Below are 57,671 nucleotides of genomic sequence, written 5' to 3' on the forward strand. Positions count from 1 at the left end.
CACCCGCACCAGACCCGCCTTCGCGTCACCGCCGACGGCCGCGTCCGGATCGGCGATCGCGGTGTCACGCACACCGTCGCAGTTGAAGTCCGTGATGCGGGCGGCATCGAGGACGGAGTCGATCCAGCCGCCGAGGTTGTCCAGGCGGACGTTCTCGGCGCCGGTGCGGGTCTCGGCTGGGTCCTGGCCGAAGCAGCCGCCCTGCCAGGAACGGCTGTTGACGGACACCAGCTCGTAGCCGCCGGCACCGGCGCGCAGCGCGGGGCCGCCGGTGTCGCCGGCGCACACGGCCGAGCCGTTCTGGCCGGTCATCTGCAGCGTGTCGGAGGTGACGGCGTCCACGGTGAAGGTGCCGACGTGCAGCTTCAGCGGTGCCCACTCGGTCCTGGTGCGGCCGTAGCCCGGCACCGTCAGCGACTCGCCGGTGGCCGGGCCGGCGGTGCTGACCTTGACCGGGGCGATACCGGTGACCGGCTTGTTCAACCGGGCCAGGAGCACGTCACGGTCGCTGCGCGGGGCCAGCTCGACCACGGTGCGGACCTGGCCGGCGGTGGAGGTCAGGTCGGTGCGGCCGATGGTCGCGGTGGTGCTCTTGGCGGGCTTGCCCGCGCGGACCGTGGAGGTCTGGCCGGGGTCGTCGGCGAAGCAGCTCGCCGCGGTGATGACCCACTGGGGGTCGATCAGCGCGCCGGTGCAGGCCCGCTCGGTGTCGCCGATGGCGATGCGGGCGGTGAAGGCGAATGTTCCGTCGTCGGCGGCGGCGCCGGTGACGGCCTGTGCCGGGGCTGCGGTGAGCGCTCCGGCGGCGACGGCGGCCGCGAGCATGCTGCTCGTCAGCGCCGCGCGAGGGCGGTTGTTGGACACGTGAGTTTTCCTGGTGGTTCAAGTCCGCGGATCGCGAGATGGTGCGTCAGAGGCCGGCCGAGGCGGCTGCCGCGCGGAAAGTGCGGGAAACGTCGGTACCGGTCCGGCGTCCGTGTGGACGGCTCAGCCGGTGACGCGCAGTTCGACGAGGACGGAGCGCAGACCGGTGTCGCCGGCCTCGCCCACCGGCTGGTACTCGTTGGCCGGTACGGAGATGACGGTTTCCTTGCCCTCGGCGCTCAGGGTCGCCTTGACAGGGTGGTCCTCGGTCCACACGCCGTAGGCGTCGGGCAGTTCCATGGTGAGAAAGCCCGTCTTCGCGGTCGCACGGAAGCAGTAGCCGCCGTTGTCCACGCGCGACTCGACCTTGATGTTCCAGGCTTCGCTGCACTTGACCAGGATGATGCGGCCGTCACCGCGCTTGAGCGTGATGCCCCGTTCCGTCAGGATCCGGTCGGCGCCCGGGTAGGCGAAGTCCTCGACCGCGACAGGCATGTCGGTGGCGGTCCCCGAGGCGGTCACCGTCTGCGCAGGCCGTGCGGAAGCCGGACCTGAGGTGAGCAGAGCCAGCGCTCCCAAGCCTGCCACAGCCGCGCTCGAGAGCCCGATCGCAAGTGCCCTGCGGGCACGCGATATCGCCATTTTTCCTTCTCCAAAGATGACGAGGGAGCGGATCCCCCCTCCGCTTGACGGAAGTAAAGCACATGTAAGAATCCCGTGAACGGTGCTGAACTGCCGCTTGCTTGCGGGGTGATGGGCCCGCCCGTACGTCATGTGGCGGCCGAAGCCGCTCCGCTTCGCAGTCGTACCCGGTTCTCCGTGGAACTCGCAAACCGGGCGTACGCGTGTTTGTCGCGCAGTGGCATGAGATGCCAGGATTTTACTTTTCGGTGGAGGAGCACTCAGGTGCAAGACCAGATACGCAGCCTGTGGTGGAGGAGGCGGCACAAGCCCGGTGCCGGGCGGCGACGGGAGCGCATTGCTTCCCTTCGGGCCTGCGCGCTCCTGCTGTCCGGCACGATCGCGGCCGGTCTGCTCGGAGCACCCCCAGCCGCGGCCACGGCCGGCGACGAGGACACGGTTCAGGCGGACAACCGCCAACTGGCCGTCGACTTCTGGATGTCGGGCGGCGCTGGAGTCAGGGAGGCCGCGGAGCAAGCACTCCTTGGTTCCGACGAGGACATCGCGCGGTTCATCGACGCCGAGCCCGCTCTGCGGCTCGCGGACGACAAGGTCGACGCCAGCCGTGTCCTGAACAGTGGCGGGCCCGCCGTACGGGAGGCCGCCAAGAAGGCCCTCGCCGGCTCGCCCGAGGAACTGCGCGCGTTCTTGAAGGACGGCTGGAAGGCGCCGCACGAGCAGGACCGGCGCGTGGAGGCCTCACGGGTGATCAACCTGGGCGGTACCGGTGTCCGTGAGGCCGGCCGGCGGGCGCTCGACGGTACGCCCGCCGATGTCGAGCAGTTCCTCGAAGTGGGCCAGTACACCGCTCGCGAGGCGGACAACCGGGTCGAGGTCTCGAAGATCTACAACACCGGTGGGCCGAACGTGAAGGCGGCCGCCAAGCTGGCCCTTCAAGGGACCCCGGACGACATCGTCGAGTTCCTGGAGGTGGGCCAGTTCGTCGCGCGCAACCGCGACCAGGAGCACGCCACCATTGCCCAGCTGACGGAACAGGCCAAGCGCGCCGGCAAGCAGGCGGAGGACGCGACCAAGGCCGCGCAGGAGGCTTCCGAAAAGGCCATCGCAGCGTCAGAGCTGGCCAAGCAGGCGGCGCAGAAGGCCGCCCAGGAGACCGAAGCGGCCAAGGACGACGCCACTCGCGCGGCGGTGAAGGCCAAGCAGGCCGCTGACGCCGCCCGTGCCGCCGCCGATGCCGCGCAGACGGCGATCGGCGCAGCCAATGCCGCCAACCGTTCGGCGCGTATCGCCGCGCTGGCCGCCGCACAGACCGCGAACGCCGCAGCCGCGGCCGCGGACGCGGCCACGCGTGCGTACAACGCGGCTATTGCAGCGGGCAAGGACTCCGCGCAGGCGGAGAACGCGCGGAACGCGGCCAGGACAGCCCGAGCAGCGGCGGATCTGGCCACCCAGTCGGGTAAGGCAGCCGAGCAGGCGAGTAAAGCCTCGCTGGCCGCCGCCACCGCAGCCGCGGCGTCCAAGAGCGCCGGCGCCAACGCGAACGCCGCCGCCGATGCCGCCGATGAAGCTGCCGGTTATGCCACCGCCGCTGGGGCGTCCTCGGCTCAGGCCCAGGCCGCCGCGGCTGAGACGCGCCGCCATGCAGCCGAGGCCAACCGTGCCGCCGATGCCGCCGAAGCGCTGGCCCGCAAGTCGGCCACGGCCGCCATGGAGGCCCGAAACGCGGCCGACTCCGCAGCCACCCATGCCAAGAACGCAGCCGACGCCGCGGACGAGGCGGCACTGCACGCGGGGGAGGCCACCGACGCGGCGGCTGAGGCGACCAAGCAGGCGGAGGCCGCCAGGATCGCGGCGGAAGCGGCCACCGAAGCCGTCGCCACCGCCAAGAAGACTTTCGACATCGCGCGTCAGACCGAGGCTGAGGACCTCGCCACGCGCACCGCGGCCGCCATCGAGGACGCCAAGTCCCGGACGGCCGTCGCCGACACCTTCACCGTCCAAGCAGCCGGCACCGTCGTCGAGGGCCAGGCCATCGCCGACGACACCAAGGCATTGGCGGCCGAGGCGGCCCAGCCCGACGTCGACACCGCCGCGCTCGCTCGCAAGGGCCGGGCCGTCGCCCTGCGTGCGATGAAGCACTTCGGCTCCTGGCGTCAACAAGCCGCCGCCGAGGCGCTGGCCGGCACCGACGAAAACGTCTTGGAGTACCTCCGCACCGGCTGGAAGGAGGCCGAGCAGGCTGAAATTCGCCAGCAGGTGGCCCATCTTGCCTCCACCAGCCCTTACGCATCCGTGCGCACGGCTGCCGCGACCGCGCTGACGGGCACCGAGCAGCAGATTCACGACTTCTACGTCAGAGGTCAGTACGAGGCCGGCCTCGACGACTACCGCGTCAAGGTCTCCCAGATCCACAACAGCGGCGGCCCTGGCGTGAAGGAAGCCGCCGAGAAGGCGCTGGCCGACGGCAGCGCACAGGCCCTGCTCGCCTTCCTCAACAACGGTCAGTACGCCGCTCGTACGGCCGACGAGCGCGTGATCGCCAGCCAGTTGGTCGACACCGGCGGGCCCGAGGTCCAGGCCGCGGCCAAAATCGCTTTGTCCGGGCCGTCGAATCAGCTGCATCAGTTCGTCCAGGCCGGTCAGTACATCGCCGACCGCAAGGACGAGCTCGCCTCCACCCACATCGCCCAGGTCCAGCGCCTGATCGCTGAGGGCGGCATCATCGCCGCCAAGGCCCAGCAGAACCGCTGGCTCGCCGCCAAGGCCGCAGCCGAAGCCCGTCAGGCTGTCCTGGAAGCCAAGGCAGCCGAAGCCGAAGCGCAGGAGAGCGCCGATCAGGCGGCTGGATACGCCGTCGAAGCCGATGAGGCAGCTGACGACGCCGAGGCGAGCGCGGCCAAGGCCAAGCAGTCCGCGACCACCGCACGTGCAGCCGCCGACCGGGCCGAGCAGGATGCCGTCGCCGCAGCGGAGTCCGCCGCTCAGGCGCAGTTCTCGGCCACGTACGCGTACACCTCGGCAGCCCGGGCCAAGCAGGCCGCGGACCAGGCGCGAGACGATGCGATCGCCGCCGGCAAGAGCGCCGGCGAGGCCGAGACGGCCGCTTCGCAGGCCTGGAAGCGTGTGGTGGAACTGCGCGAGGCCGAGGAGGCCGCGGCGCGCAAGCGGGCCGAAGAGGCGCGCAAGGCCGAGCGGGAGAGCAAGCCGCACTGCTACCTGCACCCGACCCGCGACAGTCTCCCGCCGTGTGCCCTGGCAGGCCAGCCCATCACGCCGACGCCGATCGACCCCGTGATGAAGGAGATCGTGTGGGGCGTCACCGGCTTGAACGAAGCCAAGGACTGCATCAAGGACCCCAAGCTCGGCAAGTGCGCCGGCATGGCCGCGATGGTGCTCCCCATCGGGGGGTTCAAGGCGCTGAAGAATCTCGACAACACCCTTCAGGCGGCCGCCGAAGCCTCGCGGGTCAGCCGCATCGCGGAAGCCTCGAAACTCGCGTTCAAGGCGGCCGAGAATCCAGCCGAAATTTTCGTCAAGAACAAGCATCTCAACATTCCGGGAGGATGGGGCAGGGCCGCCAAGTTCGATTCCACCTCCGTCACCGAGGTCCAGGGCTGGGTCGCCGAAGGGCTTAAGAAGTCCGATGCGACGTTCCTCCCGAACGGCGACGGTTCGTTCAAGGTCGTCGTGGACATGGGCCGCCCCGTCGGGACCAAGGGGCAAACCGGAATCAGGATTATGGTCAACGACGAAGGGAAGGTCTTCAATTGCTTCCCGGTGAATATCTAGGAGATGCGATGGAATTTCGGTACGACCATCTCACCACGCAGGATCTCCGTGGTACCAGCCGCGCAGAGCTGCTGGTGAACATCGAGGCGAACTTGTCCGTCGTGGACGCCGACGGCCCGGTGTTCCAGGAAGATCTCTTTCCCGTCGCAGAGTTGGCTCGCGACCTCTCCCGGTGGGCTGCACAGCCCGAGGAGAAGCGTGAAAACTTCGAATGGGAATCCATGAGCTATGATGAGAAGGGAACTGTTCGCATTCACGCGACCGAGGCCGGATGGCGCCTGGGCTCCGTTCAGACCCCGGATTCCTGGAGTCGTCCGGTGAGCTGGCCGGAACTGCTCGGATCCATCCGTGACTATGTGGCCCGGGTGCGTCGGGACATCGAGGCGCTCGGTATCGACTCGGCATTCATCGAAGCGAACGACGACTGAGTGACCATGGCCTGGGGCCGGCTCCTCACGGAGCCGGCCCCCTTCGAACCGGACATCTGATGCTTTCCAAAGAAATCACCTGCCTTGCTCAGGCCTACTTCCACCAGGACTACGACCTCGAATACGACTCGCCGATCCAGGCGTTGGTGGATTACCGGGAAGTCCATGACGAAAAGACCGTCAGTGCCTTGCGCGAAGCGCTGCAGGATCTGATCGACTCGGGGATCTCCGAGGAGGAACTCGCGGCCCTGTGGCTCGAGGAGGGCCTGGCCAGCTACGATCCGCGCGCCGACGGAATCTCCATGTCCGACTGGTTCCGCAAGATGGTGGACGTCCTGACATAGGAACATGCCGGGGCTGGTCAAGCCGTGCCCGGCAGGCACCGGCTGCCGGCCTCCTCGACTGCGACGCTCCGAAGGGCCGGCCGGTCACCTTTCCCCGCTGCCCCGCCGCGCGCTCGCGGACGGCGCGCTCGTCCTGGCGGACCCGGGCGGCCCCTCCGGGGCGGCGGCTGCTAACAGCTTCCGCCCGGGCAGCCAGGCACTGTTTTCGGCCAGCCCTTGTCCGAAAAGTGCCAGTAGGTCGGACCGCTCTGTTCCAGCCTACTGATGATCAATAATCTTGTGTGGCAAGCACGTTCCTTGACCTGAGGGAGCCCCATGTCCACCGCGCAGCAGGTCCCCGACATCCTCTCGCCCGAATTCGCGGCAGATCCCTACCCGGCCTACCGCGCGATGCGCGAGAGCGCGCCCCTCTTCTGGCACGAGGCCACCCAGAGCTACGTCATCTCCCGCTACGAGGACGTGGAGAGGGTCTTCAAGGACAAGAAGAACGAGTTCACCACCGACAACTACGACTGGCAGATCGAGCCCGTACACGGCAAGACGATCCTCCAGCTCAGCGGGCGCGAGCACGCCGTGCGGCGGGCGCTGGTCGCCCCGGCCTTCCGCGGCAGCGACCTGCAGGAGAAGTTCCTGCCCGTCATCGAGCACAACTCCCGGGAACTGATCGACGCCTTCCGGCACACCGGGTCCGCCGACCTGGTGGCCGACTACGCGACCCGCTTCCCGGTCAACGTGATCGCCGACATGCTGGGCCTGGACAAGGCCGACCACGCCCGGTTCCACCGCTGGTACACGTCCGTCATCGCCTTCCTCGGCAACCTCTCGGGCGACCCCGAGGTGACCGCGGCCGGGGAGCGCACCCGGGTGGAGTTCGCCGAGTACATGTTCCCGATCATCCGGGAACGCCGCGAGAACCTCGGTGACGACCTGCTGTCCACGCTGTGCGCCGCCGAGGTCGACGGGGTGCGGATGAGCGACGAGGACATCAAGGCGTTCTGCAGTCTGCTGCTCGCCGCGGGCGGGGAGACCACCGACAAGGCCATCGCCAGCATCTTCGCGAACCTCCTGCTGCACCCCGAGCAGCTCGCGGCCGTGCGGGAGGACCGCGGTCTGATCGCCCGGGCCTTCGCCGAGACGCTGCGCTACACGCCGCCCGTCCACATGATCATGCGTCAGTCGGCCACCGAGGTCACGCTCAGCGGTGGCACCATCCCGGCCGGCGCGACCGTCACCTGCCTGATCGGCGCCGCCAACCGGGACCCGGAGCGCTACCGGGAGCCGGACCGGTTCGACATCTTCCGCGACGACCTGACCACGACCACCGCCTTCTCCGCCGCCGCCGACCACCTCGCGTTCGCGCTCGGCCGGCACTTCTGCGTCGGGGCCCTGCTCGCCAAGGCCGAGGTGGAGATCGGCGTCGGCCAGCTCCTCGACGCCATGCCCGACGTGCGGCTCGCCGACGGCTTCGACCCCGTGGAGCAGGGCGTCTTCACCCGGGGGCCGCAGTCCCTGCCGGTGCGGTTCACCCCGGTCGCGCGCTGACGGCCGGCCGGGCCGGACGCTCGCCGGCCGACCCGGCCCACCGGGCCGGTCGTGCTACTGCACGACCGGCGTGAACTGCACCGGCAGCGCCGTCAGACCGCGCATCCAGATGGACGGGCGCCAGGTCAGCTCCTCCGGGTCCACCGCGAGCACCAGGTCGGGCAGCCGCTCCAGCAGCGTCTCGACCGCCGTACGGGCGATGACGTCGGCCAGCAGCGGGGCCGGGTAGGGGCAGCGGTGCTCCCCGTTGCTGAACGACAGGTGCGCGGAGTTCTCCGCCCCGACGTGCGCCTCGGGCCAGATCAGCGGATCGGTGTTGGCCGCGGCGAGCCCCAGCACCAGGCAGTCGCCCGCCCGGATCTGCCGCCCGCCGAGCTGGGTGTCGCGCACCGCCCAGCGGCCGATGAAGTTCTGCGTCGGCGTGTCGAGCCAGAGCACCTCGTTGAGCGCCTCGCCGACGCTCAGCCGGCCGCCCGACACGTTCAGGGCGAAGCGCTCGTCGGTGAGCAGCAGCCGGAGCGTGTTGCAGATCCAGTTCGCCGTGGGCTGCTGCGCCGCGGCGATGACGGAGATCAGGTCCTGCACGACCTCCTCGTCGGTCAGCCCGGCCGGATGCGTCAGCATGCGCGAGGTGACGTCCGGGCCGGGCCGCTCCCGCTTCTCCTTCACCAGCTGCTGGATCCGTTCCCCCACCCGCGTGTAGGCGGCCACCGGGTCGTCCCCCTCGGCCGCGTCGAGGGAGATGCGCAGGTCCTCCACGAGCTGCTGGGTGTCCGTGCCGGTGTGCGGCATGCCGCACATCTGGACCGCCGCGCGCATCGGCAGGGCGTGCGCGTAGGCGCTCATCAGCTCGGCCTGGCCGCTGCCCGCGAAGGAGGCGATGAGCCGGTCGGCGATCTGCTGGCACTCGCGGGCCAGTTCGAACTGGTCGACGCCCTCCAGCGCCTGCGTGATGACTCCGGCCCGCCGCCGGTGCTCCTCGCCCTCGGTGAACAGCACCGACGGCTGGTAGCCGACGAACGGCAGCAGCGGCCAGTCCGCGGGGATGTTCTCCCACTGGTTCCAGCGCCGCGAGTCGCGCGCGAACAGCTCGTCGTGCCGGGTCACGTAGGTGACCTCGGAGTAGCCGAGGACCAGCCAGGCGGGAATGTCCCCGTCCAGCAGGACCGGCGCCACCGGGCCGTGCTGGCGGCGCAGTTCGCGGTAGAGCTGCGACGGCGTCTGCTGGTACTCCAGACCGGTCAGGCGCACCGCGCCCGCATGGGCGGGGCAGCCCGGTGGGGCCGCGTGCGGGGAAGGGGATGCGGTGTCGGTCACGGTGTCGTCTCCTGGGCCATGGCCATTTCGTAGAGGTGGTCCACGAGGGTGATCAGTACGTCCTTGCCCGACGACCTGACCCGGGCGTCGCAGTCGACCAGCGGCACGTGGGCGGGCAGGGACAGCGCCTGGCGGATCTCCTCCAGGGAGTGCCTGCGGGGGTCGTCGTCGAACCGGTTGACGGCCACGACGAACGGCGTCCGGTGGTGCTCCAGCCGGTCGATCGCGTACCAGGAGTCGTCCATGCGCCGGGTGTCGACCAGGACGACCGCGCCGAGGGTGCCGGAGAAGAGCCGGTCCCACAGGAACCAGAAGCGTTCCTGGCCCGGGGCGCCGAACAGGTACAGCACCATGCGGTCGTTGAGGCTGATCCGGCCGAAGTCGAACGCCACGGTCGTGGTGGTCTTCGCGGCCACCCGGTTCGTCTCGTCGACGCCGACACCCGCCTGCGTCATCACCTCTTCGGTGTTGAGCGGCCGGATCTCGCTGACGGAGCGGACAAGTGTCGTCTTGCCGACGCCGAATCCGCCCACGATGACGATCTTCAGGCCGGTCTCGGCGGCGTCGGACAGGGGTGTGCGCTGGGCGGGCAGCTCAGAGGTTGCGGAGCCCATGGAGCACCTCCTTGAGAAGGGCGGAATCGGGGAGCGAGGCGGCGGACCGGGCGGCGCGCGGATGGCGGGCGGTGATGCGGCCCGTGGCGAGGAGGTCGCCGAGGAGGATGCGCACCACCGTGATGGGCAGCTTCAGCTCCGCGGCGATCTCCACGACGGCCGTCGGGTGCCGGCACAGCTCCAGGATCCGCACGTGCTCCGACTGCATGCCGACCCCGGGCTCGCTCTCGGCCACCACCAGCGTGACGAGGTCGAACGCGTCGTCCGCCCGGCTGCGTCCGCCGGTGACCGTGTAGAGCCGGTCGGGGTCACCGGTGTCCACGGGCCTGCGCATCACGAGGAGGCGCTCCCCTGGACGCCCTGGCGGGGTTCGGCCCGCAGATGTTCGCCGATCTGCTCGACCAGCTCGGTCATCTGGTGGCCGACGACGCCGGGGTCGGCGTTCTCCTCGGCGAGGACCGCCAGGTGCGCGCCCTGGCCGGCCTCCACGATGAACAGCAGGCCGCCGTGGAACTCGGTCATGGAGTGGCGGACGCCGCCGCTGCCGTCGCCGAACTCGACGGAGGCGCCCTGGGCGAGGGCCTGCATGCCCGAGCAGATCGCCGCCAACTGGTCAGCCTGATCGAGCGTGAGGTGTTCGGTCCAGCAGAGCTTCAGGCCGTCCCGGGACAGGACGAGAGCGTGCCGGGTGCCGGGGGTGCGCTCCAGAAGGCCCTGCAGGAGCCAGGTGAGGCTGTTGTCGGTGGTCTGCATGGTGGGTGGTGGGCCGTGGTGTCCGGATGCCCGGGTGTCCGGCCCGTTCCTCCAATCTGACGAATTCAAGCGGGGGTGGGGGCGCCGAAGCCCCGGGCGCCGTACGGGAGGGTCGGAGACCTAGTCGGTGGCCGGCGGCTCGGCTTCGGCGCCGGTTGCGGACGCGGTGTCGCCGCCGGAGTGACGTCCGCGGTGGAAGGCGCCGAAGCGCGCGCCCGCGTCCCGCGCCGCCGCCGGGCGGTGCGCCTCGTCGCGTGCGGGGCCCTCGGCCGTCGCCCTGCGGTGCTGACGCTCCCGCTCGGCCTCGGCCATGGTGCGGCCGGGGGCGCGCACCGGCAGGCCGTTGGGTGTGGCGTCCGCGGTACGCCGGTGGGTGTCCTGCTCGGGGGGAGCGGCCGGGGCGGCGGGACGCGGCGCGGCGATCGGCCGTGCGGCCGGGTCGGGCGCTTCGGGTCGCGTCACGGGGGCGGGCCCGGGCGTGGGCGCGGCGGCGGAGGGGCGGCGCGGGGTCTCGCGCGGCGCGGGCTCGCGCTTCTGGGCGAGGAGTTGCGGGGGCAGCAGGACGACGACGCCGGTGCCGCCGCGCGACGAGGGCCGGTAGTTGACGCTGATGCCGTACTTGACGGCCAGGCGTCCGACCACGGCCAGTCCGAGCCGGGTGCCCTGGAGCGAGGCGAGGTCCATGACGCGTCCGGCCACCGCCTCCTCGGCGCGCCGCATGGCCGCGTCGGCCATCTTCAGGCCGCTGTCCTCGATCGTGACGACCAGTCCGGCGCTGCGCTCCTCGACGTAGACGTGCACTTCGTCGATCGGTGGCGAGAAGTTGGCGGCGTTGTCCATCAGCTCGGCGAGCAGGTGCATGACGCCTTCGGCGGCGAAGCCGGAGACCGCGGCGTTCGTGGAGCAGTGCAGCCGGACCCGCTGGTAGGCCGCGATCCGGCCGACCGCGCCGCGCAGGATGCTCTCCATGACGATCGGCTTGTTCCAGGCGCGGCTGGAGCGGCCGCCCATGAGGAGGGCCAGGCGGTCGGCCATCAGGCCCAGCTGGGAGGTGCTGTGGTCCAGCTTCAGCAGGTCGCCGAAGACCTCCTCGCCGTGCCGCTCCTGCATCTCCCGCAGGTCGGCGAGCATGCTGACGGCCTTGGCCTGGACGCGGCTGAGGGCCTTGGCCGAGGCGGCCTGCGCGGCGGCGGCCCGCCGTTCGCTGTGCGCGAGTTCGCGGATGAACGATTCGGCCGGCAGGCGCAGCAGGGGGAGCCGCGGCAGTTCCAGCTCGGCGAGGACGGTGTCGGCGGACTGGCCCTCCCGCAGCCTGGTCACCGCGGCGGGCAGTGTCTCCGACGTCAGCCGCTCCAGTTCCTCCCTGCCCTGCGCCATGTCCTGCCGGATGCTGTTGCGCTCGGTGTCCAGGGCGGCGGCGTACTGCACGACCTGCTCCAGCTCGGCGGCGAAGGTGTGCACGATCTGGCGCAGTTGGGGGTCGGAAGGCGGAACCGCCTTCCCCACGGCGGCGTTCGCGCTCTCCCCGTCCCGCAGCCGCTTCGCGACGGCGGGCAGGGTGACGTTCACCAGATGCGAGGCCTCGGCCGTGTGGTGCGTCAACTGCCTTCTCAGGTCGGCGACTTCGGCACCTCGCGCGGCGGCGGAGCGACGGGCGCGCCGGGTCAGCACGGTGCTGACCACGACGGTGACCGCCAGGAAGACCCAGACCACCAGGGCCGAAATAGCCGTCCAGGCGCGGGCGGTGGCGGGCGCGGCCGCGATCGCCGCGCCCGCGGCTGCGGTGCTCACCAGCAGCACGGCCAGAGGGACGGCCGGCGAGGCGTGCTGCGCTGTGGCTGACCGATGTGGCATGGCCGGTGCAGGCTCTGACATTCCGCGGATCCTCGGTCTTGAGCGGGAGAGGTACGGGTCGACCGGCTTACGACGGCCGTACGTCGGGAGGAGGACGTCAACCCGACATGATCGTCCGGGCCCCGGACACTGGCTCATGCTAGTCACCCGGTCGAGTGCTTCGATCACTCTGGGGGCACACTCTGCCGAGCAGGCGATTTCGTCGTGAACGTGCTGCAGGAACAGGGAGCCGTGGTAGGGGAATGAGCCACCCGGAGCGGCACGGCTTCTCTTCCGGATGTCCCGTTAGGTCTCTTTCTGTGACCCTTCCTGCCGTCAACTCGCGATGTCGATTCATCACTTCGAGTACATGAGTGTGGTCTCGATAGTTGGTTTTCAGCCAATTCCAGGCCGCTGGATCGTATTGGCATATGCCGGTCTGCGGTCGGCGGCGACGGGGAGGACGCCTCGAGCGCGGTCGCCGGGGCCGGTCGCGAGCACGGTGGGAGGCAGGACCCGCCGGCGGGCTCGCAGTGAGGCTGCCGGCCGGTTTTTGCGGGCACGGCCCAGGCGAGTCCCGGCACACCCCCCGAGCGGCTCTTGGGACGTCACCCCTGAGTGGGGCCGGGCTTGGCGAACGCTCGCCGGCTGTGCGCGAGCAACTCGCGCACCGAGGGGTTGTGCGTGCTCTTCCAGACCAGAGCGAGCAGTGCCGGTGTCTCGATGTCGTCGATGGTGCGGGCGGTGAGCCGGTCGCGGTAACTCGCGGCCATCGAGGTGCTGAGGACGGCGACGCCGAGCCCGCGGGCGGCGAGGTCGGCGATGGCGTCCGCGGCACTGGCTTGCAGCGCGATCGGGGGGTGGAGGCTCTGTGCGGCGCAGGCGCGGTCGAACACCGTGCGCAGACCGGTGCCGGGTGGCATGCACACGATGGGGTGGGCGGTCAGGTCCCGCAGAGTGACCCGCCGCTGTCGCGCCAAGGGGTGCCCGGCCGGGACTGCCGCGACGAGCCGCTCGCTGACGATCGTCAGCGCGTCCAGTCCCTCGGGGGCGGCGGGCGCGGTCCCGACGAGGGCCAGGTCGACGGCGCCGGCGCGCACCCTTTCGACGAGCCGGTCGGAGCTGTCCTCCAGCAGCGAGATCTCGACACCGGGATGCGCCCGGTGGAACGCGGCGAGGGCGTCGAAAAGCGGGGTGAGGGTGCAGCCGATGACCATGCCGACCGTGAGCCGGCCCCGGATCATGTCGGTCACCTCGCCCACCGCCTGGCCGACCGCCCCGGCTGCGGCGAGTGCGGCGCGCGCGTGCCGGAGCGCGGCCTTCCCGGCAACCGTGAGCGTGACGGTGCGCGCCGACCGGTCGAACAGCTCGGTACCGAGTTCCCGCTCCAGCTGGCGGATCTGGGCGCTGACGCCGGACTGGCTGATGCGCACTCGCTCGGCCGCCCTGGTGAAGTTCTGCTCTTCGGCGACCGCGACGAAGTATTCCAGCTGCCTGAGTTCCATGACTGAAAATTCTAGCTCCCAGCAAATCCATCTGTTGGACTTCTGATCGGTGGGCAACCATGCTGGGAGGCGTCGAAGTCCGATGCCAGGAGGAACCCCATGCCGGAGTACGAGAAGGCCATGCGGCCCGAGGACCTCACCCGCCTGTTCGTCGAGCGGTCCAATGCCGGTGACGCGGCCGGCGTCGCCGCGCTCTACGAGGAGGAGGCGGTGATGGCCTACCCTCCCGGCGAGCTGACGGTGGGGCGGGAGGCGATCCGTGCGCTGTGGGAGAAGGTGCTGGCCGACCGCCCCCGCTTCGAGCCGGAACAACCGCTGCCGACGCTGGTCAGCGGTGACATCGCCCTGACCTCGACCCCGCCGAAGGACGGGGCCGGCGCCCGGGCGCAAGTTGTCCGGCGCCAGCCCGACGGGAGCTGGCTGCGCCTGCTCGACCAGCCCGAGTTCGCCCCGCCCGCCCGCTGACCTCCTCGCTTTCCGTGGGTCCGCCAAAAGCGGGGACTGCTGGGGGACCCCGAGGGGCGCCCCCCGGCGCCGGGGAGCAGGGGGGACGCCCCTCGGGATCGTGGTGATCCCAGGAGCTGGTCCGGCGGTTGATCTGGTCGAGGTGTTCAAGACCCAGGGCAGCCCTGATCGGCGCCACCTCTGATTGACGCATCGCAATACGTCGATATGATTTCCCCATGTCGACCTTCGATGCTGCGCCCACCGCCCTGATCGTTCACGCTCACCCCGAGCCCCGCTCGTTCAGCACCGCCCAGATGACCACCGCGGCTCAGACCCTGCGCGAGGCCGGGTACCGGGTGGACGTCCTCGACCTCTACGCCGAGGGATGGGCCCCGGTCCTCGCCCGTGAGGAGTTCGCACCGGTGGACGGCCCGTTCAAGCCGCAGGCCGAGCAGATGCGCGCGGTCGAGGCGGGGACGCTCGACGCGGCCGTCAGGGCCCATCTCGACCGACTGCTCGCCGCTGATCTGCTCGTGCTGTCGTTCCCGATGTGGTGGTTCTCGCTGCCCGCCGTCCTCAAGGGATGGGTGGACCGGGTCTTCGTGATGGGAGCGGTCTTCGGCGGGGACCACGGGCTCTTCGGCGACGCGGCGCTCGCCGGGAAACGAGCGATGCTGCTGTTCACGACCGGCGGGCCCAGTGAGTCGTTCCGGCCCGGTGGCGCCTTCGGCCCGATGGACGACTTCCTGTTCCACATCCACCGCGGGATGCTGGAGTTCGTCGGCTTCCAGGTCCTCGACCCGGTGATCACCTACGGACCGGCCCGCATGACCGACCAGGAACGAACGGCCGCGCTGGAGGCGGTCGGAGAGTCCGTCGCGCGCATCGCGGCGGATTTCCCCGCCCCCGTGCGCTGACCCCGGCGTCGACGAGAGCCGGGACACGTCGGAGATTGCCGCTGCTGTCGTGCGCCGCGGCTTCGCCGGTTCTCAACCGGCTTCCGGTGCGGCGTACGAGAAGTCGTACACGGCCCAGTCGGTGAGTGTGCGATAGCCGAGGCGCTGGTAGAGGGCGTTGCTGGTGGGGTTGGACAGGTCCGCGAACAGCACGACGTCCCTCGCGCCCGCGTCCAGTGCGGCCCGGCTCACTTCCGCCGTCACGGCGCCCGCGTAGCCACGGCCTCGCAGGTGGGCAGGGGTGTAGACGATGTCCACCTGGATCTGGCCGCCGATCATGGGGTTCATGCCCGCGATGGAGACGGGTGTGCCGTCGGGCGTCTCCCAGAACATGTAGCGCTTGTCGGCGAAGCGCGTGCTTGCCCAGGAGCCGGCGTCCACGGAGACGGCTTCCCCGACGGCCTTGGCGAACTCGCCGCACCAGAAAATGACTTGTTCGAGGTCCTGCTCGCCCAGGAGGCGTCCCCGGCCCGCCGGCAGCGGTTCCGGTGGGGTGAGCGTGCCGAGGCGGTACAGACGGAGCCGCGTGTCGCGGAGTCTCGGTGCGGCCCCGGTGTGCCGCTGCCAGGCCTCGGCGAAAGCGGTGGCGGTGCTGTGGTCCGCGCTGACGCGGGAGAGGGAGTGCCCGAGGGCGGCCAGGCGGACGGCGAGGGAGTCGGCCTGCTCGGGCGAGAGCGGGGAGAGGCCCAGAGCGCGGGGCGGGAGGCGGTAGAAGGTGGCGTGGACCTCGCCCGCTCGCTCCAGCACGCCGAAGACGGGGGCTTCGGTGCCGAACCCGTGCGCTCCACGCGTTCGCACCCGCTCGGCCCACGTCAGCTGCATGACGTGCGGACCGGGCCGGGAGCGCAGGAAGTCTCCGGCTCGGGCGGAAAAGTCGTCGACGTCTTCGGTGAGATACCAGTCTCCTGGGCGCATGCTTCATGATTCCCCCTGCTGTGGAAGCGCCCAACGGTTTTCCGCCAGGGTGAGGAAGCGGACGGCGGGCCTGCGGACCAGTGCGGGCTCCGCCCCGCGCCCGGGTTCGCTGAGGCGGAGGGCCGCACGACCCGATCGCGTGTGGCAGGTCACGGCGAACTTTTCCCGCGCGGACGCGAAGGGGCCGTCGATCCCGTGTCCGCCCGTGCTGCTCCTCGTCGCCGGTGTCGGTCCCGAGCCTGGACCCGATGAGCCCCATGCCGCATCATGACGCTGTCATGACAATGTTTTCCCTGCGATGACGACCGGGACGGTGACCGTGCGCGGCTCCCTGGGCAAGGCAGTTCTGGCTGCCGTCCTCCTGCTGGTGCCCTTGGCGCCCGTTCCCGCAGCCGCGGCCCCCCAGGGACCCGGCCCTTCCGCCGCGGACGCCGACCCTGCCGCCGCGGACTGGACGGCGCCGCTCAGCACGCGGGGCCGCTGGATCGTCGACGCGGACGGGGACCGGTTCAAGCTGCGGTCCGGCAACTGGCACGGAGCCAGTGGCACCTGGAACGGCACCGGCAGCGCGGACGAGGATGCCAACCACCACGCGGGGGAGAACTCCGGCCGGATACCGCTCGGCCTCGATCGCGCTCCGATGGCCGAGATCATCGCCGGTTTCCGGGAGATCGGGATCAACAGCATCCGGCTGCCCTTCTCCAACGAGATGATCCACGACACCCGCTCCGTCACGGACGATGCCGTCGCCGCCAACCCCGCGCTGCGCGCAATGACCCCGCTCCAGGTCTACGACGCCGTCGTCCGTGAACTCACCGGCTCCGGCTTCGCCGTGATCCTCAACAACCACACCAACACCACCCGTTGGTGCTGCGGCGTCGACGGCAACGAGCGCTGGAACGCGAGCCGGTCCACCGAGGCCTGGGAGAACGACTGGCTGTTCATGGCCCGCCGCTACCGGGACGACAAGCGCGTCGTGGGCGCCGACCTCTACAACGAGGTCCGCCGCGACACCTGGGACGACCCCAACTGGGGCGCCGGTGACGACCATGACTGGTTCACCGCTTCCCAGCGCGTCGGTGACCGCATCCTGACGGAGGCCAACCCCGACCTCCTCATCGTCGTCGAGGGCATCAACTGGACCGGCATTCCCGTCGACGGGTTCGCGCACGGGCGCCCCACCCTGGAACCGGTACGTCATCTCTCGCACACCCTCGTCGACTCGGGCAAACTCGTGTACTCCGCTCACTTCTACGGCTACACCGGCCCGCACCACAGCGGCGCCACCGGCATCGGCGAGACCAGCGACCCCCGCTACCAGGACCTGCCCCCTGCCGAACTGATCGACGTACTGAACCGCCAGGCCTTCTACCTCACCGCCGAGCAGGACCGGCACTTCACCGCCCCCCTCTGGATCAGCGAGTTCGGCGTCGGCGGCCGTGAGGAGACGGGCGCCGGACAGCGTGCCTGGTTCGAGAACTTCGTCGACCATCTCATCCGCACGGACGCCGACTTCGCGTACTGGCCGCTCGTCGGCTGGCACGAGAACCGCAGGGGCAACGGCTGGGCGCTGCTGCACTGGGATGCCGCAGGCCACCGCATGGGTCTCCACGACGGCGACGACTGGCGGGCCGGGGCATGGACCCGGCTCGTCGAGGCCACCGGCCGAACGGGCGGCGTGGACCCCGCGGCCCGCTGGTCGATGCTCAGCCCCGACCACACCGACTTCGTCGCCTCGCGGCGCACCCGCGCGCTCCCCGACTGGGACCCGGGCGCACGCAAGGCTGTCTGCCCCGACGGGCAGCGTCTTCTCGGCCTCAGCCACACCGGCAACCGGGGCCTGTGCTCCGACGCGGCCGCCGGGCCCCGGTGGGACCCCCTCGGCGGACACGAGGTGGTCAAGGACGAGCGGCACGTGAAGCCGGGCGGTGACTGGGCGTCCGGATACACCAAGCTCCAGTGTCCCGAGGGCTCTTTCCTCACCGGCTACAGCGTGCGCGGCGCCGCCGTCTCAGCCGCCCTGTGCGTACGGGCCTCGCCCGGTGAGATCGTCGGCGCGAGCGGCCGTACGGTCTGGTTCGACCGGAGCGACAACCGGGGCTCGCTCCCGAAAGGCGGCGACTTCGCGCACGGCCACCACAAGGGCCAGTGCGCGGACGACGAGTACGCGGCGGGCATCGCCTGCACCGGCCGCATCGGCTCGTCACGGACCCCGGACGCGCTGTACTGCCGCAGGCTCGGCTGACGACGCGTCCCGGAAGCCCGCGACACCACGAATGGGTGGGGGCGCGAGCGGTCGTGGAGTCCACGCCGGCCGGCGACCGGCCGGCCTTCCCCCTGGCGGGCGCCCTCGGCGAGCGGGCCTTCCGGCAGCGCGCGGAGGACGCCGGCGTCCCGCCGGAACTGGAAGCGGCCGCAGACCGTCGGCCGGGGACCGGACCCACGGGGCGTCTCCCGCCGGAGGGCGCCGGACCGGAACCGCCCGATCACTCCTTCGAACCGTTCCCGCAGCCGCTCGGGGTACGGACCGGACCCGCCGATCGGCAGGCAGGGATCGACGGACTTCCACCGCTGGTCAACGAGTTGCCCACGCGTCACACTCGACGTCCCACCGGGTTCTGCCCCGGCCGGGGCAGAACCCGAAGACCGGCCACCCCATCACCCGGGCCCTGGCGCAGGAGCGACTCCGGATCCCGCAGGGCGTACCACAGTCCCGCCGCGAGCGGTACGACCGTCATGGCGAAGAAGACCCAGAACACGAACCCGGCCACGGGCGCGAGGTCGTAGACGGTGCCGTCCTCCCACCGACAGTAGGCCCGTGGCGGAAACGGAGTGGAGACCGCCGAGACCTCCCCGCTCCCGAGAACGCCCTTCCGCATCGGCTCCCTGGGGCAGGGGGCGGTCTCCGGGAACAGGAAGGGGTCGTCCGCCGTCATGATCACGGCCCAGGTGACGGCGCCGAGCGGAACCGACCAGAACACCGCGGTCCGCACCCACAGCGGCAGCAGCGGATGCGCCAGCAGTCCGCGCAGCGCGACCCAGCAGACCACGAGCCCGACGAAGACCGGGAGCAGCGTCATGACACCACCGCGGTCTTCCGGGCACGGACCTTGGTCGCGTGGCCCGCGCCGATGACGAGCAGGACGGCGGCCAGGGCGAGGGACGCGGTCGCCCAGTTCATCCACACGTAGCCGGGATCACTGGAGTAGACGGTGCCGTCGTCGCGGACGCAGTCGAAGCGGAGGGGCAGGTACGAGGACCGGTGGTGGGAGAGGCCCTGTTTCGTCTCCGCGTCGAAGCCGTCGCGGCAGGCCGGAGCAGGAACCGAGTCCGCGCCGTCGCCGAACTCCTCCTCCGACACCACAACGGCGAAGAATCCCAGGGAGTAGACGGCCGCGGCCGCCCACGCAGCCGTCTTCGCCGCACGGCGCAGCAGGTGCACCACCCAGGGCTCGGGGCGGCCGGGGAACGCCATCGCGACGACCCCCGCCGCGGCGATGAGCGCGCCGACGGCACAGACCGCGGAAAGACCCAGACCCACCAGACCCACCAGCACGCCCGTCACTCCCGTCCGCGCGGGGGCGAGGTCCGAAGGACGAGGGGGGGGGCGGTACGCATGCGGCCACCTCATCAGCACCGCACCGGACCGTCTGTGACGGAAGCCACTCCTCCGTCGCAGCCGTGTCACAGCGGGCGGAGGCCCTTGGGCGTGTTGCCCGGACAGGCCGGTGACGCGGCCGGCCGGCGGTGCGGCCGCCGCCGCGAACGCAGGGCCGGGCACTTCTCGCCCTCGCCGGCACCGCCGGTGCCATGACCCGCTGCCGCCGTGCCGCCGACCGGGGCGTTCCGGACCGGGCGGTTCAATTCCCCGCCCCCGCGGTCACGACTTCCCATGGGGACGGCAAAGTCGTAGGACCCGGGACGCAGGTGTGGTTGGTCCTCTCCGCCGATGCGGCGAGTTGATCATCCTTTCTAGGGTCGAAACGGCCAGGGATGATCGACCCGAGGTCGAAAGGGAGGCCCAGTGATCGTAGTGACCGGTGCCACCGGGAACGTCGGCCGTGCCCTCGTCGGGCGGCTCGTCGCCGAAGGGCAGTCCGTGCGGGCGGTGAGCCGCGATGTGGAGCGGGCCGCGCTTCCCCCGGGCGTGGAAGTGACGCGCCTCGAGTCAGCCGGACTGTTCGAAGGAGCGTCGAAGCTCTTCCTGCACGTGCAGGCCACCGGCGACCGCACGGACACCGTGCTCGACAGGGCCCGCGCCGCCGGCGTACGACACGTGGTCATGCTCTCCTCGGGAATCATCCAGGAGGGCGCCGACGAGACCCACCCGATCCACATATGGCACGCACGGGCCGAGCGACTGGTCCGGGACAGCGGCCTGCAGTGGACCTTCCTGCGTCCCAACGCGCTTTCCGTCAACGCCTTGCAGTGGGCCCCGCAGATCCGCGGGGGCGACACCGTGCGCGGTCCTTTCGCGGGCGCCGTCACCGCGCCGATCCACGAGGACGACATCGCCGCGGTGGCCGAGCGTTCCTTGCTCGACGCGGGCCACGAGGGCGCCGTCCACCGGCTCACCGGACCCGAGGCGGTGACGAACGCGGGGCAGGTCGCGGTCATAGGACGGGTGCTCGGCCGGGACCTGACCTACGTCGATGTGCCCGCGGAGGAGGCGGCAGCGGACTTCTTCCCGGAGATACCGCGGCAGATGGTGCGGTCCGTGCTGGAGTCCTTCGCGGCGATGGTCGGTTCCCGACCCGAGATCACGTCCACGGTCGAAAAGATCACCGGCCGCCCGGCACGCACCTTCGCGGAGTGGGTCGAGGACCACCGGGCGGACTTCGCGGCCTGAACGTCCGTTCGTGCAGCTCGACGTCCTGGTTCACAAGACGGGCATCCTGGGGGACGGAGCCACCGACGGTCCCACGGCTCCGCGGGTCCTCGACACCGACGCGGTGGGGACCGTGCGCGTCATGGAGGCGGCGCTTCCCCTGCTGCGCACATCCTCGAACCCTGCAGGAACGATCGAGGGGCGGTGCGACTGCGCAGCCTCTCGATCACTCCTGCACGGTGCCTCCTCGGCCCGTCGGCGTGGAGGCGTTGCCCTGTTCGACGAACTCGGCGCGCTGCCCGTCGGTCAGTTCGGCGAGCATGCGACGGGCCGCGTGCCCGACCCGCAGCGACTCGCCGTAGAGGCAGGACGCCCCCGCGCGGACGGCTTCGGAACGGGCCGTGGAGGACAGGGCCCTGCCGGTTCGCCCGGGACCGCCGAACTGGAAGCCGAGCTGGGTCGTGTAGCACTGTGCCGCGGCGGTCTTGTCCGCCAGGACGGCGCCGATGTCGACGGTCACTTCACTCGTCCCCCCCGAACATGTCGCCCAGGGGTTGGGTACCGGACGGTGGGGTGCGGGCGACATGGGGCACGTCGCGCCACCAGCCGGTCCGTGAGGGCGGTGCGGCGGCCACCGCGCGGGCGGTGAGCAGGTGGTCGACGTGGGCGCCGATCGCCTGAGGGGCGAGGACCAGGTCCGCCGGTTCCAGATGGGGGCGGAGCAGCCGCTGCAGCTCCGCCCCCGCCGTGTCGTCGGGGCGGGGAGGCGTGAAGAGCTCCGGCGGGTTGCGGTGCCCGCGGTGCGGGGCCTCGGGCAGCGGGAGATGGACCGGGGGAGCACGCCCAGCCTCCGCTGGGCGGCTGCGTCCTCGGCGCGGCGCAGGGCCATGTAGTCCACGTCGGCGGGCAGCCCCTTGTCGAGCTGGGTGGACAGCGCGAAGGGGCAGGGCTCGTCGGCCGAGGCGGTGAAGCAGGTGACGACCCGGACCCGCCAGCCCGTCCATGACAGCAGCGCCAGGACGCCTCCGGCGGAGAAGACCGCGTCGTCCAGGTGCGGGCTGACGGCGACCGCGGTACGGCCGCCCGGTACGGTCCCGTTCACAGCAGGTGGGGTTCGCGGCGGAAGCGGCAGGACTGGTCCACGGCGGGCTCCGCCAGCGAGTCGGGATCCTCCAGTGCCCGGCCGTCGCGGTTGCCCAGCAGGTTGGTGGAGTACCAGCCCTCCACCCGCAGCGCCCGCGAACGCAGAGCCGGGGCGAGCACCGTCTTGACCACGGTCTGCCCGGTCTTGCCGTCCTTGCCGGCGACGGGTACGCCTTCCTGCTCCGCCAGGCGTATCAGCGCCGGCACGTCGGCCCCGCAGCTGGGCGTGAAGTTCACGTACGGCATGCCTTCCCGCAGGGCCGCGTAGGCGTAGAGCATGGCGGGCGTGATCGCCTCCTCACCCGTGTCCAGCGCCGCCTCGAACGCCTCGGGCGAGGCAAGGGCGGGCGACGCCGGGTCGGGCAGGCGCTCGGTCGAGGCGAGGTTGACCACGACCACCTCGTCCAGGCCCTGCCCGCCCTTGAAGCGCCGCAGGTCCTCCCGGATGCGCTCGGTGCGCTCGCGCGGGCTGTCGAACGGTACGACGTTGGCGCCGGTCACCGCGCGGCAGTAGGCCTGGTCCGCCACCGCCGGCCACGGCGGCAGGTGCTGGAGCCGGGGAGCGGCGGCCTCGATCTGGGCCGGTTCCATGACGCGGTGCAGGTGAGCGGCCTTGGCCAGGTCGTCGGCCGACACGTCCCAGCCGCCGAAGACCAGTTCCTCGTTAGGGCACCAGGTCCGTGCATGACGCCGGCGGAAGGCCGTCCTGGCCGCAGATGCCGAGTCTGAGCAGCTCCACCCCGGCCACGGTGGTGGTGGCGACCGCCCAGTCCCACGACAGCGGCACCCAGCCGGCCCGTCGGAGCGTCCGGGCTCCCGCGCCGGGACGACCGTGCCTCGATCGGTCCGTTCATCGCTTCCTCCGTTCACTCGCCCACGGGACGTGACCGGCCCCGGTGAGGAGAGGACGGGGAGGTCCGACGGCCCTGGGCGTTCGCAGAAGCCTTTTCTCGTGCGGCAGTCGGGGCCATCGCGGCAGCGACAACCAGTTTCCGGCGCAAGGGGCACAGGTGCATCCGCGGGACCGTCGCAGTTTCGACGTCCGGTTCTCCTCCTTGCAGCCGTGACGTGCTGGAATGCGCCTGACGCGCAGGCTCCACCGCGCTTCCCGCACCTGCGGGCCGGGGGCCGAACGGGTGAAATCCCGCAGTCTTCCACCGCGCGTCCCCGGACGCGCGCGATCCCGATCGGGCATACCCCCCGCGGGTCTTCGCCACGTGATCGAGGCCCGGGAGCGGACGTGCCCACGGGCGCTCCGGCCGGTCCCCGAAGCCGGCCCAGGGGAAGGACTCCCCGTATCGCGCGGATCGGTCCTGGCACGATCTGTCCGAGGGCGCCCTGGCCGGCTTCGGTCTTCCCCGGTACTTCCGGTGCACCGGCTTCGGGCGCCCTCCCGCGGCGGCGGGGGCCGGTGGTGTGCGGGCCCGGCGCCGGGCTACGTGTCGGCCCGCATCGGCGGCGGTGGGGTCGGTGCGCCGGCGGGCGGCGCGATCCTGGCGTGGGTGCGCTGGTGGGGGAGGGCTTGCGCACCGGTGACCTCGGCGGGGGCAGCCGGCCCCGCCGGTGCCGGGCCGGGGGACCAGCCCGTGTCCACCACCCGGGTCTGCACGGCCCAGGCGGCGGCGAGGATCGCCGCTCCGACGGCGAGCATCCCGAGGAGTCCGGCCGTGCCGCCGAGCTTGGCGACGTTGCCGAGGAGGGCTCCGATCCAGCCGAAGTCGGCGTCGCCGAATGTGGTGTTGGCGTTGCCGAAGGAGCCGAGGACCTCGAGGAGGAGAGCGGGGAGGAAGGTGATGAGCAGTCCGTTGAGGAAGGATCCCGCGATGGCGCCGCGGCGGCCGCCGGTGGCGTTGCCGTAGACGCCGGCCGCTCCACCGGTGAAGAAGTGGGGGACCAGGCCCGGCAGTACGAGGGCGAGGCCGAAGGCGGGGTTGAGCCACCAGATGAGGACGGCCAGACCGGCGAGCCCGCCGAGGAAGCTGAAGACGAAGCCGATGAGGACGGCGTTCTGGGCGTAGGGGAACACGATGGGTGCGTCCAGGGCGGGCTTGGCTCCGGGGACGATCCGCCGCGCGATGCCCTGGAAAGCGGGCACGAGTTCGCCCAGGATGGTGCGCACGCCGAACAGGATGACGGCGACGGCGATGCCGAACTGCAGTCCCTGCATGAGGGATTGCATGAGGTAGTCGCCGATGCCCGTGGCGCTGTGCCCGGTGGTGGCGACGAAGGCCTTGAAGGCGGTGTCACGGCCGGCCTTGCCCAGGAAGAGCAGGGACATCACCAGGTAGACGAGCACCATGGAGAGGGCGGTGGCGACCATGGAGTCGCGCAGGAAGCGCAGGCCTTCGGGCAGGCGCATGTCCTCGGTGCTGCGGCTGCGCTTGCCGATCCTGCTGGTGAGCTGGCCGGTGGCGCCGGCGAGGATGTAGCCGGCGGTCCCGAAGTGGCCGATGGCCACGCTGTCGTTGCCGGTCACCTTCTTCGTCCAGGGGTGGGCGAAGGCGGGCAGCGCCACCAGCAGGACACCGAGGAGGGCGCCGCCGCCGAGGACGACGGCGAGGGAGGACTGCCCGGCGGTGGCCATCACGATGGTGAGCATGGTCGCCATGAACAGCATGTGGTGGCCGGTGAGGAACACATAGCGCAGCGGCGTGAAGCGGGCCAGGAGCAGGCTGATGAGGAAACCGGCGATCATCAGCCAGGCGACGCGTGCGCCGAACCGGTCCTGGGCCATGCCGGCGATGGCCTCGTTGGTGGGGATCACGCCGTGTGCGCCGGTGGCGCCCTGGATCATCTTGCCGAGGGGGTCCAGCGCGGCGGTGACGAGGCCGGCGCCCGCGCTGACCAGGAGCAGGCCGAGGGTGGCTTTGACGGCTCCGCCGGCGATCTGGCCGGCCGTCTTCTTCAGCGCGAGCAGTCCGACGGCGGTGATGATGCCGATGAGGTAGGCGGGTTGGCTGAGGACCTCGTCGACGAGGAACTCGGCGAGGGCTATGAGCCAGTCCATGGTGAGTGCGGCCTTTCGTGCTCAGACGCTGTAGGTGTCCCGCAGAACAGCGTCGACTTCCGCGGTGCTGGTGAAGTCGTCGACGACTTTCACGGGCACGCCGACGTCGCCGAGGGTCCGGGCGATCTCGTTCGAGGTGAGGACGGCCACGGCCTCGGACGCCTTGCCCCTGGCGGAGATGGTGTCCGTCGCTTCGACGGTGACGTACGTGGACCAGCCCCAGTGGTCGAGGACCTGCTCGAGCGTGTTCTTCAGGAACAGGCTGGTTCCGACCCCGTTGCCGCACACGGTGAGGATCTTGTGCAGGGAGGCGCCCGCCGTGGTCGCCGCCCCCGGGCTGGACGCCGCCGTGGTCGCCGTCCCCGGGCCGGAGGCCGCCGCGGTCGCCGTGTCCGGATCGGACGCAGGCAGGGGTGCAGTGTCCGGATCGGACGCAGGCGGGGCGGCCGTCGCGCCGCCGAGCAGGCGGAGAACGTCGTCCGGTGTGCGCGCGTGCTCCAAGGCCTCGGTGGTGGCGGGGTCGGACAGTACCCGCGCCAGGGCGGCCATGGCGTCGGTGTGTGCCGCGGAGTCGACGGCGGCCAGGGCGACCACCAGGGTGACGGGATCGTTGGTCTCGTGCCCGAACGGCACGGGCCGGGCCAGCCGTATCCACGACATGCCGGTCCTGAGCACGGCCGGTGAGGGACGCGCGTGGGCGAAGGCCAGACCGGGGGCGATGACGATGTAGGGGCCGTTGCGCTCCACGTTGGCGATCATCTCGGCGGTGTAGTCGTCGGTGCTCACCCGGTCGTCGGCCAAGGCCTGGCCGGCCGAGCGGATGGCCGCACGCCAGTCGCCGGCGTCGACGTCGAGCCGGATGGCGGTGGGGGACAGCAGGGTGGTGAGCGCGTTCATACGCTTCGGCTCCCAGGGATGTGAACGGTTGGGCGGGTGGGGGGCCCGCACGGGAGGGACAGAGGCCGTGGGGTAGCGGCTCTCCGCGACCGGGCCCGTTTCTTCCGGTTCTGCGCTGCGCCCTGAGCACGGGATCGCCTGCCGGGCGCGTCGGGGGCGTCAGCCGGGATGACCGACGGCGGTCCGGGTGCCGGAGCGCCGGCCGAGCGCGCTGACGGACAGTTCGGCCGTCTGCGCCGGAGCGGCCGGATCGGCGTCGGCGGACCGCCGTTCCGGGGGTGCCGGCGACGGCCTCGCCGCGCGGACGCGCGCCAGGGTCCCGGCGGGGGAGGCGTCCCGCACGGGCTGGGTCCGTGCGTGGGGCGGTTTCTGGGGAGACATGGGCCGTTCCCTTCTCAGGGGTTGGGCGCCACGTTAACCAGGCACCGACGGAGCCTCAAAAACGTATGTGCCGACATACGTGATGGCACCTGTCGACAACGGATGGTGGCCTTCCGGTACCCGGCGGGCCGCGAACCACGTCGGCCTTCGGCTCCCCGGCCGTCCTGTACCGTCCGACGCGACGGATACAGGGACGTGAGAGCATGCCCGTCTGCGACCGTCGCACCCTCGTGCGGCTCCGCCGGCGCCGGCATTCCACGTCGGAGACCGTCCTCTGCCCGCGACGCCGGGTGTCCGGAAGTGTTCGGCGTGTGGTGCAGACCATTGACAGAGCGGGCGGCCGTCGCTGTCATAGAGGGCCGTCGGCTCCAGGGCGACCGGAAGTTAGGTTTGTCATGGACCGGACTAGCGTAGGTGCGACAACGATGTCGGACCCTGCCCGGCCGTCCGGCCCGCCGACCCCACCCCCCACGCCTCACACGCCTTCCCCGGAGGAGTCGTGCGCAAAATCCTGACCACCCTCGCCGCGGCGGCCGCTGCCGCCCTGGTGGCGGTGGCGCCGCACACGGGCGCACCGGCCAGCACCGGCGCGGACACCGTCCCGGTCTCCCGCTCGGTGACACCGGCCGCGGCCGCCGAGGCCGCCCACACGGTCACGTTCGTCAACCGCACCGGACGCACCGTGTGGGTCGGCAGCACCGTCAACGCCGACGGCTCCAAGCAGCTCACCGGACTGCCGGTGCTGCAGCCGAACCAGTCGGCGACCATCGCCATCCCCGAGACGGCCGCTCCCGGCCACTGGCGCGGCAAGTTCTTCGCCCGGATGGGGTGCAGCGGCACCCCGGGCAGCACCTTCCACTGCCGGATCGGCGACTGCGGCAAGTACGCCGACCGCTGCGAGACGGGTGAACAGCCGGTGAGCCTCGCGGAGTTCAACTTCGACACCGCCGACGGACTGGCCCCCTGGTACAACGTCAGCTACGTCAACGCCTTCTCGGTGCCCATCACCATCACCCCGGTCGCCGCCGGCCCGAACGGGGGCGGTTGCGCCACGATGGGCTGCTCGGACAACCTGCTGCCGCTGTGCCCGGCCGAGAACCTGACCCGGTGGCCCGACGGCACGCCGATGCTGTGCACCAACCCCGACCGGGACGCCAGGACCGCCTACAGCAACATGATCGCCTCGCGCTGCCCGCGGGCCTACGCCTGGTCGCGGCACGACCAGGAACCCGGCAACCAGGTGATGCAGCAGTGCAGTTCGTGCAGCGGCTTCACCGTCGAATTCCACACCGGCGCCTGACGGGAGCGACCATCGTGCGCAGAATACGCATCCTCACCGCACTGCTGGCGCTGCTGGCCGCCTTCGCCGTCTCCGGCACGGCCGGCGCCGCCACCGGCGCCCCCGCCACCGCGGACGCGGTCAAGAAAAAGGGCGTCAGCGCCTGGAACTTCCCCGGCGCCACCGACGCGCTGCGGGACTCGGGCTCCGACTGGTTCTACACCTGGGCGGCGGACCCGCAGCAGATCACCGCACCGCCCGGCGTGGAGTTCGTCCCCATGATCTGGGGCGCCGGGTCCGTGACCGACGCGGAGCTGGGCCGGGCCCGGCAGCACGGCACCACCCTGCTCGGCTTCAACGAGCCCGACATGCCCGGGCAGGCCAACATGACCGTGGAGCAGGCCCTCGACCTGTGGCCCCGGCTGCAGTCCACCGGCCTGCGACTCGGCGCCCCCGCGGTCGCCTACGGCGGGGACACCCCCGGCGGCTGGCTCGACCGCTTCATGCAGGGCGCCGCCGCCCGCGGCTACCGCGTCGACTTCATCCCGGTGCACTGGTACGGCTCCGACTTCGACCCGACCCGCGCCACCGGCCACCTGCGGTCGTACCTGCAGGCGGTGTACGACCGCTACCACAAGCCGCTCTGGCTCACCGAGTACGCCCTGACCGACTTCTCCTCCGGTACCCCCCGCTACCCGAGCCGGGCCCAGCAGGCGGAGTTCGTCCGGCAGTCCACCACCATGCTCGGACAACTGCCGTTCGTCGAGCGCTACGCGTGGTTCACGCTGTCCACCAGCCGCGGCGACGGCACGGGTCTGTACGACGGCTCGACCGCGAACGAGGTGGGCGCCGCCTACCGCGCGGTGGGCTGACCGTACTCACCGCCCCGCCCGGTGACGGCCGTTCGCCACGCCGCCGGCCGACGGTCGTCACCGCCTTCCCGAACCGCTTGCACACTTGCACCGCACGACCCCACGACGCCTTGAGAAAGGAACGCCCCATGCGCCTTGACCCCCTGCTGCTGCGGCCGGCCGCCGCGGCCGCCGCCGTGTGCGCACTGGTCTCCACCGCACCCGCGACCGCGGCCGAGGCCGGCCCGGCGGGCCGGGCCGCCGAAACCTGCTGGGCGACTCACTACGGCCCCCAGCCGGCCGGTGCGCTGACCGCCAGCGGCGAGCTGTTCGACAACAACGCCGACACGGCGGCCACCAGCCTGACCCGCTCGCCGCAGCTGCCGTTCGGCACCCGGGTACGGGTCACCAACGTCGCCAACGGCGCCTCCCTGGTCGTGCGCATCAACGACCGCGGCACCTTCCAGCAGACCCCGCAGGCACCCAAGTGCCTGGACCTGACCGACGGCGCCTTCAGCCGGCTCGGCGGCAGCCTCAACCCCGACGCCGGCCACATCGTCGTCACCCAGGAGGTCCTCGGGTGAACCCGCCCGGCGTGACGACGGCCTGCTGACGGCCGTCCGGCGGGAGGCGCCGACGGCACGCCTCCCGCCGGGAGCACCGGTCGGCCGTCGGGCAGGCGGCTCCGCGAGCACGCCATCCGCCACCGCCTTGCCCGCGAAGGCGTCGGGTCCTCCACCCGGCTGGGCCGGCACCGCCGGACGACCGAGCGCGCCGTGGTCCGGCCGGGCGGCAGCCGCTCGGTAGCCACGCTGAAGAGGCTCACCGCAGGAGAAGTACGGCCGTCCCGAGGACAAGCACCAGGCAGAGAAGCACGATCGTCGTCCAGGACAGCCGCTCGACGGCGGACCGGCGTGCGGCGACGGCCCGGAGCGAGGTGTGCAACTCCTCCTGCAACCGCGCCCGTAGCGTGTCCACATGAGATCGCAGGGCGTCGCCGTCGGCCGCCGCGGAGGCGCGGAGCCTGTCCAGCTGTTCTTTGAGCGCCGCATCGAGCGCCCGCTCACGCGACCGGCTCTCCTGGATGCCGCGGTTCAGTTCCCGGAGAATCACCCTCGTGTCCTCGTGCGTGACCGCCGCCAGGGAAGTCTGCAGCTCCTGGCCGTTCTCCAGGGCGGCCGTCACGTCGCTCTTCAGATCGTCCAGTCGGGCACGAAGTTCTTGGTTCTCCTGTGCCAACGCCCGCAGTTTCACGTCCATGCGGCGTGCGGTGGACTCGTGCCGGTCGGCCACCGCGGCGAGGGCGTCCTCAAGCCCGGCAAGGGCTCCTCGGATCCCCTTCGTCTCCCGCGAGACCAGCTCGAGGGTACTTTTCACCACAGGATCGGTCAGCTGCTCGACGACGTCCTTGAAAGGGGCCCACAGGGGCTCGGCGTCAGAATTCTGCTCGGTCATGGGAACATCCGGTTCAGGTCGTGGACTCCTCGCAGCGCGGCAAGGAACAGCCAGGCCCGCTCGTCACCCGCCGACGCCGCCGCCCGGCACAGAAGCCGGCGGACGTAGGTCTCGTTCTCCTCGTCGTGCACTGCGCGAACCGACCGGACCACCGCGAGGTTGCCCGCGTCCTCGGCCTGCTGCTCGGCTGCCTGCTCATGCAGAACATCCAGGGCGGATTTCGCATCCGCCACCTCCTGGGCGGTCAGCTCGACGTACCGGGAGGCCAGCAGACACCTCTGCTCAGCCTTCGCCACGATCCCGCTCACACGGGTGGTGGCCGACGCGGCGTGCGCATGGAGCGCGGAACGGATACGCGTGCGCATGCCCTCGTCGACTGCGGTCATGAGCCCGTAACAATGGTCCGGGGTGTTCGACCTCCACCGACGCCACTTCCACCATTCACTTTCACATTGCCCGCAGCATCCGCATAGTTCGTCGTAGTACTCGCGCGTCTTCGTGCTCAGGTCGTGCGGCGGCAGCCTCGGCACCGCGGGGTCCCGGTACTTGTTGCGCCACTTCTCCCACGCCTTCCGGGCGGCCTCCGTCCAAGCGGTACGCTCCTCCTCCTGTTTGGCCCGGACCGAATGCCCCTTCATCTCCGGCCGCCCCGGGCGCTTGTACGGGACCGGCCACCTGCTCAACCGGTCCAGGCTCCTCAGGAGCAGGCGCATCCGCTCGCGAGCGGCCTCGGCGGAGGCCTCGGCCTCGGCCATCAGCCGGAGCGCCTCCGCGTGTGCTTTCTTGGCCTCCCGCCAGGTCTGCCGCGCCGCCCCCAGGGCGGCCCTGCGCCGTCTGCGGTTGTCCTGCACCACGATTTCGACCCTGGTGGCGATCTCCGGGGCGGCCAGATACCTGCGGTCGGTGCCGGAATACCGGGCGACGGTGCCGCTCAGGTGCCGGAGCAGTACCTCACAGGCAGGAGCCACCGCCTCGGCGTAGGAGCGGTCACTGCGCAGCAACTCGTGCCAGGAATCCCCGATGTCGACGGGGAACAGCGCGTCAGGGTTTCCCGAGGGCAGTTCCGAGACCCGCAGCTGACCGTCGTAATGCCTCTGGACGGTTTCGACGACCCGGTCACGGCTCCAGGCGGGGGACCCGGGCGGGCCGAGCACCGACAGCAGGTGCCGACGGACGCTTTCACCACTGAAAGCCCTGGTGAACACCAGGCTGAAGCGCTCCGGCTGCTCCCCCCAGCCGGCCAGGAACGGGTTCTCGGTGATCACCGGATCCCGGACCACCTCGGCGAACTGATCGGCCGGCAGAACGAAGACGACATGGTCCATCACCGAGGCGTAGCCGGCCACCAGGGCTTTTACCGCCTCGCGCTCCTGAGGCCCGGCGGCATGCAGTCCCGGAAGGTCGAAGACGCGCAGGTTCACCCTGGGCTCGGGACCCGCGAAGCGGTCCGGAAGCCCGATCTCCAGCGGCCGGTCCCGTGATTCCCAGCGCAGTCGGTCCGCTCCGGCGCCGCCCCTGAACGACGCCAGTCGGTGTTCCATCTGGAGGGAGGTCAGCCACTCGGCCGGCCGCTGCGCGCCGTGCACCAGGGACCAGTGGTCCGGAGCACCGGACCACTGGTACCGGACGGGCACCGGTGTGGCCGGCTTGCCGCGGCCCTGCCCCGCCCGCAAGGGGCGGGCGGCTTCCGCCGCACGCACCGGATCGGTCACTCCGAGCAGCCTCAGCAACAGCGTCGTCTTGCCCACCTGGGAGTCCCCGAGGACCATCACATGGGCGAGGTCGGGGCTCTCCCAGACTTCGCTCGTGCCGCGCAGCCGGGACCGGAGCCGGCCGACGGCCTCGGCCGACCAGGACCAGCGCAGGCGATCGAGGTCAGCCGAGTTCGTCATGTCCGAGCGCCTCCAGCATGCGCTCCCGGTAGGACTCCACCGCCTGCAGGGCCGACTCCAGCCGGAACTGGCGGTTGAGCGTGGCGTCCGCCCCCAAGGCCTGCTGCAGACGTGCCCGCAGGACCTCCCGGGTCAGGCGCAGGAGTTCGTCGACGTTCTCCAGCACCCGTCGTTGCGCCGCCTCCTTGTGTGCCTCCAGGAGGGACCTGGCCAGGCGTTCCCGCTCACGCATGGCCACATTGGCGGCGTTGAGGAGGGTGACCCCGACGGCCCCGACGCCGAGCGCGGTGAGCAGCGCTCCCGAAGCGGCCGCACCCGCTCCGGCCAGTCCCGTGCCGCCCCCGAACAGACCCGCCGAGAGCCGCCCGACGTTCGCGACCAGATCGATGTCCTCCTCGGCGAACCGCTCCGTCCCGAGCAACAGGCCGAAGGCCCCCAGAAGTGCCTTGCGCTCGTCCGCCAGAGCGCGCAGTCTGCCGGACAGCTCCTCAGGGGATGTCGTGGTCGACATCGAGCCGTCGGGCTGGACGAGCTCGCCGATCGCGAAGGCCCGTGCGTCGAGCGTCATGACGGGCAGGGCCCTGACGGCCTGGCTGAGCGGCATCCCGCTCAGATCGGGGGCGTCGCTCCGCGAGGGCGGAGGCTGTGTACCGGAGGTGCTGCCGGTGTGCGCGTCGATGCCGTGACCGGGCGCTCGGCCCGTCAGAACCAACGCGACGTCACGGTTGAGACGACCGTCGGTGAGTGACGTGGTGAACGACGGGATGCGGATCTGACGCTCGGCCTCGACAGTCGCCTCGATGCTTTCCAGGTAGGCGGCATTGGGTCCGGGCAGTCCGTCCTGCCTTGAGTCCGAAGGCGTCAGCCACGCTCGTTTCACGAGCTCCGCCAGGCGTGCGTCGCGCTCGTTCCTGCGCCCCCGAACATTCTCCTCGGTGCGCAGGAGGAGCTCCCGCCACCCGCCGCTTTCACGCACCAGCCGCGTCAGCTCGGCACCCGCTCGGCTCATGTGAGCGTTGTAGTACTCGGTGACCTTGTAGGCCAGTGTCCGCCGCAAGCCGTCGCTCGCCTCGTCGAACTGGTCCAACTGCTCCTGGATGGTTTCGGCGATCGAGCTGTCGAGAGCTTTGCGGTCGCGTGCCGCGCGGGCGGACCTGAGGACGCCCGCCAGATCGTGCCGGATCAGCGAGCGCAGCAGGTCGGTCTCCAGTCTCCGGTTGGCCCGGTCACTGCCTCGCTTGGCATCGATACGCGCCCTGAGCGCGTTGGTCCACCCTTCGGGGCTGCTGCCGTCCTTGCCGACGGGCACGACGTCCGCCTCGGCGACCCCGAAAACCTCCACCGCGCGGGCCGTGCGCTCCGCGACGACCTCGGACGAGGAGGACTCGCATCGTGTCACCGCCACCACCAGCCGTGGCTCCTCTCCGGCCTGGCGCAGATGCCGCAGCAGCTCGGGTTGTCCGGCATTGGCCAGCCGGCGTTCGTCGACGACGAGGAGCGCCGCCGGGCTGGTGGCCAAAACGATCTTCATGAGCTCCTGCCACTGCGGCTGTGCCGCGCCGCGTTCCAGGCCGGGCAGGAGCACGAATCCGGTGCCCTCCAGGTTCAGGAAGCCCATCGGCACCTCGAGCTGGGTGAGCAGCACCCTGGCGTCGTCGCCCTGCACGTGCCTTCGCCACTCCTCGCGGTGCCCGGTCGAGTAGGTGCGCTTCAAAGTGAGCTCGCCGCTGCGCTCCGCGTCGGTACCGCTGCGCCGGAAGAACACCACGCCGCGCGGCTCCTCCAGGCCGGCCACCTCGACGATGGCGACCGGGTATTTTTCACCCCGCCCGGAGTTGTCCTCGAGCCACGCTCCTGCGTCCGGGTAGAGGTTCCGGGCGAGCAGTGTCTTGCCGGCACCTTGTTCGCCGGCGATCGAGATGAAGTGATGCCGCCCGAGCGAGCTCAGCACGTAAAGCTGGCGCACCACGTTCAGCCAGCGGCTGTCGTCCACGCCTCTGATGTCGAGTTCCACACCGAGCCGCATCAGGGCCATGGCAAGCCCTTGCACCAACCGGTCCGCTTTGACGAAGCGGTCCTCGGCCTCTTCCTGCCCGTCCATGTCCCTGCTCTTGTGGAAGTCGGTTGGAGCTGTGCGGCGACGCGACAGCAGCGGTCCGGGTGGACCCGGGGCATCCTCGGTCTGTGTTCCGGCGCACGGGGGCGTCCGCAAGACCACCGAGGGCGGTGCTGCGGGCCGCGGTCCAGTGGTCTGCCACCCCTGTACCGGTGTCAGCGATCCGCCACGGCGTGCGAAACCGTGCGTCCACGGGGCTTGCCCGGATCTCCCGCCCTCGGCCGGCTCCCGCTCGTGTGCCCGCCCTGGTGACGGGTCACGGCGCACCGGGCCTTCGTGAACCCCGTATCCGCCGGCGGTGCCAGCAGACCGCTGCGACCGCCGTGGTGGCCACCGCCGCGGCCGCCAGGGAGAACCACGGGGGCGCTGGTGCGGAGGCGGTGAGCGTCCACAGCGCGGTGATCAGCAGCCATCCGCTCGCCGCCCCCAGAGCGATGCCGACCGCCGAGTCAGCGTGGGAGAGCGGCCCGGACAAGGCCGGGGCCGCGACGCGGCCGGCCGCCACGCGCGAGGCGGCCAGCGGCACGGCCAGGGCGAGGGCGGAGAGGAAGACGATGAGCGGAGTCTGCAGGTAACCGGGTGCCGGGACGCGGTAGGTGAGTGCCTGGACCGCCGCGAGTCCCATCAGCAGCGCACCGAGGAACGCCGTCTGCAGCATGGTGAGCCGTTGCTCGCGCCGGTTGAGCTGGCTGACGATGGTGGTCTCGGTGATCCGGACCATCTCGCCTGCCTGTTCCCGGATGTCGCTCAGATAGGCGTTGTCGTCCTCCACCATGCGGCGGAAGAGAGCTCCCGCGCGCCGATCGGCGCCGAACATGGAGGAGGGCTCGACCTCGTCGGGCAGCGCAACAGCCTGCTCCATGGAGTAAAGCGCGATCTCCACCGTACGCAGCGCCGAACGGCGCAGGGTCAGGGTGCGGACCAGGCCGCTCTCGCCGAGCTGCAGGTTCTTCAGCAGGGTCTGGGAATGCAGCAGTTCCTCGAAGAGCGCGGCGGATTCGTTCTCGGTGAACTGCCGGTGCAGTCGGGCGAGCTGGTCGCACTGCTCGATCAACAGGCGCCGGAGTTCGCCGAAGTCGCGGCCGTCGAGATAGGCGGCCATCTGACGGCGCATCTTTCCCGCGTGGACCAAGTACCGTACGAACGGCGCCAGCGTGTGCCGGTCGGGAGGCTGCCAGAGCCACCTGTCCAGTGCGCTCTCCGCCTCCGCGGCGGCGAGCACGGCTATGCGGCGGTCCCGTACCGGAATGCTGTCCTGCCCACCCGGATCGACGTGCCACACCAGTGCGCCCTCGGCTGTGCGCTGCCAGAGCCGCTGCCGGCGTCGGTCCCGCAGGCCGGGGATGTCCCGGGCGAGGAGGGCGGCGGCGGCCGCGGCAGCGGCCTCGGGCACCAGGACGCCGTTCCCGTCCGAGGTGCCGGCGGACTCGGAGGTCACAGGCGCAGCGAGTGCCGTGTAAATGCGGTGCAGGCCGAGCAGCCGTTCGGAGGAGAACTGCTCGAGGTGTGCGGACCACCGTCCGTCCAGTTCCGCCCATGAGTCCGTCTCGTCCTCGCCGGGGGCCAGCATGGCCATGACGCCCAGCACGTCGTGCGCGACGAACAAGAACGCCTGGTACACGGCGGGCTTGTCGACGTCCGGTGCCCGGGGACGCTCACGTGCTCGTATCACCCGCGTCCCGCCGCCGCGGGTGCGGGCGAGTTCCTCGGCGAGTTCCTCCCGGGCCGGGAAGGAGGCGTCGAGGTGCCAGCGCGTCAGCGGAGCGTGCATGGCGAAATTCCCGCAGTTCTCCCAGAGCCGCCGCACCGCGTCGACCGCCTGCGGATCCCCGGGATCGGCCACGCCCAGGACGAGGAGCGCCCGGCTGTGCAGTACGAGATCGGTCACAGGGTCAGTCCTCGGGGTCGAGGGCGGACGCCGGGGAATGCCGCGCAGTACCGGGCGAGTGGGCGGATATGTCCTTGATGAAGGTGTCGACCAGCGCGAGAGTGTCCGCGGGGGCCTCGGTGAGCTGCTCGGGTTCGGGATCTTCGGCCAGGGCGGGCCGTGCCATGGGAGGCGAGGTGAGCTGCAGCAGACGCGCGTACGCATCCTGGGCCTCTGCCAGCGCGCCTTCCTCGAAAGCGGACTTCAGGCTGAGGATCTCCCCGTCCACACGGGGCCAGGACGAGGCGCCGAGCAGACTCCAGTCCTCCGGCGCCCGCAGATGGGAAAGGACTTCGGCGTGCAGCGCGTCCCAGACCGCGGACCGGTCGTCACCAGGCAAGACAGGACTCCTTCGGGGAACTTCGCGGACTTCTTCGGGGAAGCCCGGGACAGCAGGCCGCGCCGGTCCGAAGTGGACGTACGTGGCCCAGAGCTGAGGGGCGCGCGGCACGACCTGCCGGATGCCGCGCACGGCGTCGTGGATGGCCAGCGCGGGATCGATCTGTCGCAGGTGACGGGCATCCGCGCCTTCCGGGGGAAACAGGCGCCGGGCGATGTCGGCCGCAATGCGGTCGCGAGCGGGCATGAGCGAGCTCAGCACATGGGGGAAGCCCGCGACCTGGAACGCGGCCCCCAGATGGGCGACCTCGTTGACGAATCGATGGCCGGCAAAGCCACCGTGGCAGGTGAGGAGCAGGCACCCGATACGGCCGCTGCCGAAGCGGCGTGCCCTGATCTCGGCGACGTTCAGCCGCTTGTCGTGAAGCAGGAGGCCGGAGTCGCTGGGATTGTCCGTCGCCACGTCGGTGTGGGCGGTGATGACGGCCCAGGCGTTTCGGCCGAGCTCTGCCGCCACCCGGTCCGATTCGGCGGCCTCGTCGACCAAGGGCTGGACACCGTAGGCACGGGCAATGGCGACAGCTGCCCGCCCGGTGGCCTTGAGGGAGCGCTCCCCGGGGGTGTTCTCCATCGCGACGACAGTGATCGATCCGCTCTGCGCGCGTGTGCTCTCGGCTGCCCGCCGGCGTGCCTGGCGCAGCATGCGCAGTGTAGGAACATATGACGACACCACCCGGTCGAGCGTGCACACCCCTGTGACGGGGTCGAGCGCCGCGTGCAAGGGGAGCAGGGCCAGACGGCCGGTCGGGCACCAGTGGAGCCGGGGCCAGCACGACGTCCGTGGCGTCGGAGGATCTCCGTACCCGAGGTGGGCCAGCACAGGCCCGACGACGTACTGCCACAACCATGTCCGGACCTCCACGAGAGGGGCGATGCAGCCGGTTTCGTCGCCGCCCCACCACCGAGCAGCCTGCTTGTCCACCTCTTCCGGCGTGACGCCGGGCAGCGGAACCACCTCGATGCGGTCCTCGCCCTCTTCGGCGCGGATGACGAGTGCGTCGGAGCGGTGGCCACTGACGTTGATCAGCACAGTGGGATCAGGATCAGGGCCCGCCAGGGCGCTTGCCGGCGCAGGCCGACGGAAGAACTCGAAGCCGGGAAGCTTGCGAACGCTCGCGAGAACACCGCCGTACCCCGCGTGCTGCCGGTCCTTGTCATGCGCATCATCGATACTTCCGGGCAGGCCGGCCTCGTGCCGTCGGCGGTCCTCGGCCCGCAGGTCCGCTGCCAGGCGCGGGTGGGCACGCTCCAGAGCGTCCAGGTCCCAGTCGTCGGCCATCTGCGCCAGCAGGATCCCGCGGCCTTCTTCCAGACGCTCCACCGCTGCACCGGTCCTGCCGGCTTCGAGTGCCGCCGCTGCGGCGTCGGTGACCAGATCTTCGAAAAGGGTCAGCACGTGCTCGCGGTCGGCGGGTTCCAGATGGGTCTGGCTCATGGCCCCGCGGATCTCCAGAGCCTTGCGGTAAGCGGCCTCGGAGGCTGACCAGTCGTTCTCTTCCGCGGCGAGCCGACCCCAGGCACGTGCGGCGGTCAGCCGCACCCGCAGATGCCCGGCGGAGGACGAGACCGCTTCCCTCAAAAGCGCGGCGGCCTCACGTCGAAAAGGCCGGGGGTCGTCGGCGATCTCAGCCTTGTACTGCAGCGAGTTCGCGACGTTGACACGGAAGGTGACGCCGTCGAAGGTGTCCGGCAGGCTGGCCTCGACACACTTCCGCCCGTAGGCGATCGCATCGTCGAGGTCCTGCAAGCGGCGGAATGCGTCATAGCGCATCCTCAGGGCGTTGGTGAGCACCGTCAGGAAGCGCAGCCGGCCGGGGCTGCCGGGCGTGCTGATCCTCACCGCCTCGCGGGCGGCGTCGACCGCCTTGGACAGCTCACGGCAGGAGGTGGGGTCCACGAGCCGCTGCGCGTCGGCGTAGTTGGACAGAGCAGCGGCGTGGTAAGGGGTGCCCGCAGCGGTGCCGACCGCTCGCGCGAACGCCTCGACCGCGGCGGCGATGTCAAGGGGAGCCTCGAAACGTTCGTACCGGCGCAGCAGCGCCGCACCGAGCGTGGTCGCCGCCAGGTGGCGCAACCACGGGTCCTCTGCCGTGCGGAAGAAGGCATCGGCGAGCTCGGCTTCCTCGATCGCCGCTTGGACAAGAGTGGAGTCCCCGACACGGGCCACACGTGCCTGAAGTGCCCGGGCGAGGGTCAGACGGTAGCGGGCGCGCAGCAGGGGGTCACCGCCGGGCCGCAGCAGCATCTCACGGAAAATCTCCACTCCGAGGTTCCGCCGGCCGTCTGGATTCAGCTCGGCGGCGAGCAACACGGCGCTCCCCAGATCGCTCATGACATCGTCCTGGTCAGGTCCGTTCCGCGTCACGGGGTGATCGGCCAGGGCACACAGGGCGCGCAGGAAGCCTTCCAGGAGCCGCCGGTCATGGTGCCGGTGGAGTTCCGCGGCCAGGACATGAAGGTGGGACCGCAGGGCAGTCGTCACGTCGGCTTCCGTCGTGGATGACGGTGTGCGCGAGGCTCGGACAGAGGCGACGTCGGACAGCGCGGCCCCAGGAACCTCGGCCCCCGCCCAGTCGCCGAGGGCGGCAAAGCACCAGGACGCGGCCACCCGGTCGCGATGGCGGTCCTCCTCGTCCTCGCACCCCAGATACCGGTACCAGTGGAAGAGGGCCAGCAGGTGAAGCACCGCCGCTGACCGAAGCGCCGGCGGATCACCCTCGTCAGGCCATGGCCGGCGGTGCGTCACGTCTGCCGGCCCGGACAGTCCGGACAGGACCGTTCGGACCAGTTCCGCGGCCGCGGCAAGCGCGTCCGGTGTGGTGAGAGCAGCGGCGTCCTCGGCGACCAGGGCAGCGTCGAGGCGTTGCCGGAACGCCGCTGCGGAGTCCGATGCGGTCAATACGTTCTCCTGTACCACCGGGATGACGCGAGGCATGGCTATGGGCGGGCTGTCCCAGGGGGCCCGGTCAGGAAAGAAGCAAATCACCACGACTGCCGTGCACACAGGGGGCGTACGGGGTCGCACGCCCGGCGCGCGCCTGGGCCGCTTCATGCGGTGAGGACCGCACGCCGACCGGCGACCGGTGCGAGGCGCCGCCGCTCGGCCCCGGCATCCTCTCCGAAGTGCACGCTCTCGTCGACGACGGTGTGGAGAGCGTCCAGCGCGGCCACCTTCACAGAGCCAGGACCTGTCTCTCACGGGCGCTGGCGCTCCTGAACCGGCGCACCCTGCCGGACGAACGGGGCCTCGCCGCGTTCCTCCTTCTCGTGCTCCGGCGTCTCGCGTCGGCGCAGGACGACGAAACCGCGGCCGCCGAACTCGGGGAGTCGGCCTCGGCGGAGCTCCGGCAACTCGGCCCGGCGCTCGGGGAGCGGGTCGGGCGCCGCGCGCGCACGCCGGCGATCTCGACGCTCTGCGCGGACTCGCACGCGAGTCGTCCCGGAGCGCGCGGCGGGAGGAAGCGCCATGACGCCCGGAACCGTCCAGCAGTTGACGATCGTGGTCCTGCTGATCCTGCCCGGCACCTCCTACCTCTTCGCCGGGGAACGGCTCCTTGGCATCCGGGAGGCGGAGCAGGAGGCGGCCAACTGTCTCCTGCGCGCCCTCGGCATGGGGATCCTGCTCGACGCGGCCTACCTGATCGGCGCGGGACCCCAACTGGTCCGGCTGCTGCGGGGCAGGGGGAGGACGCCGCTGTCCGGCGTGGCCGAGCATCCGCGAGCGGTCGGCCTGTTCGTACTGGTCCTCGTCGTCGCGGTACCGACCTCGCTGGCCTGGGCGCAAGCACACTGGATCCGGCGCCGGCGCGCCGCCCTGCACGATCACACCCCCACGGCCTGGGACGCCCTGTTCCAGGACCGCGGGGCATGCTTCGTCCGGGTCAGACTCAAGAACGGCGGATGGGTCGGGGGCTGGTACGGGGCGCGCTCGCGGGCGTCCGCCTACCCCCGGGAGGGCGACCTCTTCCTGGAGTCCCAGTACCGCATGGGCCCCGACGGCTCCTTCGGCGCCCGGCTGCCGAGCACGGGGGGCCTGTATCTCCGGGCGGCCGACGTCGACCTCGTGGAGATCTACGAACCCCGACGCCCACCACAGGGAGACACCGATGACAGTGCCTGACGCGTCCCGCCCCGACGCGGACCCCGCATCCTCCGAACCCGACGACGACATCGGCTTCCGGGCGGGCCCACCGCGCGGCTGCCACCGTCCCAAGGACGGGGAAGTGCCCGAGGAGGAGGCGCTGCCCCCCCGAGGGTTCGCCCGGTGTCTCCGCGACCGACCGGTCCGACCAGGAGTCGTCGTGAGAGGCGTTCCGCGGTCCCGCACATGAGGACGGCGGGCGGCCCCGTCCGCGCCCCCTGCGGTTGGCGGCTTTCGGCCTGACCGTCCGAGGTCGGGAGGCGCATAATGGCAGGTGCATGCCACAGGAGGTCGCCGTGAGTCCCATGCGTTCCGAAAGACCCCTCCGAACCGCCGTCCGGACCGTCGTCGTACTGGCGCTGCTCCTCGGCTGGTCCGCCGCCACCGGACCGGCCGCCCGCGCCGGGGAGCGAGCGGGGCAGCAGGCGGCCGTCGCGGTGCGCGGTGGCGACACCCTCTACAGCACCGGCGGCCGCTGCACCGTGGGCTTCAACGCCCGCTCCGGCTCCGCGCCGTACGCGCTTGTTCCGGGCCGGTGCGCCCAGGGCGCCCGTACCTGGTACGCCGACGCCGCCCTGACCGTCGGCGTCGGCGTCACCGCAGGGGTGAGTTTCCCGGGCAACGACTACGCGAGTGTCCGGTACACCGATACGGCGGTCGCCTACCCGGGCGAGGTCTCGCTGGGCGCCGGCGCCGGCACCCGCGACATCACCAGCGCGGCGAACCCCGTCGTCGGGCAGTCGATCTGCCACGTCGGGCGGACGACCGGGCACCGCTGCGGAACCGTCCAGGCCGTGAACGTCACCGTCAACTACGGCGGGGGAACCGTATACGGACTGTTCCGGTCCACCATCTGCTCCGAGCCCGGAGACACCGGCGGTCCGGCCTTCTCGGGCGGCACGGCCCTCGGCATCATCGTCGGCAGCAGCGGGAACTGCAGCTCGGGAGGCTTCACCTACTACCAGCCGGTGACCGAGTGGCTGTCGGCGTACGGCTTGAGCGTCTACTGAGGCGGCCGAGGCGGCCGATCCCGGCCGCGGCCGACGGCGGGCTGATCACCGCCGCGGACCTGGCCGCGGCCGGTGCCGAGGACGACATCGGCCGGACCGCGCCGGTCGACCCCCGATGCCGTGATCACACCAGTCGCACCCGGCCCCTCTCACCCGCGACCGGCGGTTACGGGATCCTTTGCTGACGGGCCCAGTCCAGCGCCTCGACGATGAACCGGGCGAGCATGCGGGGATCCTGGGCGTGGGCGAGGTGCCCCTGCCCCGGCATCACGCGCACGCGAGCACGGGGCATCGCCGTCGCGATCCGGGCGAACGGTTCCCCGTACGGGGGGATCCCCTCGTTGTCGCCACCGAGCAGCAGGGTGACGGGCATGGCGAGTCTCCCGTAGCCCGGCAGATCGGCCGAGTGGTCGTTGAGCGCGGCCAACTCCCTGGCCAGGGGCGCCGCGAGCGGCCGCAGTACCTGCCACACCGGGCTGCGGCGCAACTGCGCGACGTACTCGGCGGAGAAGCCGGACACGTCCCGGTTCACCACTTCCACGGCCCGGTCCAGGTCGCCCGCCTCGTCGGCCTGCCGCAACGCATCCAGCGCCTGGAGACCGAAGGGCCGTATCACCGGCTCGTAGAGCGTCAGCGAGTGGACGCCGGCGTGCCGCCCCGCGGCCTCCAACGCGATGAGGCCGCCGTAGCTCCAGCCGAACACATCCACTCCGCCACCGCAGTCCTCGCTTGCGCCGAGTTCGTCGAGCACCCGGCACAGGTCCTCGACCTCGGTGCCCACCGAGTATCCGTCGCCCAGCGGACCGCTGGGCCGACGGCCGCGCCGGTTCAGCACGTACACGGGCTGATCCGTGGACAGTGCGTCCACCACGGGCTGCCATGAAGCGGCGTCAGCCATGACTCCCGGCACCAATAACAGCGGCCTGCCCTCCCCGCTGCGACGGCTGAGTGCCAGAACCACGCCGTCCCGTACCACCTGCACCAACACCCGGAACCCCTTCCACGGCCGAAGACGCCGAAAGACCCTACCTCCCCGCGGGCGACGCCGAGCGTACCGGCCACGGTTCCGGCCCAGGGGCCAGGCGGTGGGTGGCCGAGCGGACGATCGCGCCGCTGCACCGGTCCGGCCGCCTGCGCATCCGCTGGGAGATCCGCGGCGACATCCACGAGGCGTTCCTCGAGCCCGCCTGCTCGCTGATCTGCCGGCGCCGCCTACGGAACTGTGTTCCGTAGGGAGCTCTGACCGATCGTTCCGGAACGAGGTTCTGAGGCGTCTCGAGCAGATGGCGCCGCGGCGACCGGGACGGCAGCAACGGAGCGACACGTTCCCATAGGTCGGCAGGCACAAGACCATCCGACACCCGCGGCACGCTGCCGAGCACCTGCACCGAACTCATTCTGAAACGATCAGTCACGCGTTCGTCGAGGTCTGGCGACCGCGATTCTTGATCGACTGCTCGATGGCGTATGCGGTTCTGGTGAACGTTTCGACCTGTTCCGCCGTCAGGTTCTGTATGGAGAGCTCCTCCAAGGCGCGCCACATGTCGGCGATGGGCTCACGCAGGGCGCGGCCGGCGTCGGTGAGCCGGACCACCATGACGCGCCGGTCGTGTTCGGCCGGTTCCCGGGTGAGCAGTCCGGCGTCCTGCATGCGGCGCAGCGACTTGGAGACGGTGGAGTGGTCGAGCCCGACGCTGTCCAGCAGTTCGGACTGGGTCTGGCCGTCGCGGTCGAAGAGCTGCATCAGCAGCAGCTCCTGTCCTGGGTGCAGGTTCATCGTGCGGAGCATGGCGGCGGCGTGGCCGCGGTGGGCGCGGGCGAGCTGGAAGACGGCGTAGCTGAGGCGTCCGTCGCGCGCCGTGCTGGGGTGCCTGGAGGCGGGGTCGGTCATGGCTTCTCCTCAGGCGTCGTGGCGGGTGGGGTAGTCGGTGTATCCGGTCTCGCCGCCGCTGTAGAAGGTGGCAGGGTCGGGCGTGTTCAGCGGCGCTCCGGAGCGTACCCGCTCGACCAGGTCGGGGTTGGCCAGTGCCGCCGCGCCGACGGAGACGATGTCGGCCCGGCCGTCGGCGACGTCCCTGGCGCGTGTGGCCAGGTCGGCTCCCGGGCGGTTGAGCACGAAGGCTCCGGGCCACAGTGACCGCAGGGTGTCCAGGAGCCGCTCGTCGCCGGTGTGGACCAGATGCAGGTAGGCCAGGTCCAGCGGTGCGAGGGCGCGCACCAGCGCCGGGTACAGCTCGTGCGTGTCGTCCTCGCGGATGTCGTTGTACGGGTTGCCGGGGGACAGGCGGATGCCGGTGCGGCCCGCGCCGATCTCGTCGGCGACGGCCGCGGCGACCTCGAGGGCGAAGCGGATGCGGTTGCCGACCGGGCCACCGTAGCGGTCGGTGCGCTCGTTGGCGTTGCTGGACAGGAACTGGTGGACGAGGTAGCCGTTGGCGCCGTGGATCTCCACGCCGTCCGCGCCGGCCGCGATCGCGCCCGCGGCGGCGCGGCGGTAGTCCTCGACGGTCGCGGCGACCTCCTGGGCGGACAGCGCCCGGGGCCGCGGCATCTCCTGCGGTCCGGACGCGGTGAACATCATTCCCGCCGGGCGCACCGGGGAGGGTGCCACCGGCTGCCGTCCGTGCGGGGTGTTGTCGGGGTGCGCGATGCGCCCGACGTGCATCAGCTGCACGACGATGCGCCCGCCGGCGGCGTGCACCGCGTCGGTGACCTTGCGCCACCCGGCCACCTGCTCCTCGGAGTGGATGCCGGGCGTCAGCAGGTAGCCCTGCCCGTCGGCGGACGGCTGGGTGCCCTCGGTGATGATGAGCGCGTGCGAGGCGCGCTGGGCGTAGTACTCGGCGTTCAGCTCGGTCGGCACACCTTCCGCGGTGCTGCGGCCGCGCGTCATCGGGGCCATGGCCAGCCGGTGCGGCAGCCGGATGTCCCCGGCGCGGGTGGGCTGCCACAGGGGGTTCAGGCCGGTGGTGGGCATAGGGGCTTCCTTCGGTACGGGAGGGACGGAGGACGGACACCGACGGGGTGCGGGCCGGACACGCGACGGGCGCGTGCGGGTACGGGCTGACCGGAGGCGGCCGGCTGGTCGCGGGCAGCCATGCGGGGCCGGCCCCGCAGGCGCAGGGGCCGGTCCTCGCGGGAGGAGGTCAGTCGACGGTGAGGACGAGCTTCCCGCGGCCGTGGCCGGCGTCGCTGGCCTGCTGGGCCCTGGCCGCGTCGGCGAGCGGGTAGGTGGCGCCGACCGTGGTCACCAGCGTGCCGTCGGCGGCTTGTCGGGCGAGTTCGGTCAGCCGGGCGGCCGAGCGCCGCTGCGGGCCCTCGGCGAAGACGACGCCGAGTTCGCGGGCCCGGAAGTCGGCGGTGGTGACGATCCGGTCGGTGCCGCCGCGCAGGGTGATGGAGTCCTCCAGCGCGCCCTTGCCCGCGGCGTCGAGCACGGCGTCCACGCCGTTCGGGGCGAGAGCGCGGACCCGCTCGACCAGGCCCGGTCCGTAGACCAGCGCGGTGGCACCGAGTGAGGTCACGTAATCCTGGTTGGCCGGGCCGGCGGTGCCGATGACGTGGGCGCCGCGGGCGACGGCGAGCTGGACGGCGATGGTGCCGAGCGCGCCGGACGCGCCGTGGATCAGCAAGGTCTCGCCGGCCTTGACGTCGAGCAGGTCCAGGACCCGGTCGGCGCCGTCGCTCGCCACCGGCAGTGCGGCCGCGTGCGTCCAGTCCAGGCCGGGCGGCTTGGGGGCGAGGACGGCCGCGGTGGCCAGCGCGTACTGGGCGTAGGCGCCGGTGTCGGACCAGCCCAGCACCTCGTCGCCCACCTTGAACAGGTCGACGCCTTCGCCGAGGGCGTCGACGACCCCGGCGATCTCCCCGCCGGGGACGGCGGGCAGCGTGGTGGGGAAGATGGCTTCCATGATCCCGGAGCGGATCTTTCCGTCCACCGGGTTGACGCCGACCGCCCGGACGCGGACGCGGACCTGGCCGGGGCCGGGCTCAGGGATCTCGGTCTCCGTCTCGTGCAGCACCTCGGTGCCGCCGAACGTGTCGAAAACGATGGCCTTCATCACTGCTGTCTCCTTCGGTGGGCTCAACCGGCGACCGCAATATGTGGCCGACCACGTAAACGTAACACCAATTACGTGGCTAGCCAAGTATTTCTGGCGAGGGGTGCCTCTGTGTCTTTCGTCGAGCGTGAACGGTCAGCCGGGCATTTCGGAACTAGTGGTGCGCGGGGCAGTCGCGCAAGCACTCCGTCCTTGAGATCCATCGAGCTGCCAGGCAATTACAAAATTTGCGCGACATCTTGCGAAGAGTTGTTGGCGGTGCTTGAGTGTGCGGCGCCCGCTCTCCTGCCCTGAGGAGTCCGCCGATGAGACGCACCCGGTTCCGTCACGCTCTCGCCGTGATCGCTGTCCGCACCCTCGCCCTCGTCGCCGGCGAGGCGGCGAGCCGTGGCTCCCGCACCCCGCCGACCGGCCGCGATGCGCGGACGATCGGCAGTCGGCCGGCCCCGACTGCACGACCGGCCGCCACCGCACGGCGATCGGTGCCCGGCCGGTGTGCGGCGACGGACCGCTCACCTGCCCGCCCGCCCCCGACGGCGTCCTCGCCTTCCGTCGCACGACGGGCGCCCTGTGCGTCGTGAACCCCTCCCGGGCTGCCGTCGAACCGGCCGGGCGCACCGAACTCCTGCTCGCCACCGGCCCGCCGGACGGCCACGGGCGGCTCCCGCAGGACACCGTTGTCCAGTCGCGCCCCTGACACCGGCGCGGTCCGCTGTCCCATCCCCACCACGAAGGGAACGGCACATGCACACGCACACCACCCGTAATGTCAGGTTCATGACAGCGAGTGCCGCGGTGGTCGCCCTGGCCGCCGGCATGCTCGTCGCCCTCGCTCCCGCGCCCGCGCACGCGGCGGCGGGCGCCACCCTGCCCTTCACCTCCGTCGAGGCGGAGTCCGCCACCACCACCGGCACCCGGATCGGCCCCGACCACACGCAGGGCACCCTCGCCTCCGAGGCCTCCGGCCGCCGGGCCGTGCGGCTGTCGGCCGGGCAGCGCGTCGAGTTCACGGCGCCCCGCGCGGCCAACGCCGTGAACGTGGCGTACAGCGTCCCGGACGGCCAGTCCGGCACGCTGAACGTGTACGTCAACGGCCGGAAACTCGCCAAGACCCTGCCGGTGACCTCGAAGTACTCCTACGTCGACACGCCCTGGATCGCCGGCGCCAGGACGCACCACCTGTACGACAACGCGCGGTTGCTGCTCGGCCAGGACGTCCAGGCCGGTGACAAGGTCGCCGTGGAGGCCACGGACGTCCAGGTCACCGTCGATGTGGCCGACTTCGAGCAGGTCGCCGGTGCCGCGACCAGACCCGCCGGGGCGGTGTCGGTCACGGACCGGGGCGCCGATCCCACCGGCCGGGGCGACTCCACACAGGCCTTCCGGGACGCCATCGCCGCGGCGCAGGGAGGAGTGGTGTGGATCCCGCCGGGCGAGTACCGGCTGACGTCGTCGCTGAACGGCGTACAGAACGTGACGATCCAGGGCGCCGGCAACTGGCACTCGATCGTGCGGGCCTCCCGCTTCATCGACCAGCCGAACTCGTCGGGCAAGGTCCACCTCAAGGACTTCGCCGTCATCGGCGAGGTCACCGAGCGCGTCGACAGCAATCCCGACAACTTCGTCAACGGCTCCCTCGGGCCCGGCAGTTCGGTGTCCGGCATGTGGCTCCAGCACCTCAAGGTCGGCCTGTGGCTCACCGGCAACAACGACAACCTCGTCGTGGAGAACAACCGCATCCTCGACACCACCGCCGACGGACTGAACCTCAACGGCAACGCGCGCGGCGTCCGCGTCCGCAACAACTTCCTGCGCAACCAGGGAGACGACGCGCTCGCCATGTGGTCGCTGTACGCGCCGGACACCGACAGCAGCTTCGAGAACAACACGATCTCGCAGCCGAACCTCGCCAACGGCATTGCGATCTACGGCGGCACGGACATCGCCGTCAGGAACAACATCGTCATGGACACCAACGCCCTCGGCAGCGGCATCGCGATCTCCAACCAGAAGTTCCTCGATCCGTTCCACCCGCTGGCGGGCACGATCACCGTCGACGGCAACACGCTCGTACGGACCGGCGCGATGAACCCCAACTGGAACCACCCGATGGGCGCGCTCCGGGTCGACGCCTACGACAGCCCCATCGAGGCACAGATCAGGATCACCGACACGACGATCACCGACAGCCCGTACAGCGCCTTCGAGTTCGTCTCCGGCAGCGGGCGCGGGCACGCCGCGAGGAACGTGACCGTGGACGGCGCCACCGTCCGCAACACGGGCACGGTCGTGGTGCAGGCCGAGGCGCCGGGCGCCGCCACGTTCCGCAATGTCACGGCCACCGGGGTCGGCGCCGCCGGCCTCTACAACTGCCCGTACCCGGCCGGCTCCGGCACCTTCACGCTCACCGACGGCGGCGGCAACTCCGGCTGGAACAGCACCTGGTCGGACTGCTCGACCTGGCCGCAGCCCGGTCAGGGCAACCCGGACCCCGACCCGACGCGCAACCTCGCCAAGGGCCGGCCGGCCACCGCCACCGGCTCCCAGGACGTGTACACGCCCGGCAGGGCGGTCGACGGCGACGCGAACACGTACTGGGAGTCCGCCAACCAGGCCTTCCCGCAGGCGTTCACCGTCGATCTGGGATCGGCGCAGGCCGTACGCCGACTGGTGCTGAAGCTGCCGCCGGCGCAGGCCTGGCAGGCCCGCACCCAGACGCTGTCCGTGCAGGGCAGCGCGGACGGTTCGGCGTACTCCACGGTGGTCGCGTCACGGGAGTACCGCTTCGATCCGGCGACCGGCAACACGGTCACCGTGAACCTGCCCGCCGGCACGAACCTGCGCCACCTCAGGCTGCACGTCACGGCGAACACCGGTTGGCCGGCGGCCCAGTTCAGTGAGGTGGAGGCATACCTGTCCTAGCCGTACTGCCCTGGGAGGCCGGGGACGCGGCCGGCGGGTGCCGGCCGGACCCCCGGACATTCGGCCGCCCGTCTGGTGAGCAGGGCCGGGGAGCAGTACTGGACCGCCTCTCCAGCCCGGTCCTCACTCCCCGGACCTGCATACCCCGGCCCCGGTTCCCTGCACCCGTCTCCGGCCCCTGCCCCCGGCTCGTGCGGATGGAGGTTGACCCAGAACGTACTGGGGTCGAGGGAGAGCCGGACGAAGAAGGCGTCCGAGCTCTGCGTGGCGGCACGCACGCCCGTGGACCGGCGGTCGTCCCCCTCAGGGGGTCCAGGCCGGCACCGAAGGAGTACTGCAGACCGCTGCCGTCACCGGGGTCGGCGGGATACCGCAGCTCCATGGTGGAGTCGATGCCGCCGTGGTCCAGCCCGGGAGTGGTGAGGGCGGTCCCCAGGCCGCTGGTGCCCGTGGGGCGGCCGGTGTTCCCGCCCTCGTCGCACTGGGGACCCGCCTCGGCCGTCGCGAGGACCAACGCCGGCGCATGCGGGGCGCGGCCGGGCGCGGGGCGGTGCCGCGCCAGGGCGTGGGGGAGCGTGCAGGCGGGTCCGGCGGTGGAGAACAGGGGATGGCCGAGCACCTGCTTCTTCCAGGCCTTCGCCGCCTTCCGCACGTGCCGGACCCGGGAGCGGGCCGACCGGTTCGGGGCCGTCCTGGAAGACCTCCCACGACCCCGACTACCAGACCGAGGAGGCCAAGGTCGAGCATCTCTATGCGATCACCGACGGCGAGGTCATACCCGAGGATGGTGCGCCCGGAGTCACTCTCTGCGTGGACGAGCTCGGGCCGCTCAACCCAAGCACACCGCCGATAATCGCTTGTGCATCCTCGTCACGCGGGTCAATGTCGCCTGACACCCGGCGAAGGCAGAGAAGATGACCAGGCAGCCCCACCACGTCGACCACGAACTCATCCGGGCCGCGGCTCACGTCGCCCGCACTCGCTGCCGGGGCGACAACCACACCATGGCAGCCGCAGCCCGCGCCCAGGACGGCCGCATCGTCACCGCGGTGAACGCCTACCACTTCACGGGAGGCCCCTGCGCGGAGGTGGTCCTCATCGGCGCGGCAGCCGCCCAGGGCGCCTACGAACTGAACACGATCGTCGCCGTGGGCGACCGCGACCGAGGGGTTGTCCCCCCGTGCGGGCGGTGCCGGCAGGTCCTTCTCGACTACTTCCCCGCTCTCGAGGTCATCGTCGGGGCGGGCGATCGCCTCCGCACCGTCGGCATCGCCGACCTGCTGCCCGAAAGCTATGTCTGGGCCGACCACCAGCTCGCCGCCGAGTAGATCGTGCCACTCGGCGCGGGATGACTCCGCCGGCCGACGACAGGGCGAACGCTGCCTGATGCGGCACCAGGCGTCACGGCCGGTGGTACATCAGGCGTCCATCCGGTATCCAGGGGCGCCGGCACCCGGCCTTCGCCGTGGTGCGCTGCGACGACGCCGGACGTCACCTCATGCGGAGCACCAACCCGTCGGCACGGCTGTGACTGTGGGTCTCAGCCGGCCATCGAGCGCTACGGCCGGGCCACTGTCGCGCTCGGTGGCAAGGCCGGCCTGCAGGGCGTTACGCAGCCGCGTGAGCCGCTCGATGTCCGCGCCGGGCGCGGCGATGCGTCGCTCCACGACCGCCGCCCCGACGATCCCCGCTTCTCGTGCGTCCGCTGTGGCAGAGCCACAGCGCGTCGTGGACTGGTGATCCGGTGACGGCAAGGGCCGGTCCTGAACGGAGGTAACGCACCAACTTCTCCTCGCCCGGGGCGGTGTGCTGGTGGGAGCGGTTGACCGCGCGGCGGGTGCCGCCGACGCCGCAGCCGTCCTCGTCGGCTCGCACGGTCGGTGCGATCCTGCTTCGGCCGTGTGCAGGCAGGCCGGTCAGCCGGGGTCGTCGAACATGGCCAGCAGTGTTTGCTCGTCCGTCTCCGGTGCGGGCTGCTCCCGTTGCAGAATCTGCTCGGCCCACACCGTTTTGCCCTGCGGCATGTAGCGGGCGCCCCAGCTCTTGGTGAACTGTGCCACGAGGAACAGGCCGCGCCCGCCCTCCTCGGTCGTGGCCGCGCGCCGGATGCGCGGAGAGGTGTTGCTGCTGTCGGAGACCTCGCAGATCAGTGAGTCGTCGCGCAGCAACCGCAGACTCACCGGACCCGGGCCGCCGTATCGCACGGCGTTGGTCACCAGTTCGCTGACCACCAGCCCGGTGCTGAAATCCAGCTCCGACATGCCCCAGGCGTCGAGCTGCGCCCGGGTCAGCGCCCTGGCCCGGGCCACCGCCGAGGGCTCGGACGGAAACTCCCAGGACGCCACCTGGTCCTCGGGCAGCGCGTGCACACGGGCCAGCAGGAGGGCCACGTCGTCGTGCGGACCGCCGGGCAGGAGGGCATCCGCGACCCGGTCGCAGATGCCCTCCAGCTCCGGGCCGACGAGGTTCAGCGAGGCCAGCAGTTGCCCGGTGCGCGCGTCGGTGTCCTCGTAGCCGCGGCTCTCCTTGAGCAGGCCGTCGGTGTACATCGTCAGCAGGCTGCCCGCAGGCAGCTCGACGGTGGCGGACTCGTACGGCTGGATCCCGCCGAGCCCGAGGGGCGGGCCGGTCGGCATGCCGATCAGCTCCGCCTTTCCGCCCGGCGTCAGCACAGCGGGCGGCGGATGACCGGCCCGTGCGGCCGTGCAACGGCTGGACACGGGGTCGTAGATCGCGTACAGGCAGGTCGTCCCCGTCGCCGGGTCCTGTTCGTCGGCCGGTTCGCCGGGGGTGCGGCTGACCAGGTCGTCCAGGTGGGCCAGCACCTCCTCGGGCAGCAGGTCCAGGCCGGCCAGCGTCCGTACCGCCGTACGCAGCCGGCCCATGGTCGCTGCCGCCTGCAGCCCGTTTCCGGGTACGTCACCGACGACCAGCGCCACGCGCATACCGGACAGCGGAATCGCGTCGAACCAGTCCCCGCCCACACCCGACCTGGCGTCCGCGGGCAGATAACGGGAGGCGAGGTCGACGGTGCTCAGCCGGGGCAGGGCGTGCGGCAGCAGACTGCGCTGCAGGGTGAGGGAGGCGTGATGCTCCCGGCGGTAGCGGCGGGCGTTGTCCATGCTGATCGCGGCACGGGCCGCCAGCTCGCCCGCCAGCGTCAGGTCGTCCTGCTCGTACGGCCTCGTCCTGCCGCGGCGGTAGAAGCCTGCCACGCCGAGGACGGAGCCCCGCGCGGACAGCGGAGCGCCCAGGTAGGAGTGCACGCCCTCGCCGAGAAAGCCCACGGGGTGCACCCGGCCGTCCGGATGCCCGGCCAGGGCGGCGGTCACCACCGAGTCCGTGACCGGCCGTCCGGTCTCCAGGCACCGGGCCTGGGGCGTACCGGCGGGGTAGCCGGTCGGCTCGTTCACGCCGCCGGTCGCGGTGTCGCGGGCGTCCTCGCCGGCCCAGGCGGCCACCCGGCGCAGCGGTGCCTTCGGGCGCAGCGGTCCGGGCCGTGGCTCCTCACCCGCCAAGACGCTTTCGACCAGGTCGACGACGACCAGGTCGGCGAAGCGCGGCACGGCGATCTCCGCCAGTTGCTCGGCGGTACGCCACAGGTCCAGGGTGGTGCCGAGCCGCACGCCCGCCTCGTTCAGCAGCGACAGCCGCCCGCGCGCCTCGGCGGCGAGCCGGCCGACGCCCGGCTCGCCCACGAGCAGCAGCCACGCGTCGGTCGCCCCGGCGGCGTGCGGTTCCGCCGTCGCGCCGGGGGCCTTCGCCCCCGCCGCCTCGGCGGGGCGGTTCAGGAGCGGCACACGGCGACCGTCGCGGGCGGTCGCGGTGGCCGGACCCGCCGCACCCGTGCCGCCGGTGTCCTGGAAGCTGACCTCGACCGCCGCGCCCTCCGCGTCGCCGTGGTGCAGCTCCCGGCGGCGCAGTACGGCCACGCGACCGCCCGCAAGCGGCACCTCGGTGAACGCCTCACCGGTCGAGGAGATCAGCTCGACGGCACGCTCCAGCAGTATCAGGCGCTCCTGCGAGGCCAGCGGGGGCGGCGGTCCGCCGCGCCCGGACAGCTCTCCCGAGCCGAGGTCCAGCTCGGTGCGCCCGCCGAGCTCCACGGCCCGGCGGAAGGAGCGCGTGAGCTCGCGCTCGCGGGCCGTGCTCAGCTCCAGCAGGCGTTCCCCGATGCGTTCGGTGGCGTCCTGCAGGACCAGTGCCATGCCGGGGTCGGCCAGCGCCCGGGGCACGGAGAGGTTGACCGCGCCCCGCACGGTGCCGCCCACCGGGTCACGCACCGGTGCGGCCATGCAGGTGAGCTCCTTGAGGTCGTGCAAGAAGTGTTCGTGGCCCACGACCACGAACGGCGCCCTGGTGCTCAGCACCATGCTGACGCTGCTGGTTCCCATGAACCGCTCGTCGACATTGGCGCCCGGCACCAAGGAGGCGGCGTCCATCAGCTTCATCCCCGCCGGGTCGCCCCACCGGTCCACGATGTTCGCCCGTGAGTCGGCCAGTGTGACGGTCACCGGTACGCCCGAGAACCGTTCGCACAGGCGGGCCAGCACCGGCGCGGCAGCCCTGATCAGCCGGGAGTCGGGATCTAGGTCACTCTCGATCGGCAGGGCCGCCCGCTCGCGGTCGATGCCGAGGGACTGCGAGCGCTGCCAGGAGGCGAGAATCTCCGGTCGCACTCCGGCGACCGGCGGCGTCCGGTCGCCGTGATCGCTGCCCGAAGGAGTTGGATACGACTTCACAGGGCCAGCGTAGTCGGACAAATAGGTATTTATCCTCACGCTTGTGTGCCCGGCCTGCTCGCCAGGACGACCCGGTTCAGCGGGCCCTCGGCGCGTGACCCGTCCGGCCGGCCGGTCGGCAGTCCTCCGTTCCCGTCGAACCCGGAGGCTGCCGAAAAATTTTCTGCCGCTGTGTAAAGAATCCGGCGCCCTGAGGACTGTCAGGAGGACGTACGGCCGCTGCTTCACCGTGAGGCACTGACAGGCCGCAGACTGGAGGAGTCCGGTGGAGTTGACGGGTATCGGGGTCGTGGTGTTCCTGGTGCTGCTCTTCGCGCCGGCGCTGAGCAGCGTGCTGAAGAGCATCGCGTTCCGCAACCGCGCGGCGGGGAGGGCATCACTGATCCGCGCCAAGGGCGAGTCGGGTGACCGGGAGGGCCGGGGACGCCGTAGGGGGGAGCGGGGTGGGCGTGGCTGAGCGGGAGGGGCCCGGGGCGGGGCAGGCCGAGGCGCTGAGGGCGCTGGTCGTCGAGCGGCACGGGCAGATGGTGGGCTACGCCCGCAAGCGGCTGCGTACCTGCGGGATCCCGCCGTCCTCGGCGGACCCCGAGGACGTCGTGCAGAACGCCCTCACGTCCGTGCTGGCCCGCACCGAGCCGATCGGGAACCTGCGCCCGTACGTCTTCGCGGCCATCAGGAACGAGGTCCGGCACGCGGTGCTGCGCTACCGCGGCGGCCAGGGGTACGCCTCCCTGGACGCGGACGTGCAGTTGGAGACCGCCGCCGGCGCCGCCGACTCGTGCGGCGCGGCTGACCGGCGGCTGGACATCGAGGCCGCGTTGGACGCCCTGCCGCCGCAGCAGCGCAGGTCGGTGTGGTGCAACAAGGCGCTGGGACTGACCCAGGCCGAGACGGCCGAGGTGATGGGGGCGGCGCCGGGGACCGTCGCCACCCACGTCTCCCGCGCGGTCGTCGCACTGCGGGTGACGCTCGGGGCTCTTTCGGGGGTGGTGCTGGCCGCCTTCACCGCGGTGTGGGTGCGTACCGGTGCGTTGCCCGTCGACCCGGCCGCGGGCGGTGATCTGGCGGCGCGGATGGGGGACTGGGTGGCTCGCCGGGGGTGGCCGGAGACCGCGGTGGCGGTCATGGCCGGCGTACTGCTGACCTGGTCGGCCTGTACGTCGCTGTACCCGTGGTGGTTGCGGATGATGAGCCGGCCTCCCGGCAGGCGGGCCGAGGAGCCGTCGGCGGTCTGGCAGGACGAGGACTGGACCGTGCGGTGGGTGGCGGGCGCGGGTGCCGAGGGCGAGACCTACCGCTGCCCCGGCTGCGACCATGTGATCCCCTCCGGCGTCCCGCATGTGATGGCATGGCCCACGCGCGGCGGTGCGGACGAGCGGCGGCACTGGCACACGGCGTGCTGGAACGCGCGGAAACGCCGCAGGGCGCGGGTGAGGTGATTGCGGGCTGCCTCGGCAGCGGAGGACCGGGGTCGGATCAGAGCGCAATCGCCCGGTGGTCAGCGGAGGCGAAGCGGTCCACCGGTTGGTCGTCACCGCTCCGGGCTGCTTCACGGGCCTCCATGGCCCTGACCAGATCACCACCCCCGTTCCCCCGAGCGGTCCGGTCCAGTCGGCCCCCTCTGCCCGTACCAACCCCGACAGCGGCCGCTGTGCCGGCAGCAGCATCCGGCGCACCGCCGTCGCGGGGTTCCCCACCCGCCGGACCGAGCCGGCGGAGCCTGCCCGGGCGCCGTTCCGTATGCGTTCGGGCAGGCTGGGGCCGACTCCGGTCCTGCCCGATCAGGGAACGCGGCACCGGCACCGGGGAGTCGGCGCAACCCCGGCCGGTGATCCGGTTCTGGGCGGATCCCGAACTCCTCGGGCCGGGACGCTGCCGAAGTCCGGGGACGAGGAACCCGCCGTCGGGCCGGGCGGCAGGAGTCACAGGCATGACCGATCTCCGCAGCACTGTGCCCGGGGATCGTCCGGAGCAGCTCGATCATCCCGGGCCGGCAGGTGACGCCCCCGGCCACCGCTCCCCATCCCCGGCACACCCCGCGGATCCGCGGGGTGTGCCGGGTCGGCGCGGGGGACGGTGCCGGGCGCGCGGTCGGCTCCGTGAGCCGCCGCAGGCCCTTCCACGGATGTTCACGCGGTGAACGTGAGGGGTGTCTCGCCCACGCACACGGGTGTCCTCCGGCCGCGCCAACTCACGTTGAGCCGCCGCGGCCGGGGGCGGTCAGGACGCGGCGGGGACCGCCGCGTCGAGGCCGCGGGAGGCGACGAGCTGTGCACTGCCGTCGGCCAGGCGGTAGGACAGGCCCACCACGGCGGCCCGGCCGGCGGAGACCTTCTCGGCGAGCACCCGGGAGCGGTCCAGCAGCAGGTCGACGGTATGCCTGACGTGCTCGGCGAGGATCTCCTCGGGCTCGACCTGCCCGGCGGCCCGTGCTGCCAGCACGCTGGGGGTCACGCGCTCGACGACGTCCCGGATGTATCCGGCCGGTGCCATGCCGTTCTCCAAAGCGGCGCACGCCGCGCCTACCGCGCCGCACGAGTCGTGGCCCAGGACCACGACCAGCGGACAGCCCAGGACGTCCACGCCGTACTCGATGCTGCCCAGCACCTCCGGGCCCATGACGTGGCCCGCGGTGCGCACCACGAACAGGTCGCCCAGACCGCGGTCGAAGATGATCTCGGCGGCCAGCCGGGAGTCGGAGCATCCGAACAGCACGGCGAAGGGCTGCTGGGACGGTGCGGTCTCGGCGCGGCGGGTGGCGTCCTGGTTGGGGTGCTCGGGGGTGCCGGCGACGAAGCGCTGGTTACCGGCCAGCAGCAGCTCGAAGGCGTCACGGGGCGTCGGAGTCTTGTTCTCGGTCATGGTCGAAGCCTAGAACCCGGCACCAGCCGTCGCACCGCCTGGTCCTGCCGGAGTTCGCCGGGGCGGGCCGGACCGGCGGCCCCGTCACCACCCCCAGGCGCCTGGCGAGGGCGGTCTCGATGCGGAACCTCAGCGCGCGGCGCTGCTGCCCCGCCCCGTACGGCCACTGGTCCACGGCCCTCCCTTCGTCGTCCACACCCGCACAACGAGTGAGGCGCCGCCCGCGCTGTCGGCCGAACGAGGGCGGACCGCCGGTGGCGTTCGTGTCCGCGGACACCACGGCCGCGGAAGCCGTCGCTGAAGCCGTCCGCCTCCGGGCCGCTGTGCCGCCGGAGCCGAAGGACGACCAGGACCGGGGGCCGGGCAGGACCGGGGGCCGGGCAGGCTCCGAGGTCTGTTCCGCCGCCGCAGCCGCTCCCGGTCGTCCTCGGGGTGTGCGGCGACCACCGTGCCGACGGACGCCGTGTGCGGAGCGCGACGTCGCCCGCCTGAGGAACCGGCGGGCCCCGGCCCGTCACCTCGGCCGCCGCGAACACATCAGCGACATCGTCCAGGCCGTCGCCGGCCTGCCGTCCCGTCAGCAGGCCGCGGACCTGACGTCGGTACGGCAGACGTGAACACCGAGCCCCGCCGCCGTCGTCGAGGCCCCCTGCCTACCATGCACGAGATCGTTGGTGTGCGCGGTGCGGAGGTGGACGACACGTGGGGAGCCATACGACACGACGGGGTGCCCGAACCGGCGCGACGATGTGGCGGGTGCTCTCGGACGGCCCCGAAGAACACATCGTCCCCGACGGCGTGATGGACCTGATGTGGTTCCGGGGCCGTCTGGTCGTGGCAGGCCCCGACACCCGGACGTTCACCACGCGGACGGATGCCTGCGAGGTGACCTGGGGCCTCCGGCTCGCCCCGGGCGTGGCCTACGCGCTTTTCGGCGTGCCCGCACACGAACTGACCGACCAGCGCGTCGAGTTGTCGGAACTCGTCGCGCTCCCCAGGCACGACGGCCGGTCGTTCGAGGACAACGCGGCCGATGCCCTCGAACGGGTCTTCCTCGCCCTGTGGACGCGGGCCGACCCGGACCGCTCCGTCCTTCGTGTGGCGGCCTCCCTCGACCGTGCCGCTCGCGAGGGCCTGAGCGTGCGGGAGACAGCAGAGCTCCACGACCTGTCGGAGCGGTCGTTGCGTCGGCTCAGCAACCGGCTCTTCGGCTACGGCCCCAAGACACTCATGCGGATCCACCGTTTCCAGCACGCACTCCACTTGGCACGAGGAGGCCTGCCGCTGCGCGATGCCGCGGCCACAGCGGGCTACGCCGACCAGGCCCACTTCAACCGTGAGAGCAAACGGCTCACCGGCCGGACACCCGTCACGCTCACACGTGCCGCTTAGGACTTGTCCGGCCGGTCAAGTTCGTAGCCAGACGGTGAGGGCCGCCGGGGTCGTGGTGCCGAGGTAGGGGTAGCCGCGCTTGTCATAGCGGGTGGCGACGGCCCGGTGCTGTTTCAGGCGGTTGATCGCTCGTTCGACGGTGTTGCGCTTCTTGTAGCGGTCCTCGTCGAAGTCTGGTGGCCGTCCGCCGCGTGAGCCTTTGCGCAGGCGGGCGGCCTGGCTGTCGGCCTTCTCCGGGATCGTGTGCCGGATTCCGCGTCGCCGCAGGTATTTGCGGACGGGGCCGTTGCTGTAGGCCTTGTCGGCGGCGGGACTGTCCGGCCTCTTGCGGGGTCTGCCCGGCCCTGGCCGGGGCACGCGGATCTTGTCCAGGACGGGCTTGAACTGGGTGCACTCCGCTCGCCGGCCTGCGGTGAC

The 57,671-nt window shown here is 71.5% G+C and carries 45 protein-coding genes and 5 pseudogenes (1 of these 50 running past the window's edge); 21 read left to right on the forward strand and 29 right to left on the reverse strand.

The genetic code is table 11. The features are described from left to right. Both AB0L29_RS30000 and AB0L29_RS30005 read right to left on the reverse strand, forming a co-directional pair. Positions 1-864 (reverse strand): S1 family peptidase (locus tag AB0L29_RS30000; RefSeq protein WP_365831496.1); only part of this gene is annotated, 864 nt, incomplete at its 3' end. 123 nt (positions 865-987) lie between these two features. Next, the gene (locus AB0L29_RS30005) at positions 988-1,359 is read right to left on the reverse strand and encodes a hypothetical protein (protein WP_365831498.1); all 372 of its coding nucleotides are present in this window, start codon (positions 1,357-1,359) and stop codon (positions 988-990) included. A gap of 411 nt (positions 1,360-1,770) precedes the next feature. Between AB0L29_RS30005 and AB0L29_RS30010 the strand changes: the two genes are divergently transcribed. The 4 genes from AB0L29_RS30010 (at position 1,771) to AB0L29_RS30025 (ending at position 7,609) form a co-directional block, all read left to right on the forward strand. Next, positions 1,771-5,295 carry an ALF repeat-containing protein gene (locus AB0L29_RS30010; protein ID WP_365831500.1) on the forward strand — a complete coding sequence of 1,175 codons (3,525 nt, stop codon included), beginning with the start codon at positions 1,771-1,773 and terminating at the stop codon, positions 5,293-5,295. A gap of 8 nt (positions 5,296-5,303) precedes the next feature. Continuing rightward, on the forward strand, positions 5,304-5,723 hold the full coding sequence (locus tag AB0L29_RS30015) for a hypothetical protein (protein ID WP_365831502.1): 420 nt from the start codon (positions 5,304-5,306) through the stop codon (positions 5,721-5,723). A gap of 59 nt (positions 5,724-5,782) precedes the next feature. Further along, on the forward strand, positions 5,783-6,067 hold the full coding sequence (locus tag AB0L29_RS30020; RefSeq protein ID WP_365831504.1) for a contact-dependent growth inhibition system immunity protein: 285 nt from the start codon (positions 5,783-5,785) through the stop codon (positions 6,065-6,067). 315 nt (positions 6,068-6,382) lie between these two features. Continuing rightward, on the forward strand, positions 6,383-7,609 hold the full coding sequence (locus AB0L29_RS30025; RefSeq protein WP_365831506.1) for a cytochrome P450: 1,227 nt from the start codon (positions 6,383-6,385) through the stop codon (positions 7,607-7,609). Positions 7,610-7,663: 54 nt separating this feature from the next. Here AB0L29_RS30025 and AB0L29_RS30030 read toward each other — a convergent pair whose 3' ends face one another. From AB0L29_RS30030 to AB0L29_RS30055, 6 genes are all read right to left on the reverse strand, one after another. Next, complete coding sequence (locus AB0L29_RS30030; RefSeq protein ID WP_365831508.1) at positions 7,664-8,926, reverse strand: cytochrome P450; 1,263 nt, start codon at positions 8,924-8,926, stop codon at positions 7,664-7,666. Next, on the reverse strand, positions 8,923-9,540 hold the full coding sequence (locus AB0L29_RS30035; protein ID WP_365831510.1) for an ATP/GTP-binding protein: 618 nt from the start codon (positions 9,538-9,540) through the stop codon (positions 8,923-8,925). Before AB0L29_RS30035 ends, AB0L29_RS30030 begins: the two co-directional genes overlap by 4 nt. After that, a complete protein-coding gene (locus AB0L29_RS30040) occupies positions 9,521-9,877 on the reverse strand; it encodes a DUF742 domain-containing protein (RefSeq protein ID WP_365831512.1) in 357 nt (118 codons plus the stop codon). Before AB0L29_RS30040 ends, AB0L29_RS30035 begins: the two co-directional genes overlap by 20 nt. Next, the gene (locus tag AB0L29_RS30045) at positions 9,874-10,293 is read right to left on the reverse strand and encodes a roadblock/LC7 domain-containing protein (protein WP_365831514.1); all 420 of its coding nucleotides are present in this window, start codon (positions 10,291-10,293) and stop codon (positions 9,874-9,876) included. Before AB0L29_RS30045 ends, AB0L29_RS30040 begins: the two co-directional genes overlap by 4 nt. 120 nt (positions 10,294-10,413) lie before the next feature. After that, positions 10,414-12,147, reverse strand: coding sequence for an ATP-binding protein (locus AB0L29_RS30050; protein WP_365831516.1), 1,734 nt, complete (start codon positions 12,145-12,147; stop codon positions 10,414-10,416). Positions 12,148-12,734: 587 nt separating this feature from the next. After that, positions 12,735-13,631 (reverse strand): LysR family transcriptional regulator, encoded by an 897-nt coding sequence (locus AB0L29_RS30055; protein WP_365831518.1) that lies wholly within the window; start codon positions 13,629-13,631, stop codon positions 12,735-12,737. Positions 13,632-13,730: 99 nt separating this feature from the next. On the opposite strand from AB0L29_RS30055, the gene AB0L29_RS30060 reads away from it, so the two are divergent. Together AB0L29_RS30060 and AB0L29_RS30065 are read left to right on the forward strand one after the other, a co-directional pair. Beyond that, positions 13,731-14,096, forward strand: coding sequence for a nuclear transport factor 2 family protein (locus tag AB0L29_RS30060; protein WP_365831520.1), 366 nt, complete (start codon positions 13,731-13,733; stop codon positions 14,094-14,096). Positions 14,097-14,314: 218 nt separating this feature from the next. Then, on the forward strand, positions 14,315-14,995 hold the full coding sequence (locus tag AB0L29_RS30065) for an NAD(P)H-dependent oxidoreductase (protein WP_365831522.1): 681 nt from the start codon (positions 14,315-14,317) through the stop codon (positions 14,993-14,995). Between the two features lie 72 nt (positions 14,996-15,067). Here AB0L29_RS30065 and AB0L29_RS30070 read toward each other — a convergent pair whose 3' ends face one another. Continuing rightward, positions 15,068-15,949, reverse strand: coding sequence for a GNAT family N-acetyltransferase (locus AB0L29_RS30070; RefSeq protein WP_365831524.1), 882 nt, complete (start codon positions 15,947-15,949; stop codon positions 15,068-15,070). 298 nt (positions 15,950-16,247) lie between these two features. Between AB0L29_RS30070 and AB0L29_RS30075 the strand changes: the two genes are divergently transcribed. After that, on the forward strand, positions 16,248-18,194 hold the full coding sequence (locus AB0L29_RS30075; RefSeq protein ID WP_365831526.1) for a cellulase family glycosylhydrolase: 1,947 nt from the start codon (positions 16,248-16,250) through the stop codon (positions 18,192-18,194). A 43-nt stretch (positions 18,195-18,237) separates the two neighbouring features. On the opposite strand, the pseudogene AB0L29_RS30080 reads toward AB0L29_RS30075, so the two are convergent. From AB0L29_RS30080 to AB0L29_RS30090, 3 genes and pseudogenes are all read right to left on the reverse strand, one after another. Further along, positions 18,238-18,547 (reverse strand): annotated as a pseudogene (locus tag AB0L29_RS30080) (hypothetical protein); the annotation flags it as partial. Next, positions 18,544-19,029: a hypothetical protein gene (locus AB0L29_RS30085; RefSeq protein WP_365831528.1), complete on the reverse strand. Its 486-nt coding sequence runs from the start codon at positions 19,027-19,029 to the stop codon at positions 18,544-18,546. The gene AB0L29_RS30085 and the pseudogene AB0L29_RS30080, both read right to left, overlap by 4 nt. Then, positions 19,026-19,505, reverse strand: a complete 480-nt coding sequence (locus AB0L29_RS30090; protein ID WP_365831529.1) for a hypothetical protein — start codon at positions 19,503-19,505, stop codon at positions 19,026-19,028. Before AB0L29_RS30090 ends, AB0L29_RS30085 begins: the two co-directional genes overlap by 4 nt. Before the next feature lie 468 nt (positions 19,506-19,973). Between AB0L29_RS30090 and AB0L29_RS30095 the strand changes: the two genes are divergently transcribed. Beyond that, positions 19,974-20,798, forward strand: a complete 825-nt coding sequence (locus tag AB0L29_RS30095; protein WP_365831531.1) for an NAD(P)H-binding protein — start codon at positions 19,974-19,976, stop codon at positions 20,796-20,798. A gap of 205 nt (positions 20,799-21,003) precedes the next feature. On the opposite strand, the gene AB0L29_RS30100 is transcribed toward AB0L29_RS30095, so the two are convergent. From AB0L29_RS30100 to AB0L29_RS30120, 5 genes are all read right to left on the reverse strand, one after another. After that, complete coding sequence (locus AB0L29_RS30100; RefSeq protein WP_365831533.1) at positions 21,004-21,879, reverse strand: PIG-L family deacetylase; 876 nt, start codon at positions 21,877-21,879, stop codon at positions 21,004-21,006. After that, the gene (locus tag AB0L29_RS30105; RefSeq protein WP_365831535.1) at positions 21,876-23,450 is read right to left on the reverse strand and encodes an inositol-3-phosphate synthase; all 1,575 of its coding nucleotides are present in this window, start codon (positions 23,448-23,450) and stop codon (positions 21,876-21,878) included. Before AB0L29_RS30105 ends, AB0L29_RS30100 begins: the two co-directional genes overlap by 4 nt. Further along, entirely contained in the window at positions 23,356-24,927 is a 1,572-nt protein-coding gene (locus AB0L29_RS30110) for a PTS ascorbate transporter subunit IIC (RefSeq protein WP_365831537.1), read from the reverse strand. The genes AB0L29_RS30105 and AB0L29_RS30110 overlap by 95 nt, the downstream gene beginning before the upstream one ends. A gap of 21 nt (positions 24,928-24,948) precedes the next feature. Further along, positions 24,949-25,824: a PTS sugar transporter subunit IIA gene (locus AB0L29_RS30115; protein ID WP_365831539.1), complete on the reverse strand. Its 876-nt coding sequence runs from the start codon at positions 25,822-25,824 to the stop codon at positions 24,949-24,951. A 159-nt stretch (positions 25,825-25,983) separates the two neighbouring features. After that, the gene (locus AB0L29_RS30120; protein WP_365831541.1) at positions 25,984-26,205 is read right to left on the reverse strand and encodes a hypothetical protein; all 222 of its coding nucleotides are present in this window, start codon (positions 26,203-26,205) and stop codon (positions 25,984-25,986) included. Between the two features lie 499 nt (positions 26,206-26,704). Between AB0L29_RS30120 and AB0L29_RS30125 the strand changes: the two genes are divergently transcribed. From AB0L29_RS30125 to AB0L29_RS30135, 3 genes are all read left to right on the forward strand, one after another. Then, positions 26,705-27,505, forward strand: coding sequence for a thaumatin family protein (locus AB0L29_RS30125; protein WP_365831543.1), 801 nt, complete (start codon positions 26,705-26,707; stop codon positions 27,503-27,505). A 14-nt stretch (positions 27,506-27,519) separates the two neighbouring features. Further along, entirely contained in the window at positions 27,520-28,356 is an 837-nt protein-coding gene (locus AB0L29_RS30130; RefSeq protein WP_365831545.1) for a glycoside hydrolase family protein, read from the forward strand. 128 nt (positions 28,357-28,484) lie between these two features. Continuing rightward, entirely contained in the window at positions 28,485-28,919 is a 435-nt protein-coding gene (locus AB0L29_RS30135) for a septal ring lytic transglycosylase RlpA family protein (protein WP_365831547.1), read from the forward strand. A gap of 238 nt (positions 28,920-29,157) precedes the next feature. Here the strand turns inward: AB0L29_RS30135 and AB0L29_RS30140 are convergent, their stop codons facing one another. From AB0L29_RS30140 to AB0L29_RS30160, 5 genes are all read right to left on the reverse strand, one after another. Beyond that, on the reverse strand, positions 29,158-29,790 hold the full coding sequence (locus AB0L29_RS30140; protein WP_365831549.1) for a hypothetical protein: 633 nt from the start codon (positions 29,788-29,790) through the stop codon (positions 29,158-29,160). Then, entirely contained in the window at positions 29,787-31,682 is a 1,896-nt protein-coding gene (locus tag AB0L29_RS30145; RefSeq protein ID WP_365831551.1) for a hypothetical protein, read from the reverse strand. The genes AB0L29_RS30140 and AB0L29_RS30145 overlap by 4 nt, the downstream gene beginning before the upstream one ends. Then, positions 31,666-33,783 carry a hypothetical protein gene (locus AB0L29_RS30150; protein WP_365831553.1) on the reverse strand — a complete coding sequence of 706 codons (2,118 nt, stop codon included), beginning with the start codon at positions 33,781-33,783 and terminating at the stop codon, positions 31,666-31,668. Before AB0L29_RS30150 ends, AB0L29_RS30145 begins: the two co-directional genes overlap by 17 nt. 271 nt (positions 33,784-34,054) lie before the next feature. Further along, the gene (locus AB0L29_RS30155; RefSeq protein ID WP_365831555.1) at positions 34,055-35,686 is read right to left on the reverse strand and encodes a CATRA conflict system CASPASE/TPR repeat-associated protein; all 1,632 of its coding nucleotides are present in this window, start codon (positions 35,684-35,686) and stop codon (positions 34,055-34,057) included. 4 nt (positions 35,687-35,690) lie between these two features. After that, positions 35,691-39,023, reverse strand: a complete 3,333-nt coding sequence (locus tag AB0L29_RS30160) for a CHAT domain-containing protein (RefSeq protein WP_365831557.1) — start codon at positions 39,021-39,023, stop codon at positions 35,691-35,693. Between the two features lie 567 nt (positions 39,024-39,590). Between AB0L29_RS30160 and AB0L29_RS30165 the strand changes: the two genes are divergently transcribed. Then, entirely contained in the window at positions 39,591-40,244 is a 654-nt protein-coding gene (locus AB0L29_RS30165) for a DUF6338 family protein (protein ID WP_365831559.1), read from the forward strand. Positions 40,245-40,570: 326 nt separating this feature from the next. Further along, positions 40,571-41,275 carry a S1 family peptidase gene (locus AB0L29_RS30170; RefSeq protein ID WP_365831599.1) on the forward strand — a complete coding sequence of 235 codons (705 nt, stop codon included), beginning with the start codon at positions 40,571-40,573 and terminating at the stop codon, positions 41,273-41,275. Positions 41,276-41,441: 166 nt separating this feature from the next. On the opposite strand, the gene AB0L29_RS30175 is transcribed toward AB0L29_RS30170, so the two are convergent. Further along, the gene (locus AB0L29_RS30175; RefSeq protein ID WP_365831601.1) at positions 41,442-42,257 is read right to left on the reverse strand and encodes an alpha/beta hydrolase; all 816 of its coding nucleotides are present in this window, start codon (positions 42,255-42,257) and stop codon (positions 41,442-41,444) included. Between the two features lie 68 nt (positions 42,258-42,325). Here AB0L29_RS30175 and AB0L29_RS30180 point away from each other — a divergent pair. Then, positions 42,326-42,508: pseudogene (locus tag AB0L29_RS30180) on the forward strand (IS5/IS1182 family transposase); the annotation flags it as partial. Between the two features lie 178 nt (positions 42,509-42,686). Here AB0L29_RS30180 and AB0L29_RS30185 read toward each other — a convergent pair. From AB0L29_RS30185 to AB0L29_RS30195, 3 genes are all read right to left on the reverse strand, one after another. Next, positions 42,687-43,166, reverse strand: coding sequence for a MarR family transcriptional regulator (locus tag AB0L29_RS30185; RefSeq protein ID WP_365831561.1), 480 nt, complete (start codon positions 43,164-43,166; stop codon positions 42,687-42,689). A gap of 9 nt (positions 43,167-43,175) precedes the next feature. After that, on the reverse strand, positions 43,176-44,252 hold the full coding sequence (locus AB0L29_RS30190) for an alkene reductase (RefSeq protein WP_365831563.1): 1,077 nt from the start codon (positions 44,250-44,252) through the stop codon (positions 43,176-43,178). Between the two features lie 169 nt (positions 44,253-44,421). After that, a complete protein-coding gene (locus AB0L29_RS30195) occupies positions 44,422-45,336 on the reverse strand; it encodes an NADP-dependent oxidoreductase (RefSeq protein WP_365831565.1) in 915 nt (304 codons plus the stop codon). 493 nt (positions 45,337-45,829) lie between these two features. On the opposite strand from AB0L29_RS30195, the gene AB0L29_RS30200 reads away from it, so the two are divergent. The 3 genes from AB0L29_RS30200 to AB0L29_RS30210 all read left to right on the forward strand — a co-directional run bounded on the left by AB0L29_RS30200 (position 45,830) and on the right by AB0L29_RS30210 (position 49,586). After that, on the forward strand, positions 45,830-46,033 hold the full coding sequence (locus tag AB0L29_RS30200) for a hypothetical protein (RefSeq protein ID WP_365831567.1): 204 nt from the start codon (positions 45,830-45,832) through the stop codon (positions 46,031-46,033). A gap of 47 nt (positions 46,034-46,080) precedes the next feature. After that, positions 46,081-48,258, forward strand: a complete 2,178-nt coding sequence (locus AB0L29_RS30205) for a discoidin domain-containing protein (protein ID WP_365831569.1) — start codon at positions 46,081-46,083, stop codon at positions 48,256-48,258. A 914-nt stretch (positions 48,259-49,172) separates the two neighbouring features. Further along, positions 49,173-49,586, forward strand: a complete 414-nt coding sequence (locus AB0L29_RS30210; RefSeq protein ID WP_365831571.1) for a cytidine deaminase — start codon at positions 49,173-49,175, stop codon at positions 49,584-49,586. Between the two features lie 588 nt (positions 49,587-50,174). Here the strand turns inward: AB0L29_RS30210 and AB0L29_RS30215 are convergent. Beyond that, positions 50,175-53,000: a SpoIIE family protein phosphatase gene (locus AB0L29_RS30215; protein WP_365831573.1), complete on the reverse strand. Its 2,826-nt coding sequence runs from the start codon at positions 52,998-53,000 to the stop codon at positions 50,175-50,177. A gap of 265 nt (positions 53,001-53,265) precedes the next feature. Between AB0L29_RS30215 and AB0L29_RS30220 the strand changes: the two genes are divergently transcribed. From AB0L29_RS30220 to AB0L29_RS30230, 3 genes and pseudogenes are all read left to right on the forward strand, one after another. Continuing rightward, the gene (locus tag AB0L29_RS30220; RefSeq protein WP_365831575.1) at positions 53,266-53,457 is read left to right on the forward strand and encodes a hypothetical protein; all 192 of its coding nucleotides are present in this window, start codon (positions 53,266-53,268) and stop codon (positions 53,455-53,457) included. Beyond that, positions 53,450-53,953: pseudogene (locus AB0L29_RS30225) on the forward strand (sigma-70 family RNA polymerase sigma factor); the annotation flags it as partial. The gene AB0L29_RS30220 and the pseudogene AB0L29_RS30225, both read left to right, overlap by 8 nt. 279 nt (positions 53,954-54,232) lie before the next feature. Beyond that, a pseudogene (locus tag AB0L29_RS30230) lies at positions 54,233-54,439 on the forward strand (ATP/GTP-binding protein); the annotation flags it as partial. A 781-nt stretch (positions 54,440-55,220) separates the two neighbouring features. Here the strand turns inward: AB0L29_RS30230 and AB0L29_RS30235 are convergent. Further along, positions 55,221-55,862, reverse strand: a complete 642-nt coding sequence (locus tag AB0L29_RS30235) for a carbonic anhydrase (RefSeq protein ID WP_365831577.1) — start codon at positions 55,860-55,862, stop codon at positions 55,221-55,223. Between the two features lie 756 nt (positions 55,863-56,618). On the opposite strand from AB0L29_RS30235, the gene AB0L29_RS30240 reads away from it, so the two are divergent. Further along, the gene (locus tag AB0L29_RS30240; protein WP_365831579.1) at positions 56,619-57,254 is read left to right on the forward strand and encodes an AraC family transcriptional regulator; all 636 of its coding nucleotides are present in this window, start codon (positions 56,619-56,621) and stop codon (positions 57,252-57,254) included. A 15-nt stretch (positions 57,255-57,269) separates the two neighbouring features. On the opposite strand, the pseudogene AB0L29_RS30245 reads toward AB0L29_RS30240, so the two are convergent. Then, positions 57,270-57,671, reverse strand: a pseudogene (locus AB0L29_RS30245) (IS5 family transposase) (it continues 491 nt past the right edge of the window).

This window comes from Streptomyces sp. NPDC052701, assembly GCF_040678355.1.
Taxonomy (GTDB): Bacteria; Actinomycetota; Actinomycetes; order Streptomycetales; family Streptomycetaceae; genus Streptomyces.

Bases quoted from the DNA above. Each gene is read 5' to 3' on its own strand.
- AB0L29_RS30025 (WP_365831506.1), top strand. From the start codon at position 6,383: ATGTCCACCGCGCAGCAGGTCCCCGACATCCTCTCGCCCGAATTCGCG.
- AB0L29_RS30110 (WP_365831537.1), bottom strand. From the start codon at position 24,927: ATGGACTGGCTCATAGCCCTCGCCGAGTTCCTCGTCGACGAGGTCCTC.
- AB0L29_RS30055 (WP_365831518.1), bottom strand. From the start codon at position 13,631: ATGGAACTCAGGCAGCTGGAATACTTCGTCGCGGTCGCCGAAGAGCAG.
- AB0L29_RS30135 (WP_365831547.1), top strand. From the start codon at position 28,485: ATGCGCCTTGACCCCCTGCTGCTGCGGCCGGCCGCCGCGGCCGCCGCC.
- AB0L29_RS30085 (WP_365831528.1), bottom strand. From the start codon at position 19,029: ATGACGCTGCTCCCGGTCTTCGTCGGGCTCGTGGTCTGCTGGGTCGCG.
- AB0L29_RS30115 (WP_365831539.1), bottom strand. From the start codon at position 25,824: ATGAACGCGCTCACCACCCTGCTGTCCCCCACCGCCATCCGGCTCGAC.
- AB0L29_RS30145 (WP_365831551.1), bottom strand. From the start codon at position 31,682: ATGACGAACTCGGCTGACCTCGATCGCCTGCGCTGGTCCTGGTCGGCC.
- AB0L29_RS30120 (WP_365831541.1), bottom strand. From the start codon at position 26,205: ATGTCTCCCCAGAAACCGCCCCACGCACGGACCCAGCCCGTGCGGGAC.
- AB0L29_RS30070 (WP_365831524.1), bottom strand. From the start codon at position 15,949: ATGCGCCCAGGAGACTGGTATCTCACCGAAGACGTCGACGACTTTTCC.
- AB0L29_RS30015 (WP_365831502.1), top strand. From the start codon at position 5,304: ATGGAATTTCGGTACGACCATCTCACCACGCAGGATCTCCGTGGTACC.
- AB0L29_RS30035 (WP_365831510.1), bottom strand. From the start codon at position 9,540: ATGGGCTCCGCAACCTCTGAGCTGCCCGCCCAGCGCACACCCCTGTCC.
- AB0L29_RS30050 (WP_365831516.1), bottom strand. From the start codon at position 12,147: ATGCCACATCGGTCAGCCACAGCGCAGCACGCCTCGCCGGCCGTCCCT.
- AB0L29_RS30020 (WP_365831504.1), top strand. From the start codon at position 5,783: ATGCTTTCCAAAGAAATCACCTGCCTTGCTCAGGCCTACTTCCACCAG.
- AB0L29_RS30235 (WP_365831577.1), bottom strand. From the start codon at position 55,862: ATGACCGAGAACAAGACTCCGACGCCCCGTGACGCCTTCGAGCTGCTG.
- AB0L29_RS30005 (WP_365831498.1), bottom strand. From the start codon at position 1,359: ATGCCTGTCGCGGTCGAGGACTTCGCCTACCCGGGCGCCGACCGGATC.
- AB0L29_RS30045 (WP_365831514.1), bottom strand. From the start codon at position 10,293: ATGCAGACCACCGACAACAGCCTCACCTGGCTCCTGCAGGGCCTTCTG.
- AB0L29_RS30065 (WP_365831522.1), top strand. From the start codon at position 14,315: ATGTCGACCTTCGATGCTGCGCCCACCGCCCTGATCGTTCACGCTCAC.
- AB0L29_RS30195 (WP_365831565.1), bottom strand. From the start codon at position 45,336: ATGAAGGCCATCGTTTTCGACACGTTCGGCGGCACCGAGGTGCTGCAC.
- AB0L29_RS30205 (WP_365831569.1), top strand. From the start codon at position 46,081: ATGCACACGCACACCACCCGTAATGTCAGGTTCATGACAGCGAGTGCC.
- AB0L29_RS30185 (WP_365831561.1), bottom strand. From the start codon at position 43,166: ATGACCGACCCCGCCTCCAGGCACCCCAGCACGGCGCGCGACGGACGC.
- AB0L29_RS30140 (WP_365831549.1), bottom strand. From the start codon at position 29,790: ATGACCGAGCAGAATTCTGACGCCGAGCCCCTGTGGGCCCCTTTCAAG.
- AB0L29_RS30170 (WP_365831599.1), top strand. From the start codon at position 40,571: ATGCGTTCCGAAAGACCCCTCCGAACCGCCGTCCGGACCGTCGTCGTA.
- AB0L29_RS30165 (WP_365831559.1), top strand. From the start codon at position 39,591: ATGACGCCCGGAACCGTCCAGCAGTTGACGATCGTGGTCCTGCTGATC.
- AB0L29_RS30150 (WP_365831553.1), bottom strand. From the start codon at position 33,783: ATGGACGGGCAGGAAGAGGCCGAGGACCGCTTCGTCAAAGCGGACCGG.
- AB0L29_RS30060 (WP_365831520.1), top strand. From the start codon at position 13,731: ATGCCGGAGTACGAGAAGGCCATGCGGCCCGAGGACCTCACCCGCCTG.
- AB0L29_RS30075 (WP_365831526.1), top strand. From the start codon at position 16,248: ATGACGACCGGGACGGTGACCGTGCGCGGCTCCCTGGGCAAGGCAGTT.
- AB0L29_RS30190 (WP_365831563.1), bottom strand. From the start codon at position 44,252: ATGCCCACCACCGGCCTGAACCCCCTGTGGCAGCCCACCCGCGCCGGG.
- AB0L29_RS30210 (WP_365831571.1), top strand. From the start codon at position 49,173: ATGACCAGGCAGCCCCACCACGTCGACCACGAACTCATCCGGGCCGCG.